The following is a 57,671-nucleotide window of genomic DNA, read 5'->3' on the forward strand; positions in this document are numbered from 1 at the left end:
ACGGCGGGGAAGCCGGGCGATCGTAGCCTCGCCACGTGCTCGCCCGTGGGTTGATCGGTTCGCTGCTGGTGCTCGGGGGAGGGCTCGTGGTGGCGACCCTGCCGCGATCCACCGCGCTGCTCCGTCCTGCCAGTCCCACCGCGGACCTGTTGCTGCCGCTGCGGGAACACGCGGCGGGCCGGATGGCCGGGCTCGCGCTCGTCCTCCTCGGTCTCGGCCTGCTGGCGCACGCCTGGCTGGCCCTGTGCCGGCAGGTGTCCACCCGTCGTACCGGCCAGTCCGGCGGTGCCCGGGTGGCCGAGGACCTCGACCTGGTGCGGTTCGCCGCCCTGCTGTGGAGCCTGCCGCTGCTGATCGCGCCGCCGCTGTTCTCGCGCGACGGGTGGTCCTACGCCGCACAGGGGGCGATGGTCTCCGCCGACGTGTCGCCGTACCGGTTCGGCCCCGCGATCCTCGGCCTCCGGCCGGTGACCGAGGCGGTCGACCCGATGTGGCAGCACACCCCGGCGCCGTACGGGCCGTTGCCGCTGTGGTTCGGCGGCGCCCTCGCCGAGACGACCCTCAACCCGCTGATGCTGGTGATCGGCCACCGGGTGATCGCCCTGGCGGGGCTGGCCCTGCTGGCCTGGGCGATGCCACGGCTGGCCGAGTGGGGCGGGGTCAACCCGGCGTTCGCGAGCGCCCTGGTGCTGGCCTCGCCGTTCATGATCGCCAACGGGGTGGCCGGGCTGCACAACGACCTGCTGATGGCCGGCCTGATGGCCGCCGCCCTGGTGGTGGCGGCCGAGCACGGCTGGGTGTACGGCGCCCTCCTCGGCGGGCTCGCCGCAGCGGTCAAACTCCCCGGCGGACTGGTCTGCATCGGCGTCGCCCTGGTGACCCTGGGCCTCCAGGCCGGGCTGGCCGGCAGGGTCCGCCGACTGGCCGGCTGCGCAGCGGTGTCGGTGGCGGTCCTCATCGTGCTCGGGGTCCTGTCCGGGCTCGGCCTCGGCTGGGTCCGCGCGCTGAGCGTGCCCGGCAGCGTGCACACGCCGCTCTCCCTGACCACGGTCGTCGGTGACCTGCTGGAACGGGTGGGGGCGCTGCTCGGGTTCGGCCTCCCCGAGGACGCCCTGGTCAGCCTGCTCCGCGGGCTGGGGATGGTCGCCACGCTGGCGATCGCCGTCGGGGTGGCACTGCGCTGGCCCACCGGGCGGCGTGAGCGAGCGCTGGCGGGGATGGCGCTGGTGCTCGGGGCGGCCGTCCTGCTCAGCGCCGTCGTTCACCTGTGGTACTTCATGTGGCCGCTGCCGTTCCTCGCCGCGTTGCCGCTGCGCCGCTTCCAGCTCACCGGGCTGGTGGTTCTCTCGGTGTTGCTCGGACTGGTCGCCCCGCTCGACTCCTCGCTGCACGGCGCCTACCTGGTGATCGTCGTGGCCATCGTGATCGTGGCCGCGCTCTTCGCCGTCCTGCTACTCACCCCCCGGGCCCGGGACCGGGTCGCCCGCATCGTGGAGGCCGGCTGGCTGCCCGACGGCCTGCCCGACCGGGACGGCGGCGCGGCCGCCCGGCCCGAGCCCGAACCCGGCCCGATCGGGACCTAGGAGCCTGCCGGACGATCCGCGGATCGCTCCGCCGGCGGAGCCCCGGCGGACAGCCCCCCGGCCGAGGTGCGGTCGACCGCGCCGACGCGCCCTTCTCGTCCGGCAGCCGCCCGGCCGGCAGAGCGGTCACCGGCCGGGTCAGCCGGACCGGGCCACCAGGTCCGGCAGCGGGGTGGTGACCGAGGCGTGCACATCGAGCATGGAGTCGATCGTGCGCCGCCACGGGAACTGCTCGGCGCGGGCACGTGCGGCGGCGCGTCTGCGCAGGACGGGCCGGGCGGCGAGGCGGAGGACGGCGTCGGCGAGCTGTTCCGGTTCGGGCGGGGCCCAGGCACCCGAGGCGTCGTCGACGAGTTCCCGTGCGCCGCCACGATCGGCGGTGACGACCGGCGTACCGCAGGCGAGGGCCTCGAGGACGGCCAGGCCGAAGGTCTCACCGGGGCACACCGACAGGGCGAGGTCGGCGGCGGCGATCCGCCGGCACAGTTCGGCCCGCTCGGTGAGGTGACCGTGGAAGTGGATCGGGGCGTCGGCGGCGAGCTGTTCCAGTTCGGCGCGCTGCGGGCCCTGTCCGTAGACGTCGAGCCGGAGCAGTACGCCGCGCCGGTGCAGGGCCAGCGCGGTCTCGATCGCCAGCTGTGGTGACTTCTCCCGGGAGAGCCGGCCCACGTGCACCAGCCGGAGCACGTCGCCGGCGGGGCGATCCATCGGCTGCGGGGTGAACGTGGCCAGGTCGACCCCCAGCGGCACCCGGGTCATCGGGCAGCCGGCGGAGTCGGCGAGCGCCTGGAACTCCGAGCGGGCGTAGAGCGAGGTCACCACCACGGTGTCGAAGGCGCGCACGAGGATCCGGTTGAGCAGTCCGGCCGACACCTTGGTGGTGGTCTCGAGACCGGTGCGCAGGCTCATCTGGTCATCGAGCCGCTCGTGCGAGAAGAGCACCGAGCCGACCCGGTTGCGCCGGGCCCAGCGGGTGACCGGGAGCAGGGTGAACTTGTCGCTGAGCTCCACCGAGGTGGGGCCCCATTCCTCCAGGACGTCGATCACCCGCCAGGGCTCCACGATCAGCCGGTACCCGCCGCCCACCCGCGGAGCGCGCAGCTGGACCACCTCCCCGGCGGGCGTGGATTCGCGGAAGTCGACCGGCCCGGGTACGACGAGCAGGCGGTCGTGCTCCTCGGCGTATCCCGCACCGAGGGCGGTGAGCGCCGTCTTCATGCCGCCCGAGGTGGGTCCGACGAAGTTGGCCAGTTGGGCGATCCGCACCTGCGCACCGTGCCGCGACCGGATGAACGGGGCGTGACGCCGACACGACCGGGGCCTGAAACCGCTCACCGGCGGGTCTGCAACGGGGCACTCTCGGGAACTCTCGGGTGACACCTGTGGACGGGCAGACGGGCCGACCGCCCGGAGGCCACAATGGCGGGGTGAGCAACACCGAGACCCGCCCCGACGAGATCAGGTGCGAGACGGCCGGGGGTGCCGAGATCGAACTCATCGCTCCGCGGGAGGTGCCGTTGGGCGGCCCGAGGGCGATGACGGTGCGCCGTACGCTCCCGTCCCGGAGCCGCTCGCTGATCGGAGCCTGGTGCTTCCTGGACCACTACGGCCCGGACGACGTGAGCGCCACCGGGGGGATGAAGGTCGCGCCGCACCCGCACACGGGGTTGCAGACGGTGAGCTGGTTGTTCACCGGCGAGGTCGAGCACCGTGACAGCGCGGGCCACCACGCACGCGTGCGACCCGGAGAGGTCAACCTGATGACCGGCGGCCGGGGCATCAGCCACTCGGAGGTCTCCGACGACGCCTTCCCCGTCCTGCACGGTGCCCAGTTGTGGGTGGCGCTGCCCGACTCCGCCCGGCACTCCGAGCCCGGGTTCGAGCATCACGTGCCGACCCCGGTGACGGGTCCCGGATGGTCGGTCCGGGTGCTCGTGGGGTCGCTGCTGGGGGACACCTCGCCGGTGCACACCTTCACACCGCTGGTGGGGGCGGAGGTGCTGCTGGACCCCGGCACCTCGCTGGAGGTGCCGGTCGAGCCCGGCTTCGAGCACGGTGTCCTGGTCGACACCGGCGCCCTCACGGTGCACGCCGAGGGCGGCCCGACCGCCTCGCCGGTGGGGTCCGACGAGCTCGCCTACCTGCCACCTGGCGCGACCCGGCTCACCTTCGTCGCGGGGGAGCGCTGGACCCGGCTGCTGCTGCTCGGTGGACGGCCGTTCGGCGAGTCGATCGTGATGTGGTGGAACTTCGTGGGCCGCGACCACGACGAGATCCTCGGCTACCGCCGGGACTGGCAGGACCAGATCACCGTCGACGGTGCGGTCGTGTCCGACTCCCAGTTGGTGCGGGCGGGGCGGTACGGCGTCGTGGTCGGCGACCACCTCCCGCCGATCCCCGCACCCCCGATGCCGCAGGGCGTGCGCCTGCGCGAGCGGCGCTGATGAGCGCCCCGGCCGCAGACCTGGTGCGCTGCCCCTGGGCGGGCGGGCCCGGGCCGATGCGCGACTACCACGACACCGAGTGGGGTGTGCCGGTCCCGGCCGGCACCGGGGACGACACCGGGCGCGAGAGCAGCTACTTCGAACGGCTCACCCTGGAGGCCTTCCAGTCCGGCCTGTCCTGGTCGACGATCCTGGCCAAGCGACCCGCCTTCCGAGCGGCCTTCGCCGGCTTCGACGCCGACACGGTCGCCGCCTTCACCGAGAGTGACCGAGCCAGGCTGCTCGCCGACGCCGGCATCGTCCGCAACCGCGCCAAGGTCGAGGCCACCATCGGCAACGCCCGGGCCGTGGTCGCCGTGCGCGAGCAGGAGGGCCTGGAGGCGCTGATCCGGGGGTTCGCACCCGCCGTCGCACCGCCGTACGACGCCACCGTGACGACCGAGTCGACGGCCCTGTCCAAGGAGCTCAAGCGCCGCGGGTTCCGCTTCGTCGGACCGACCACGATGCACGCTCTGATGCAGGCGCTGGGACTGTTCGACCCGCACCACCCGGACTGCTTCCGGGCGGGCGGCCGGGGCTGAGGGGCGGCAACTACGCTGTGCGCATGTCCTCTGCCGGTGAACTCCTCGAGCTGCTTCGCACCGGTCGTGCCACGAGCCTCGACGAGCTCGCCGATCTGACCGGACTCTCGGAGGAGCGGGTGGCGCGCCGCCTGGAGCAGCTGACCGCTGCGGGCCTGGTGCTGCCCGGGCAGCTGACCCTCAACCCCGACGCCGGCGTCGTGCTCGGCGTCGCGGTCGGGCGCAGCCGCAGCCAGCTCGCCGTCTTCGATCTGGCCGGCCGGGAGCTGGCCGGTGACACGCGTGACCACGTGGTCGGTCTGAGTGCTCCGGAGCTGATGCCCCAGCTGGTCGACCGGCTCACCGCGATGCTGGCCGCCGTCACGCCGCTGCCGGGGCCGGTGCTCGGGATCGGGATGAGCCTGCCGGGCGCGATCGACCCGGTCCGGCAGGTCGGGTTGGAGAACCCCGCCATGCGGGGCTGGGAGGGGGTCGAGCTCGCGCCGTACTTCGCCGCGTTCGGCACCGCAGACGGCGTCCCCTTCCAGGTCGCCAACGACGCCGAGGTGCTGGCCCGCTCCGAACTGTTCGGCACCACTCGGCGTCCGCTCCGCAACGCCCTGGTGGTGAAGGCCTCGACCGGCATCGCCCTCGGCGTGCTCGCCGACGGACGGGTGATCAGTGGTCAGCACGGCCTCGCCGGCGACATCGGGCACACCCGGGTCGACGTGGCCGGCCAACTGCCCTGTCGCTGCGGTGCTGCTGGATGCCTGGAGACAGTCGCCGCCGGGTGGGCCCTGGTCAAGCGCCTGGTCGACTCCGGCCTGGAGGCCGGGCACGTCCGCGACCTGGCCGCGGCGGCGCTGGCCGGCGACGGCGTGGCCCGATCGCTCCTGCGCGAGAGCGGGCGCCAGTTGGGCGACCTGCTCGCCGTGGCGGTCAACCTGCTCAATCCGCAGGCGATCGTGCTGGGCGGTGACATGGCGGCGGCCTTCGACCTCTACTCGGCCGGCGTCCGCGAGAGCGTGCTCAGCCGGGCCAGCGCGACGGCCACCCGCGACCTGGTGTTCCTTCCCGCCACGCACGGCGACTCGGCCGGCCTGGTGGGCTGCGCCGCGCTCGCGCTCGAGTACGCCCTCCACCCCGCCAGGGTCGAAGCGCTGCTCTGATCCGGTCGGTCGGCCCGGTCGCTCCGCCCGGTCGATCGGTGGGAACGGATCGACCGGTGCACCTCTTGCCGAGATCAGTGCAATGTCACATAATATGATGGTCCGCTCGAGATCAGGAGTCACCCAATGAACCAGTCGGCGCAGCCCTGGCGTGGCGTGTACGTCGCCACCGCCCTTCCCTTCAACGACGACCTGTCCGTCGACTACGACGGCTACGCCGAGCACGTGAGCTGGCTGGCCGCCAACGGCATGGACGGCGTCTGCCCGAACGGTTCGCTCGGGGAGTACCACACCCTCACCGACGAGGAGCGGGCCCGCGTGGTCCGCACGGCGGTCGAGGCCGCGCCCGAGGGATTCGGCGTGATGCCGGGCGCTGCGGCGTACGGATCGGGGGAGAGCGTGCGCTGGATCGAGCAGGCCGCCGACGCGGGGGCCGCCTCGGTGCTGCTGCTCCCGCCCAACGCCTATCGCGCGGACCGTGAGACCGTGATCGACCACTACCGCGCGGCGGCGCAGGTCGGCCTGCCGATCGTGGCCTACAACAACCCCTACGACACCAAGGTCGACCTCACCCCGGACCTGCTCGCCGAGCTGCACTCCGAGGGCCTGATCGTGGCGATCAAGGAGTTCACCGGGGATGTGCGCAGGGCCTACGAGATCGCCGAACTGGCGCCCGGGCTGGACCTGCTGATCGGCTCGGACGACGTCACCCTGGAGCTCGGCCTGGCCGGCGCCGTCGGGTGGATCTCCGGCTACACCAACGCTCTGCCCAACGTGTGCCGCCGGCTCTACGACCTGTCCACCTCCGGTGTCGCGGCCGACCTGGAGGCCGCGCTGCCGCTCTACCGCGAACTCCACGCGCTGCTGCGCTGGGACTCCAAGACCGAGTTCGTCCAGGCGATCAAGCTCTCCATGGACGTGGCGGGCCGCAAGGGCGGTGCCTGCCGGCCGCCGCGCCGAGCCCTCTCGCCCGAACTCGTGGAGCGGATCGCGGCGGACACCAAGGCTGTCGTCGCCAAGGGTTACAACTGATCCATGGAGACCCTCCCCTTCCTGACCGGCTCCGACCTCGCCGCCGCGGTGAGCGGGGCGGAGGCGGTCCGCGCTCTGGAGGCGGCCCTCCAGTCCGGTGAGGTCGACCCCGAGCAGGACAGTCCGCGACTGTTCTCGCCGGCACCCGGCGGCGAGTTCCTGCTGATGCCCACCGAGGGTGGGACCTGGTCGGGCGTCAAGGCACTCACCGTCGCGCCGGACAACCCCGGCCGGGGCAAGCCGAAGATCCAGGGCATCTACGCCCTGATCCGCAGCGATGACCTCGCCCCCGTGGTGCTGATGGACGGTGTCGAGCTCACCCTGATCCGTACGCCGGCGACCACGGTGCTCGCGGTCGAGCACCTGCTCGGGCTCGGGCCGGTGGCGCCGTCGCCGCTGCCGGTGGTCGTGTTCGGCACCGGCCCACAGGCCGACCGGCACCTGGCCTACCTGCGCGAGGTCCTCGGTCCGCTCGACGTGACCGTCGTCGGCCGCCGGGCCGCACCCGCCGAGGCCCTGGCGCAGCGCTGGTCCGAGCGCGGCATACCGACCCGGGTGGGCGACGCCGAGGCCGTTCGTGACGCCGCGCTGGTCGTGTGCGTCACCTCCTCGAGCGAGCCGCTCTTCGACGCCGACCTGGTGCCCGACGACGCGGTGATCGCGGCGGTCGGTGCCCACGGTCCCGACATCGGGGAACTGCCGCCGGAACTCGTCCTGCGCAGCGACCTCGTCGTGGAGGGGCGTGCCTCGGCGATGCGCGAGTCCGGCAACCTGCTGCGAGCCCGCCCGGCGGCGGAGTGGGCCGGCGACCGCGCCCCGGCCAACCTCGCCGATCTCGTCACCGGCCGGATGGCGCGAACGCCCGGCCGGCCCGCCGTCTACACCGGCGTGGGCATGGCCTGGGAGGACCTCGTCGTGGCCACCGCCGCGGCGCAGCGGCACGGTGTGCTGGAGGCTGGTGTGCGATGAGGACCACACGCGTCATCCACGCCGTCGACTCCCACACCGAGGGGATGCCCACCAGGGTGATCACCGGAGGGGTCGGGGTCTTCCCGGGAGCCACGATGGCCGAGCGCCGTACCTGGTTCATCGAGCACAACGATGACCTGCGCACATTCTTGATGTGCGAGCCGCGAGGGCACTCGTCGATGAGCGGGGCGATCCTCCAGCCCCCGACCCGACCGGACGCCGATTTCGGGGTGCTCTTCATCGAGGTCTCCGGGTTGCTGCCGATGTGCGGCCACGGCACCATCGGCACCGCCACGGTGCTGGTCGAGACCGGCATGGTCCCGGTGAGTGAACCGGTGACGACGGTCCGCCTCGACACCCCCGCGGGCCTGGTCGTCGCCGAGGTCGCCGTCGAGGGCGGCCATGCCACCGGCGTCACCCTGACCAACGTCCCGTCCTTCGCCTTCGCCCTGGATCAGACGGTGGAGGTGCCGGGCTTGGGCACGGTGGGCTACGACCTGGCCTTCGGGGGCAACTTCTACGCCATCGTCGAGCTCGACGCCCTCGGCCTGCCCTTCGAGCGCGCGGCCAAGGGACGCCTGCTCGACGCCGGCCTGGCGATCATGTCGGCGATCAACGAGCAACACCTCCCGGTCCATCCGGCACGCGCGGACATCCGCGGCTGCCACCACGTCTATCTCCAGGCGCCCGGTTCCACGGCACGTCATTCCCGGCACGCGATGGCGATCCATCCCGGCTGGTTCGACCGGTCCCCGTGCGGCACCGGCACCAGCGCCCGGATGGCCCAACTGCACGCCCGAGGGGAGCTGCCGCTCGACACCGACTTCCTCAACGAGTCGTTCATCGGCACCTCGTTCACCGGCCGTCTCGTCGAGACCACCGAGGTGGCCGGCTACCCCGCGGTGATCCCGCGGATCACCGGCCGCGCCTGGGTGACCGGCACCGCCCAGTACATGCTCGACCCGAGCGACCCGTTCCCGGCCGGTTTCGAGCTCTGAGGGGTCCGCGGACGTGAGGAGCATGAGGTTGTGCGGATCGTGCCGCCCGCCATCGGGGCGCCGTACCCACGCCCGCCGAGCCCACGGCTGCACGGCGAAGGAGGATCGATGAGGCGCAGCGCCGACGTGGTGGTGATCGGTGCGGGTGCGGTCGGTGCGGCCGTGGCTTGGTTCGCCACCCGGGCCGGACTCACCGTCCAGGTCCTCGAGCGCGGCCAGATCGCCGGCGGCACCAGCAGCGCCTGCGAGGGCAACCTGCTGGTCTCGGACAAGGAGGCCGGTCCCGAGCTCGACCTCGCCCTCTACTCCCACGACGTCTGGACCGGCGAGCTCGACGAGTACGCCGGGCTGTGGGAGTTCGAGCGCAAGGGCGGCCTGGTCGTGGCCGCGAGCTCCACCGGGGCCGAGGGGCTTCGCGCGCTCGCGGTGCGGCAGCGGGCGGCGGGCATCGAGGTCACTGACGTCCCGGCCGACCGGATCGCCGACTACGAGCCCTATCTCACCGACGGACTCGCAGCCGCGGCCCACTACCCGCAGGACTGCCAGGCCCAGCCCATGCTGGTGACCGCGCATCTGCTCCGGATGGCTCGCGAAGCCGGGGCGGGGGTGAGCACGGGCACCACGGTGACGGGGCTCCTGCGGGACGGCGACCGGGTGGTCGGAGTGCGCACCGACCGCGGCGACCTCACCGCCGGCGCGGTGGTCAACGCCGCCGGCACCTGGGCGGGAGAGGTGGCCGCACTGGCCGGGGTGCGCGTGCCGGTGATGCCACGACGCGGCTTCGTGCTGGTGACCGAGCCGCTGCCGCCGACCGTGTTCCACAAGGTCTACGCCGGTGAGTACGTCGCCAGCACCCAGAGCTCGGAGGAGGGGCTGCAGACCTCGACGGTGATCGAGTCGACCGCAGCCGGCACGATCCTGGTCGGATCCTCGCGGGAGCGGGTGGGCTTCGATCGCACCGTGTCGCTGCCCGCGCTGCGCGAGATCGCGGCCAAGGCCCTGACGCTCTACCCCTCGCTGAAGGACACCTCGGTGATGCGCAGCTACCTGGGCTTCCGGCCCTACTGCCCAGACCACCTCCCGGTGATCGGGCACGACCCGCGCGCGCCGGGGCTCTGGCATGCCGCAGGTCACGAGGGTGCCGGCATCGGGCTCTCGGTCGGCACCGGCAAGCTCCTCGCCCAGGCGCTCAGCGGGGTGGCACCCGATCTCGAACTCACCCCCTTCGCCCCCGAGCGGTTCGGAGACCAGGTCCTCAGGGAGACGCCGGCATGAACGACCCGATCGCCATGACCCTGGACGGCCGGACCCTCACCGCCCGGCCCGGCCAGAGCGTCGGCGCCGCGCTCACCGACGCCGGCGTCCGCTCCTGGCGGACCACGCGGGGCGGGCAGCCGCGCGGGCTCTTCTGCGGGATCGGTGTCTGCTTCGACTGCCTGATCACCGTCGACGGACGGCCCGGCCAACGGGCCTGCCTGGTGCCGGCCAGGGCCGGCCTCGTACTGGAGACCGCGCCTGCGTCTCCCTCACCCGATCCCGGCCACCAGCGGAGAGACGACCGCGATGACTGAGCCTCGACCCACCGATCCTGCGCGGCCCGATCCGGGCGCGCCAGCTGCGTTGTCGCAGCTCGACGGGCCTCCGGCCGGCCGTCGGCACTCCGCCTTGCCGGCACACCGGTCCGGTGAGGCTCGAGAGGTCGACGATCGGTGGCTCCGGGCCGAGCGGAGCGGTGGCGTCTACGACGTGGCCGTGGTGGGCGCCGGGCCGGCCGGGCTGAGTGCCGCCGTGACGGCCGCAGAACAGGGCCTGCGGGTGGCGTTGGTCGACGCCGGCGCCCAACCGGGCGGGCAGTTCTGGCGACACCCCGACGAGGGGGCCGCCTGGCCCGACGAGGGTCGGGGTCAGCATGGGTGGCGTCGCTTCACCCGGCTTCGTGATCGATTGGGACGGCTCATCGGTGGGGGACGGGTGGAGGCGTTCGCCGAGCGGCAGGTGTGGTTCGTCGAGGAGCGCGCCGCAGTGTGGCACCTCCACCTGACCACCACCCATGCAGCGGTGGAGACGCCCGCGCCACGACTGGTGCGGGCGACCTCGCTGGTGCTGTGTCCGGGCGGCTATGACCGGCAGTTGCCGGTGCCGGGGTGGGACCTTCCCGGCGTGATGACCGCGGGCGGCGTGCAGGCGTTGCTGAAGGCGCACCGCAGTGTGGCCGGGCGGCGAGCGGTGGTCGCGGGCACGGGCCCCTTCCTGCTGCCCGTCGCCGAGGGGCTGGCCGCGGCCGGGGCCGAGGTGCTGGCGGTGTGCGAGGCCAACTCGGTCACCGGCTGGGGCCGCTCCCCTCTGGGGGCGGTGTCGGTGCCCGGCAAGGGCCTCGAGGCGCTCGAGTACGCCGGCGCCCTGCTCCGCCACCGGGTCCCCTTCAGACAGCGCACCGCCCTCACACGGGTCCACGGCGAGGGGTCGGTGACCGGCGCGACGCTCTCCCGGCTCGACCGCACGGGCCGGGTGCGCCCCGACGTTCCCCCGCAGCGGGTCGAGGTCGACCTGGTGGCCTTCGGCTGGGGGTTCACGCCTTCCCTCGAGTTGGTCTCGGCCGTCGGGGCGACCACTCGGGTGGACGTCGATGAGTCCCTCGTCGCCTGGGTCGACCCGAACCAGCGCACCGACGTACCCCGGGTGTACGCCGCGGGTGAGGTCACCGGCGTCGGCGGCGCGGTGCTCGCGGCGGGGGAGGGAGAACTGGCCGGTCTGACGCTGGCCCTCGACCACGGGGTGCCGGTGGCGGGCTCACGGATCGAGGCGCTGCAGCGCGGGGTGCGTCGGCACCGCCGGTTCGCTGCGGCCATGCACCGCGCGCACCCGGTGCCGCAGCGGTGGGCGGAGTGGCTGACCGACGAGACCATGCTGTGCCGGTGTGAAGAGGTCACCGTGGGTGCGGTGGCCGAGGTCCGCGACGTCCTCGGCGCCGGCGACGCCCGTACGGCGAAGATGCTGGCCCGTCCCGGGATGGGCCGGTGTCAGGGCCGGGTGTGCGGCTTCGCCACCGCCAAGCTGACCGCCTGCGGTCGATCCCTGGAGACCACCGATCTGGCGCCGCTGGCGAAGCGGCCCTTCACCGCCCCGGTCTCACTCGGTGAACTGGCCACGACGGGGGAGGGCGAGGACTGACGCGACGGGGAGGCGGGGCGGCGTCGACCGCCTCCGTCGCGCTCCACGACCCGGGTGGTCAGGTGGTGCGGACGATGAGTACCGAGCAGGGCGCGTGATGGGCCACCCTGCTCGGCACCGATCCGAGCAGGAACCGCTTCGCCCCGGTCATGCCCTTGTTGCCGACGACGATGATGTCGGCACGACGCTCCTCGGCGACCTTGATGAGCGCCTCCGCGGGCTCGCCCTCCTGGGCGATCGTCTCCGGTGTGACACCGGACCGGCCGAGGGACGCGATGGCCGCGGCGAGGATCTCCTCGGCCTCGGCGCGGTGGTCGGTCCGCCAGTGCTTCGGGGCGGGGACGTTGTGTGCCTGCTGTCCCAGCCGGCTGGCGGCCAGCCGGGGATACGCCGTCACGACGATGAGCTTCGCGCTCAGCTTCGTGGCCAGTTCTGCCGCTTCGGCCACGGCGAGGGTGGCGGTCTCGGACCCATCGGTGCCGACGAGGATCAGCTCGGTCATGGCGCTGCCTTTCGTGAGGGCGCGGCTCAGTTGCCGCGGGAGGGGGCCTTGTCACCGGCACGCAGGTCCTCCCAGAAGTTCGCGTGCTTGATGCCCAGCCTGGTCGGGTCGAAGACGGGATCGAGACCGGCGGCGCGCTGCCGGTCGTAGTCGCGGAGGGTCCGCAGTGCGATCCCGGACAGGAAGAACAGTGCCACGAAGTTGATGATGCCCAGCGCGCCGTACCCGATGTCGGCGGTGGCCCACACCAGGCCGGCATCCTGGATCGTGCTGTAGAAGACGATCGCGACGATGACGATCTCGAGGATCCGCACGTAGACCGGGTTCCGGTGCCGCACCAGGTAGGCGAGGTTGGTCTCGGCGATGAAGTAGAAGGCGACGATCGTGGTCAGCGCGAACAGCGCGATCGCGATCGCGATGAACGGACCGCCGGCGGGCTCCCACACTGTTTCGACGGCCGCCTGGGTGAAGCTGGGACCTGCCTCGACGCCCGGGATGTTGGTCTGGATCTCGGTGCCGCCGGAGGTGACCACGTTGTATTGGCCCGAGACCACCAGCATCAGCCCGGTCGCCATGCAGATGGTCAGGGTGTCGATATAGATGGAGAACGCTTGCACCAGCCCCTGCTTGGCCGGGTGCGACACGTCGGCGGCACCGGCGGCGTAGGTGCCTTCGCCGACGCCTGCGACGTTGGAGAACAGGGCCCGCCGTACACCCCAGGCGATCGCAGCTCCGACGATCCCGCCGAAGACCGAGTCGATGCCGAACGCGCTGGACATGATCAGGCCGATCGCGGCGGGCACCTCGGTGATGTTGAACGCGAGGACCAGCACGGTGGCGAGGATGTAGCCGAAGGCCATCAGGGGCACTGCCACGTTGACGAATCGGAGGATGCGTTGACGGCCACCCCAGATGATCACCGCGAGCGTGACGGTGACGGCCGAGGCGGTCGCCCAGGTGGGTACGCCGAGGCCGAACTCCGCGGCGACGCCGATGTTGGTGGCTTGGACCCCCGGCGCGAGGAGCGCGTAGAGGATCAAGGCGGTAACGGCGGCGATCACGCCGAGCCAGCGCCTCTGGAACACCTTCTCCAGGTAGAACGGGACTCCGCCTTGGAGGTCACCGTCGACGCGCTCCTTGTAGATCTGCGCCAGGGTCGACTCGACGAAGGCGGTGGCGCCCCCGAGGAACGCCATGACGCCCATCCAGAACAGCGCTCCGGGCCCGCCGAAGCCGACCGCGGTGGCCACACCGGCGATATTGCCCACGCCGACCCGATTGCCGATCGTGAGCGAGAGCGCCTGGAAGGGCGTCAGCCCGCCGTTCTCATGCTCGCCGCCGCCTTTTAGCTGGCGGAGCATGTCCTTGAACAGCCGTACCTGGAGGAAGCGGGAGCGCACCGTCAGGTAGGCGCCCAGGGGCAAGGCCAGGAAGAGCATGATCAGCCACAGCTTGTCCCCGATTGCGTAGATCTGGTCGACCACAGTCGTCACTCCTCGGTGATGCCCGCGGACCCTTCGCGGGATGTGGCACCGTACAATGTGCCATTGCACTGACACAAGGGGTCGGCGTGGTCTGCGACACAGTGGGATCGGCTCGCGGCGGCGTGCCACGTCACATGGTGAGGCGCGTACGATCGACGGGCGATCGATTGGGGAGAGGGCTGTGTCGACCAACATCACGAACATCACCCAGTTCGAGAAGGTCAGCCTGCGCGAGCAGGTGTCGCGTGCGCTGCGCGCGGCGATCGTGTCTGGCGAGTTGGAGCCGGGCACCGTCTACTCCGCGCCCGCCCTCGGGGCCCGGTTCGGCGTCTCGGCGACCCCCGTGCGCGAGGCCATGCTCGATCTGGTGCGGGAGAATCTCGTCGCCACCGTGCCCAACAAGGGCTACCGCGTCACCAGTGTCGAGGAGGCCGATCTCGACGACATCACCGAGCTTCGGCTCCTGATCGAGCCTCGACTGGCCGCCCAGGTCACCCCCGACATCCCCGACGCAGACTTCCCGATGCTGCGGGAGCTGGCCGAGGCGATCGTGCGCGGCGCGGCCTCCGGCGACCTGGTCGCCTACACCGACCACGACCGGGCCTTCCACCTCAAGCTGCTGGAGTACGCCGGCAACCGTCGGATCAGCGCCCTCGTCGGCGACCTGCGCGCCCACGCCCGCCTCTACGGCCTGGCCGACATGCTCGAACGCGGTGAGCTCGAGGGCGCCGCCCGCGAGCACCTGGTGATCGTCGACGCGCTCGAGGCCAGGGATGCGGCGCTGGTCGAGCGGCTGATGGACGCCCACGTCCGTCAGACCCGTGGTCGCTGGGCCCACCCCGCCGACCACTGATCCTGGCACTCCGGACGTCCGCCCCGGAGGTGGCGGAGAGCGGGGAGGAAGGAGGGGGGACCCCGATTTCGCATCTGGCGTGGGGGCCTTGTAGTGTTCTTCCTCGTTGGCCGGGCGCTCGCAAGAGAGTCGGACCACGCCCCTTTAGCTCAGTCGGCAGAGCGTCTCCATGGTAAGGAGAAGGTCTACGGTTCGATTCCGTAAAGGGGCTCTGATGGCGGAGGTCTCCACAGCCGTGAGGGTGTGGGTCTTCCGTCTGAGGCGGGGTAGCTCAGGCGGTTAGAGCGCACGACTCATAATCGTGAGGTCGCGGGTTCGATCCCCGCCCCCGCTACCGCCTTATCATCCATCAGGAGCAACACAAAGGACTTCCCGTGGCCAGCAAGAGCAGCGACGTTCGCCCCAAGATCACTCTGGCGTGCACCGAGTGCAAGGAGCGCAACTACATCACCAAGAAGAACCGTCGCAACAACCCCGACCGGTTGGAGATGGCGAAGTTCTGCCCGCGCTGCCGCAAGCACCAGGCGCACCGCGAGACCCGCTGAGCTCAGCGTCTCATCTGCTTCCCGAAGGGCCCGTCCGATCCGGACGGGCCCTTCGGCGTTCCGGCGTCCTCACCTCCAGGGGACGCAGTCGGGTTCGGCCCAGCTCCGTGCACGGCCGGCGTCGTAGCCGACCAGCATCGGCACCGCGGACCGTCCGGCCCGCTGGTACGCCGCGCTCGCCGTCTCGCTGACCACCCACAGGGTGCGTCCCTGCCGGGCCAGACCCTCAGCGCCGGGAACGAGTCCGACCCGACCGCCGCCGGGCAGGACGCCGAGCGCGCAGGTGGAGGTGGAACTGGTCTGCCAGAGTCCGGCGGACCAGCTGAACCCCTGGGCGCCCCGGGTGATCCGGCGGTGGGAGGTGGCCTCGGCCGCGCTGAGCGGGGTGCCGTCGGCACGGGCTCGCAGTGGCGCCAGTTCGAACCAGTGCAGTCGTCCGGCACGCTGCCGGCGGAAGCTGCCGATGCCCAGCCGGCCGCTGCGGTCGGTCACCAGGACGGAGGCCTTGAGGTCCTCGATGGGGTGGCGGGCGAGGATCCGGAGGGTGTCGGCGTCGAGCAGCCACAGTGCCTTGTTCTCCACCAGCCACAGTCCATCGCCGTCCAGGGCGACCCCGCCGCCGTGCCGGCACAGCACCGAGGCGTCGGGGCGCCAGCGGCGTTCACCGAGCAGGTCGCCGGTGGCGCGGTCGACCCGCATCACCCAGCAGTACCGCCGGCCGGGTTCGGCATCGCCGTACCCGCTCACCCAGGCGGTCCCGCCGCGCACTGCCAGCCCCTGCGGGACGAAGCCGTCCTCGGCGCCTGGCAGCCACACCGCTCGGCAGGCGTCCTCGTCGTGCGGGTAGTGGTCGTAGGCACCGTCGTAGGCCTCGGCGTAGGACGGCGCGCGACCGACCGTGTCCGCGAGCGTCACCGGCCCGCACCCGGTGCCCTCGTCGCCCGCGTCGCTCTCGCCCGGTGAGCAGCCGGCCAGCAGGCCGGTGAGCAGCGCGAGGAGCGACGTGGCGAGCAGCACGAGCGCGCGCGAGGGGATCCGGGTGCACGCCATGGCACCCATTGTGCCGGGCTAGGCTGACGGCCATGCCAGTCGACTCGACGCTCGTGGGGCGGGTGTTCCCGCCGACACGCCCCTATACCGTGACCCGGGAGAAGGTGGGGGAGTTCGCGACCGCCACCGGTGCCGCGGGCGCTCCCGGCACCGCGGAGAAGGTGCCGGCCACCTTCCCGATCGTGCTCGCCTTCGACGCGATGAACGCGTTCCTGGCGGCCGAGCGGATCGACCTGTTCCGGATCGTGCACGGTGAGCAGAAGTTCCACTACGAGCGGCCGGTCCGGGTCGGGGACGAGCTGGCGGTCACGCTGACCGTCGCCAGCCTGCGGCAGATCGGCGGCAACGACATCATCGGCACCTCCAGCGAGATCCGGGACGCCTCGGGCGACCTGGTCTGCACGGCGACGGCGACCCTGCTGCACCGTGGCGAGGCCGAGGGAGCGAACGCATGAACCTCACTGCGGGACACATCTTCGAGCCCCAGGAGTTCCCGGTCACCCGGGCGAGCCTGGTTCAGTACGCCGGCGCCAGCGGTGACTTCAACCAGATCCACTGGTCGGATCGGGTGGCGACCTCGGTCGGACTTCCGGGCGTGATCGCGCACGGCATGCTGACCCTGGGGCTGGCCGCCCGGGCCGTGGCGGTCTGGACCGACGGGGCCGAGGTCGTCGACCTCGGTGCGAAGTTCACCAACCCGGTGGTGGTCCCCGACGACGACACCGGCACCCTGGTGCGGGTCGCCGGTTCGGTCAAGAAGGTCGAGGACGGGCTGGCAACCCTCGCCCTGGAGGTCACCGTGGATGGCACCAAGGTCCTCGGGATGCCGAAGGCGGTCGTGCGTGCCTGAGTCGGGTCGAACCCTGACCGGTACGGATCTCCTCCTGGCCCGGCACACCACCCTGCGACTGGGCGGACCGGCGGCGAGTGTGGTCGCCGCGACCACCACCGAGGAGTTGATCGACGGGGTCCGGCGGGCCGACGAAGCCGGCGACCCACTGCTAGTACTCGGCGGCGGCAGCAACCTGGTCGTGGCCGATGCCGGATTCCCGGGCACGGTGGTGCGCGTCGCCACCCGCGGGATCAGCATCGAGGAGGACCAGTCCCCGGGCGACGTACCCGGCGGCGGACTGCTCGTCACCGTCGCCGCCGGCGAGAACTGGGACGACCTGGTCGCCCACGCCGTCGCGCACGGCTGGTCCGGGATCGAGGCCCTCGCCGGCATCCCCGGCAGCGTGGGCGCCACCCCGATCCAGAACGTCGGCGCCTACGGCCAGGAGGTCTCGCACACGCTGGCGCGGGTGCAGGTCTGGGACCGCGTGCTCGGCGAGCGACGTACCTTCACCGCCGACGAGTGCCGTTTCGGCTACCGCACCTCGCGGTTCAAGGCCGACCGACTCGACGAGTACGGCGGCCGCTTCCTCGTCCTCGAGGTCACCTTCTCCTTCGCACAGGGGGAGCAGAGCGCCCCGATCGGGTACGCCGAACTGGCGCGCACCCTCGGTGTCGCACTGGGCGAACGCGCCCCGCTGGCCGACGTCCGTGCGGCGGTGCTGAAGCTTCGGCGCGGCAAGGGCATGGTGCTCGACCCCGAGGACCACGACACCTGGAGCGCGGGTTCGTTCTTCACCAACCCGGTGGTCGAGCAGGATCGGGTCCCCGAGGGCGCCCCCGCGTTCCCGCAGCCCGACGGCAGCGTGAAGACCAGCGCGGCCTGGCTGATCGAACGCTCCGGCTTCGGCAAGGGCCACCCGGGCCCGGGTGGCCGGGTCTCCCTGTCCACCAAGCACACCCTCGCGATCACCAACCGCGGCCACGGCACCGCAGCCGATGTGCTCGCCCTCGCCCGCGAGGTGCGCGCCGGTGTCGAGTCGACCTACGGCATCCGGCTGGTCAACGAGCCCGTCCTGGTGGACCTCACCCTCTGACCAGGCGTCCCTCCCACCCCACCCCACGACTCGTTGTGTCCGGGCCCGTAGACGGTTGAGTGGGGCCTCCCGGAGAGTTGAGTGGGGCCTCGTAGGCGGTCGAGTCGGGCCTTCCGGACGGTCGAGTGGGGCCTCCCGGAGAGTTGAATGGGGCCTCGTGGGCGGTCGAGTCGGGCCTTCCGGACGGTCGAGTCGGGTCGCGTGGATCGTCGGCAGGCTGCTGACCGGCGATCCGGGTCGGTGCTCTGGGACGCTCCAGCGGCTGTGACGGTTGACACAAGTCAAAAGGATGGCTTGACTCACCCGCAGACGATCGTCGTCCGATCCGGCCGCGGCAGTGCCGCGGCCCTTCCGCACCGTCCCGGAGGGGGACCGATTGTCTTCGCCTGCCCTCGCGACTGACCACGTCGCCACGCTGACCAGCTTCTACACCCTCGCCCACGATGATCCCGGGCGGTTGGCCATCATCGACACAGACGGCTCGAGGCTCACCTACGGAGAGCTGCTCAGCCGGGCCAACCAGCTCTCCTGGGGACTGCGCGCAGCCGGGATCAAGCCACGCGACGCGGTGGCGGTCGTGCTGCACAACAGCGCCACCTTCATGGAGACGATCTTCGCGACCGCCCAGATCGGCGCGTTCCTGGTGCCGGTCAACTGGCGGCTCACCCCGCGTGAGGTCGAGTACATCCTCGGTGACAGCGGGGCCGCCGTGGTGATCGCGGATGCCGAGGAGGCGGCGAAGCTGGGTACGCCTGCCGGCTGGGCGGGCTACGTCCGCGGGGGACCGGTGCCCGACGGCTGGCAACCGATCTCGGCACTGACCGAGGGGCAGCCGACGAGTGACCCGCCGGAGCGTGAGGCGGGCTGGGCGATGGGTTACACCTCGGGCACCAGCGGCCGGCCCAAGGGCGTGGAGCGGCAGCTGCCGGCGATGAGTCCCGAGGAACAGGCCGAGGGCGCCTACCGACTGCTGATCGAGCGCTACACCTCGACGTGGAACTCCGCGGGCATGCACTACGTCTGTTCCCCGCTCTACCACGCGGCACCCATCGCCCACGCCACGGCGTACCTCCATGCGGGGCACTCGGTGGTCATCGATCCCCGGTTCGACCCGGTCCGCACGCTGGAGGTGATCCAGGAACACGGTGTCACCAGCAGCCACATGGTGCCGACCCAGTTCCACCGGCTGCTGCGCCTACCGGAGGAGACCCGCGCGGCGTACGACGTGTCCAGCCTGGAGCAGATCATCCACGCGGGCGCCCCGTGCCCGCCGGAGGTGAAGCAGGCGATGATCGCCTGGTTCGGACCGGTGATCTGGGAGTACCTCGCCTCGACCGAAGGAAACGTCTCGGTGGTGGGCAGCGAGGAGTGGCTCGCGCACCCGGGCACGGTGGGCAAGCCGGCGCCCGACAGCGGGGTGAGGCTGCTCGACGAGACCGGCGCCGAGGTCGGCCCGGGGGAGGAGGGGCTGATCTACTTCCCGGCGCCGGGCATCGTCTACCACGGAGATCCGGAGAAGACCGCCGCCAGCATCCGCGACGGGCTGTTCACCGTGGGCGATGTCGGTCGCTTCGACGAGGACGGCTACCTCTATCTGCTCGACCGGCGCAGCGACCTGATCATCTCCGGCGGAGTCAACATCTATCCGGCCGAGATCGAGGCCCACCTGCTCAGCCACCCGGAGGTCGCCGACGCAGCCGTCATCGGCCTTCCCGACGAGGAGTGGGGTCAGCGGGTCGTGGCGGTGGTCCAGCCGGTGACCGGGAGCGAGATCGACGCCCCGGGAGCGGACGCCCTCGCCGACCGGCTCCGGGACCACGCCGCAGCCGGCCTGGCGTCGTACAAGCATCCGCAGCGCTACGAGTTCCTCGCGGACTTCCCGCGCACCGAGTCCGGCAAGCTACAGCGTCGCAAGTTGCGCGACCGGTTCGTGTGAGGCGATCGGGCCCCGACCGGCTCGGTCGGCGGTGCCCGAAGCGCAGCGCGAGGCGGAGACGGTTCGAGGGGTTCGGCCGGAGACGGCCGAACCCCTCGAGGCCCTCACGGTGATGGTGCGCCGACTCAGAAGTCGTCGTAGTCGTTGTCGTAGTAGTAGTCGGGATCGCTGTCGAAGCCGCCGCTGAGCCCGATGGCGAAGAAGACGACCAGGGAGATGACTCCCAGGACGAGGAAGATCGTGCCGATCAGGCCGGTCCAGAAGCCGGCGGTCGCCTGCCCCTGACCACCCAACTGTCCGGCGGCCTGCTCGATCCGGCGCTTGGCCCGCAGGCCCATCACCATCGCGAACGGCGAGAGCACCAGGCCGATGCCGCACAGCACCACCATGCTGGCGAGACCGACGATGCCCAGGATCATCGACGTGGTCGCGCCGGAGTCGGAGGGCGGATTGACCGCGCCGTACGGAGCCGCGCCGTAGCCGTACGGCGTCGCGCCGTAGCCGTAGGGCTGCTGGGCGGGGTCGGCCTGACCGTAGCCGTAGGGCTGCTCCTGGGCCTGGGCGTACGGATCCTGGCCGTAGGGCGCCTGACCGTAGGGGCTCTGGCCGTAGGGGTCCTGACCTGCGGGGGGCTCGGCCGAGGCGCCCGGGGCGTAGGGATCCTGGCCCGGCCCCTGCCCTGCGGACTGGGGGCCGGGTGCCTGCGGCTCCGGCGAACCGGGCTCGCCCGCGGCGGGTCTGCCCCAGCCCTCGCCCGAGGCCGCGGGCCCCGGCGGCGGGGGCGGCACACTGCCGTACGGCGCGGTCTCGTCGCCGTAGGACGGCGGCTGCCAGGCGGGCGGCTGCCAGGTCGGACGCTCCGAACCACCAGCAGCCCCGGAACCCCCGGCAGCCTCGGAGTCACCCGAGGGACCGGAGTCATCGGATGCGCCGGAATCGCCGGAGGCCCCCGGCCCGGCGGCGGCGCTGTCGTCATTGGCGAGGTTGGGTCGGATCCGGGTCTGGTCGGAGTTGTCGTCCTCGTCGGGCAGCTTGCCCTCGGGGTCGTCTGGACCGTTGGTCATGGCGCCACTATCCCAGATCCGCGGGCCGCTGAAACCTCTACCGGCCGAGTTGGGGAGAGCCCGAGGACACCGGGTCAGCGCCGCTCGAGCAGCACCAGCACCTCGTGGTGCTCGGTGTGCGGGAACATGTCCAGCATCCGTGCCGAGACCGGTCGCAGCGAGGGCATCCGGGCCAGGTCGGCAGCCAGGGACTCGGCGCGGCAGGAGGAGTACAACACCTGCCGCGCCGCGGACTCCTCGAGCATCCGGGCCAACTGCGGACCGATGCCGCGCCGGGGCGGGTTCACCACCACCAGGTCCGGGGACCGGTCGGCCTCCAGGGCATAGGCCGTCGCGTCGCCCGCGACGAAGTCCACGCCGGTCAGGCCGAGCTCGGCACTGGTCGTCCGGGCGCTGTGGATCGCCTCGACCGAGGCCTCCACGCCGACGATCCGGCTCGGTCCGTTGCCGGCACGACGTTCGTCGTCCGCGGCGAGGTGGAGGGCGAAGCCGCCCACGCCGCAGTAGAGGTCCCAGACCGTGACGGCGTCGGTGCTGGCCACCAACTCCCGGGCGTGCCGGTAGAGCGCGGCGGCCACCTCGGTGTTCGTCTGGAAGAAGCTCTGCGGTCGCAGGTGCAGGGGGAGACCGTTGAGCCGCATGGTGAGCGTCTGCTGTTCGGTCAGCATGATCTCCTCGGGGCCCTCGAGCACCGCCTTGTGCTCGGGCTGGAGGTTGGCCGAGGCGACGACCAGGCCGGGGAGCTCCGCCTGCAAGGACGGGAGATGCTTGCGCAACCGGGCCACGGGTTCTGATGACCGCAGCACCCAGCGCACCATCAGCTCGCCGTCCGGCGATTCGGTCACGAGCACGTGCTTGAGTTCGCCGCGTCGGTGCGGGACCGAGTACGGCGTCAGTCCGGCCCTGGTCACGAACCGCTCGAGGACCGGGAGCGCCGCCCGGATACCGGGCGTGTGCAGCGCGCAGCCGGTGAGGTCGACACCGGTGCGGTCGGGACCGAGGATGCCGAGGGAGGGCGCCTCCACGGTGCCTCCGACGACCATCTTCGCCTTGTTGCGGAACCCTTCCTCGGCACTGGCCACCGGCTCCTGCCAGGCGTCGGCCGGGACCGCGCTCAGGACCTCGGCCAGGTGCCGCTGGGCGCGGGCCAGTTGGTCGGCGTACGGAACCTCGAGCAGCGCGCAGGAGCGGCAGATGCGAGCGTCGAAGTAGTCACACTTCATCGGGGCCATCATCGGCCACAGGGGACGCCTCGAGCCACTCGTCGATGTCGGCCAGCGCTCGCGCCCGGAGCTCCTCCGGTGCCCGCGAGGCCCGGAACGACATCCGGGCCAGCTCGGCGAGGGTGGCATCGGAGAGATCGTGCGCGGCCCGCATGGTGGCGTACTGGCCGGCCAGACGGGAGCCGAAGAGCAGCGGGTCGTCGGCGCCGAGCGCGATGGTGGCACCGGCAGCGAGCAGGCTGGGCAGCGGCACCGAGCTGAGGTCGCTGTAGACCCCCAGAGACACGTTGGAGGTGGGGCACACCTCGAGCGCCACGCCGGCGTCGATCACCCGGCGAAGGAGATCGGGGTCCTCGCCGGTCCGGACGCCGTGACCCAGCCGGGTGGGACGCAGGGAGCGCAGCACCCGCTCGATGTGGTCGGGGCCGCGCAGCTCACCGCCGTGGGGGACGAGCATCAACCCGGCCCGTTCGGCGATCGCGAACGCGTGCGCGAACTCCTCGGTCATCCCGCGCCGCTCGTCGTTGGAGAGACCGAAGCCGACGACGCCGCGGTCGGCGTACTTCGCCGCCAACCGGGCCAGGATCCTCGCGTCCAGCGGATGGCGGGTGCGGTTGGCGGCGATCACGACCGCGATCCCCAGGCCGGTCTCGCGCTCCGCCTCCCGGGCGGCGTCGAGGACCAGGTCGGTGAACGCGGTGATGTTGCCGAACCGGACGGCGTAACCGGACGGGTCGACCTGGATCTCCAGCCAGCGGCCGCCGTCACGGACGTCGTCCTCGGCGGCCTCGCGCACCAGCCGGCGGACGTCCGCCTCGGTGCGCAGCACCGATCGGGCCACGTCGTAGAGCCGCTGGAAGCGGAACCAGCCCTTCTCGTCCGCCGCGCTGAGCTGCGGCGGCCAGTCACTGACCAATTGGTCGGGCAGGTGGATCCGGTCGCGGTCGGCGAGCTCGAGCAGCGTCTGATGGCGCATCGAGCCGGTGAAGTGCAGGTGCAGGTGCGCCTTGGGCAGCGCGCGCAGGCTGCGGCGGAGGGTGTGGGGGCGCGCCTCGGCAGGCCCGGCGTACGTCGGTCGAGCCTGCCGAGACCCCGCATCGGAGCGGGGTGCCCCTGAGGTCACGCGAACAGCTTCTGCAACCGGCTGATGCCCTCGACCAGGTCGTCGTCGCCCAGTGCGTAGGACAGCCGCAGATAGCCAGAGGGGCCGAAGGCCTCACCCGGGACAACGGCGACCTCCACCTGCTCGAGGATGAACTCGGCGAGTTCGGCGGAGGTCTCGATCCGCACCCCGGCGTACTCCTTGCCGAGCAGTCCCTTCACCGAGGGGTAGACGTAGAAGGCTCCCTCGGGCGTGGGGCACTCGACACCGTCGATCTCGTTGAGCATCGAGACGATCGTGCGCCGGCGGCGGTCGAAGGCCGAGTGCATCGCCTCGACCGCGGAGAGGTCGCCGGCCAGGGCGGCGATGGCGGCACGCTGCGAGACGTTCGCGACGTTGGAGGTGGCGTGCGACTGGAGGTTGGTGGCGGCCTTGACCAGGTCGGCGGGACCGATCATCCACCCGACCCGCCAGCCGGTCATGGCGTAGGTCTTGGCGACCCCGTTGAGGACGACGGTGTGGTCGGCGAGGTCGGGGCACAGGACCGGCAGCGAACCGGTCTCGACGCCGTCGTAGGTGAGGTGCTCGTAGATCTCGTCGGTCACGACCCACAGGTCGTGCTGCTCGGCCCACTCGCCGATCGCGCGGATCTCATCCGCGGTGTAGACCGCCCCGGTCGGGTTGGACGGGGAGACGAAGAGCAGCACCTTGGTGCGCTCGGTGCGGGCCTGCTCGAGCTGGTCGACGGTCACCTTGTAGCCCTGGGTCTCGTCGGCGAAGACCTCGACGGTGACCCCGCCCGCCAGCTGGATCGACTCCGGATAGGTGGTCCAGTACGGCGAGGGCACGATCACCTCGTCGCCCGGGTCGAGCATCGTGGCGAACGCCTCGTAGACGGCCTGCTTGCCGCCGTTGGTGACGAGCACGTTCGCCGGGGTGATCTCGAGCCCGGAGTCGCGGAGGGTCTTCTCGACGATGGCCTGCTTCAGCTCGGGCAGCCCGCCGGCGGGGGAGTAGCGATGGTTCTTGGGGTCGCGGGCGGCGGCCGCCGCCACCTCGACGATGTAGTCGGGGGTCGGGAAGTCCGGCTCACCGGCGCCGAAGCCGATCACGGGGCGGCCCTCGGCCTTGAGGGCCTTGGCCTTCGCGTCGACCTTCAGCGTGGCGGACTCGGCGATGGCACCGATGCGCTGGGAGATACGGCGGTCGCGAGGCGTAGAGGTCATGGGCCACATGCTACGGCCCACTCGGGCGCCTTGAACCAGGGCTGTGAGAGGAACAGGTTTGGGGGTACGGCCCCTTGTGCCAGGAACCACCTGACCACGCTGCCCGAGCCCTGATGAGCCGGGCGGGAGGAGAGTTCGATGACCACGCAGAACGCCGACCAGTCCGGACCCGCCACCACCAACGACGCCGGCAATCCGGTCGCCAGCGACGAGCACTCCCTGTCGGTCGGACCGGACGGTCCGCTGCTGCTCCAGGACCACTACCTGATCGAGCAGATGGCCCAGTTCAACCGCGAGCGGATCCCCGAGCGCCAGCCGCATGCGAAGGGCGGAGGGGCCTTCGGCGAGTTCGAGGTCACCGGCGACGTGTCAGCGTACACGCGGGCGGGCCTGTTCCAGCCCGGGCAGCGGACCGAGGTCCTCGCCCGGTTCTCCTCCGTCGCCGGTGAGCGGGGGAGCCCGGACACCTGGCGCGACCCCCGTGGCTTCGCGCTGAAGTTCTACACCGAGGAGGGCAACTTCGACCTGGTCGGCAACAACACTCCCGTGTTCTTCATGCGCGACCCGATGAAGTTCCAGCACTTCATCCGCTCCCAGAAGCGTCGCCTGGACAACAACCTGCGCGATCACGACATGCAGTGGGACTTCTGGACGCTGGTGCCCGAATCCGCGCACCAGGTGACCTGGCTGATGGGCGACCGGGGCATCCCGCGCACCTGGCGGCACATGAACGGCTACTCCAGCCACACCTACTCCTGGATCAACGCAGGGGGTGAGCTCTTCTGGGTGAAATACCACTTCAAGACCGACCAGGGCATCGAGACCTTCACCCAGGACGAGGCCGATCAGATGGCCTCGGCCGACACCGATTACCACCAGCGCGATCTCTACGAGCACATTCGGGACGGTGAGTTCCCGAGCTGGACGCTGAAGGTCCAGCTCATGCCGTTCGAGGAGGCGAAGACCTACCGGTTCAACCCCTTCGACCTCACCAAGGTGTGGCCGCACGGCGACTACCCGTTGCACGAGGTCGGTCGGCTCACGCTCAACCGCAACGTCACCGACTACCACACCGAGATGGAACAGGCGGCCTTCGAGCCCAACAACCTGGTCCCCGGCACCGGACTCTCGCCGGACAAGATGCTGCTGGCCCGCGGGTTCAGCTACTCCGACGCCCACCGTGCCCGGCTCGGTGGCAACTACCGACAGATCCCGGTCAACGAGCCGAAGTCGCCGGTGCACAGCTATTCCAAGGACGGTGCGATGCGGGTGCGCAATGCCTCCGACCCCGTCTACGCCCCCAATTCGTACGGCGGCCCGGCGGCCGTCCCCGAACGCACCGACGACGGCGGACGCTGGCACGCCGACGGCGAGATGGTGCGCACGGCGTACACATTGCGGCCGGAGGACGATGACTGGGGCCAGGCGGGCACGCTGGTCCGTGAGGTGCTGGACGACGCCGCACGGGACCGACTGGTCGACAACATCGTCGGCCACCTGCTCAACGGCGTCAGTGACAAGGTCCTCACCCGGGCCTTCGACTACTGGCGCAACGTCGACGCCGACCTCGGCAAGCGGGTGGAGGAAGGGGTCCGCGCCAAGCAGGGGGAGGTCGACCCCAAGGCGGCCCAGCAGGCCAATCCTGCTCGCACCTCGATGCAGGAGAAGGCCTGAGGGCACTCGTCCGGGCGTGCTACCGGGGCGTTGCCGGTTCCTTGAGCTGTTCACTGAGCCAGGGGTGTCGCGGCGTCCGGCGGCCCGTGCCCAGGCAGGCCACGCCGAAACTGTCGGTGGCCGCGACTAGCGTCCGGGTGACGCTCGGACACGCGTGGGGTGTGTCCGTCGTCCGCTCCTCGGCGGGGGCGATCCAGCCCTCGCCGAGGAAGCTGGGTGTGCCCGGCGAGCACCCCGCTTTGGCGTCCGGCGCCCCGACCCGTAGACTCACCGCTGGTGGTTTCACCTGATGCTGCGACGCGCCCCCAACCGGCGTGCTTGTCGCTCGAGATCACCGGAGGGCACTAGCTCAACTGGCAGAGCATCGGTCTCCAAAACCGAAGGTTGGGGGTTCAAGTCCCTCGTGCCCTGCAAGACCGGACCGGCAGTATCAACGGAGAGGTGACGGACGTGTCGGACAGCAAGGCAGTCCCCACGCCGGACAAGGAGCGCAAGCAGCGCACCGGGCTCCTCACGTTCCTCCGCCAGGTGATGGCGGAGCTTCGCAAGGTCGTCTGGCCGACCCAGCAGCAGCTCAGCACCTACTTCTTCGTGGTGCTGGTCTTCGTGCTGGTCATGATGGCGATCGTGTCCGGGCTCGACCTGGCCTTCGGACGACTGTTCTTCGCGGTCTTCGGCGGCCACGTCGGCGACTGAGTCGGCGGCGGCCGGCCCGCCACGACGTACGTCGCAACCAATGGAATCCCACGAAGGTGATGGAGCAGCGAGTGTCTGAGCAGTCCGACCCGGTAGAGGAGACGCAGTTCTCCGAGGCCGACGAGTCCCTCGAGGCGAGCGCTGAGGAGGCCTTCGAGGCCGACATCGACGAGCAGGACGACCTCGACGCGACGAGCGACGAGCAGGACGACCTGGCGTACCTCGAGGACGGCGACGAGCCGACCGACGAGGTCGAGGAGACCGACGAGGTCGGCGAGGTCGAGGAGACCGACGAGGACCCGCTCGAGGCATTCCGCCGCGAGCTGTGGGCCAAACCCGGCGACTGGTTCGTGATCCACACCTACTCCGGCATGGAGAACCGGGTGAAGCAGAACCTGGAGAACCGCGCGGTCTCGCTCAACATGGAGGACTACATCCACGAGATCGTGGTCCCCATCGAAGAGGTCGCCGAGATCAAGAACGGCCAGCGCAAGATGGTCAAGCGCACCGTCCTGCCCGGTTACGTGCTGGTCCGGATGGACCTCACCGACGAGTCGTGGTCCGCGGTGCGGCACACCCCGTCGGTGACCGGGTTCGTCGGTCACAGCCACCAGCCGGTGCCGCTCTCGATGTCCGAGGTCGAGAACATGCTGGCCCCCGCCGTCATCGCGCAGGCCGAGGCGCAGGCCGCCGCCGCCGGTGCCGCCGCGTCCGCGTCCCCCTCCACGCCGTCCGCGGCCAAGAAGCCGGTCGAGGTGGCCGACTTCGGCAACGGCGACTCGGTCATGGTCATCGACGGGCCCTTCGCCACGCTGCACGCGACGATCACCGAGATCAACGCCGAGGCGCAGCGGGTCAAGGCCCTGGTCGAGATCTTCGGTCGGGAGACCCCCGTCGAGCTCAGCTTCAGCCAGATCCAGAAGGTCTGAGCGGGCACCCGCGATTCGCCGTCCACGCGAAGACGCGGAAGAATAGCCGGGTTGCCCGGCAACAAGTAGGTGGCAGAGACGACCCAGCTCGTCTCGTCAGGACCACGGAGAGAAAGAGAACACCCCAATGCCTCCCAAGAAGAAGATCGCTGCGCTGGTCAAGGTGCAGTTGCAGGCCGGTGCCGCGACCCCGGCCCCGCCGGTCGGTACCGCGCTCGGTCCGCACGGCGTCAACATCATGGACTTCTGCAAGGCGTACAACGCCCAGACCGAGTCCATGCGCGGCAACGTCGTCCCGGTCGAGATCACCATCTACGAGGACCGGTCCTTCACCTTCATCACCAAGACCCCGCCGGCCGCTGAGCTGATCAAGAAGGCCGCGGGTCTGAAGAAGGGCTCGAGCACCCCGCACACCGACAAGGTCGGCAAGCTGTCCAAGGACCAGGTGCGCGAGATCGCCCAGACCAAGCTGCCCGACCTCAACGCCAACGACATCGAGGCGGCCATGAAGATCGTCGAGGGCACTGCCCGCTCGATGGGCGTCACCACCGACTGATCCACCTGTGGGAGGGCCGCGCTGGCCCACATAGACCACAATTCTTAACAGAGAAGAGAATCATCATGCAGCGCAGCAAGACCTACCGCGCGGCGGCTGAGGCGTTCGACAAGAACGAGCTCTACGCCCCGTTCCAGGCGATCAAGGTCGCCAAGTCGGTCAGCAAGAAGAAGTTCGACGAGACCGTCGACGTCGTCATGCGTCTCGGCGTCGACCCCCGCAAGGCGGACCAGATGGTGCGCGGCACCGTCAACCTGCCGCACGGCACCGGTAAGACCGCTCGGGTCCTCGTCTTCGCGAACGGCGAGAAGGCCGAGGCCGCCCGTGAGGCCGGCGCGGACGTCGTCGGTGGCGACGAGCTCATCGAGAAGGTCTCCGGTGGCTGGCTCGACTTCGACGCCGTCGTCGCGACCCCCGACATGATGGGCAAGGTCGGCCGTCTCGGCCGCGTGCTCGGCCCCCGCGGCCTGATGCCGAACCCGAAGACCGGCACGGTCACCCCCGACCCGGCCAAGGCCGTCACCGAGATCAAGGGCGGCAAGATCGAGTTCCGGGTCGACCGGCACGCCAACCTGCACTTCATCATCGGCAAGGCGTCCTTCGGTGAGACCCAGCTCGCGGAGAACTACGCCGCGGCGCTGGAGGAGATCCTCCGGCTCAAGCCGTCCAGCTCCAAGGGCCGCTACATCAAGCGCGTGACCGTCTCCACCACGATGGGTCCGGGCATCCAGATCGACCCCAACCGCACCAAGAACGTCGCGGCGGAGGACGAGGCCTGAGGCCACTCCCGCACCAACGCACGCCCGCCGCTCCTCGGAGCGGCGGGCGTTTGCGGTTTCCCTTCGAGGATGGTGTTGCTCACACCACCGGGCGACCCCGACCGCGGTTTGGGTGAGCGGGATGATGGGGATGACCCACGCGCGCGTCCGGCACCCGGACGCGCGCCCACCCGTCCTCGTGAAAGGCCCCCTCGTGCAGGTCACTGCTCCGCGGTTCCGTCGTACTCTCGCGGCCACCTCCGTTGCCGCCGTCCTCGCCCTCACCGCCGCGTGCGGTTCGGACGATGCCTCCTCAGGCTCCTCGGGGAGTGACGGCGCCGAGTCCACCAGCAGCACCGACTCCGGGGAGGCCACCGAGCTAGACCAGGGCGAGATCGGCCCGGCCGTGGTCGCGGCCCAGGAGGAGGCCGGCTCCTACGCCTTCGCAGTCACCGCAGAGGCCGCCCGTACTTCGACCGACGGCGAGGGGGAGGTGGAGCTCGACGGCGAGACCACCAAGCTCCGGCTGGACATGAACGGCATGGAGGTCATCAAGATCGGCGAGGACGCCTATGTGAAGGCATCCGGACAGATGGACACCGGCGGGAAGTACTTCAAGGTCGGACCCGCGGCCAAGGGCATCTGGCAGTTGCTGGGCGGTCAGCAGGACCCCGCCGACATGCTCAAGGTCATCGAGGACCCCAGCGAGTTCGAGGTCGTCGGCCACGAGGACCTCGGCGGTGTCGACACCGTGCACTACCGACTCGGGATCTCCCGTGACGCCTACCTGGCCGGGTTGGGCGAGGACAGCCCGCTGGCCCAGATGGGCGACATGGCCGCCAAGATGCTGCCCGAGATCGTCTACAACGACGTGTGGCTCAACGGCGAGGACCAGGTCCTCAAGTACACCAACACCCTCGAGATGAAGGTGCTCGGCAAGGAGCAGACCAGCAACACCGAGATGACCTTCAGCGACTACGGCTCCGACTTCGGCATCGAGGCGCCCGCTGCGGACCAGCTCACCGACGTCGACCCGTTCGCCGCCCTCACCAACCGCTGATCGGGCGCGTGTCCGGGCCGTGTCCGGGCGCAGGGACGAGCGCTGATCCGCCCCGCTGACCGACCGGTCAGCGGGGCGTTTCGGGCAGGTACGGCGTCCGCCCGGCCATCGTCGTCACCGTGCCTGCGGTGACCACCATCGCCAGCACCACGCCGGCCAGGACGACCAACTGGAAATTCGCGGCCTCGAGCGGACTGGCCCCGCCGAACAGGGCTCCGACGAAGGCGCCCGGCAAGGTGACCAGCCCGGTGGAACGGGTCTGGTCGAGGTTGGGCAGCACCGACTCCCGCACCGACGTACGACCCAGGTCCCGATGGGCCTGGGCCGGGGTCGCGCCCAGGGCCAACCAGCCCTCGAGCTCGTCGCGCCGGTCGATCGAGGACTGGACGAACCGCCGCCCGGACAATGTCGCCGCGCTCATCGCGGCACCGATCACGATGCCCGCGACGGCGATGATGTAGCGCGCCTCCCAGTCCACCAACCGCATCGCCAGGATCAGCCCGAGCGAGACGAACGCCCCCGCGAGCACCCCGGCCGTTGCGGTGCGCCGACGCCGCCACAGCCCGGCCGTGCGGGTGCCCGACGTCCACGAGGCGGTGGTCAGCATCAGGGCGACGAAGCCGAGCACCAGGTAGGGCGCGGCGAGCACGCCGCGCAGCAGCAGCGCCACCACCGCAAGCTGGACCCCCGCACGTACCAGCGCCCAGACCGGCTGCCAGCCCAACCCCGCCCCCAGCAGCCGGGCCAGGCCGGCGGTCACGAGCGCGAGCACGAGGAGGCCGGCGATGAGGTGGAGTTGGGGGAGGAGCTGCACCGCTTCATCGTGGCAGGAGTGGAGGCCGAGACGAGCCGGGCGCACGGGAGAATCGCGGGCTCCTGTGCGACTCTCAGGGGGCCGGCCAGGCCCGACGATTTGGTCGCGCCCCTGCCAGACCCCATACTTGTGTCTCGAAACCAGAGACCGCCGGTGATCAGGTGCGCATGCTCCCGATCGAAGGTTCCGCAGGATGTGGACGGCCAGCGTAGGTGAAGAGCAAGACATTCGTGTCCACGCCCTGAGCCTGCGCTCGGGGCGTTCGTCGTTCCGGGCCCTTCCCGACGATCTCGACAGTCCGGAAGGAGACCCATGGCGCGGGCAGACAAGCAGGCCGCCGTCGCGGAGATCGCTGAGCAATTCAGCGCCGCGTCCGGTGCCGTGCTGACCGAGTACCGCGGTCTCACCGTGGCGGAGCTGCAGCAGTTGCGGCGCTCGCTCGGCGAGAACGCCAACTACGCCGTGGTCAAGAACACGCTGACCAAGATCGCCGCCAAGCAGGTGGGGATCGAGGGTTTCGACGACCTGCTGACCGGCCCGACCGCGATCGCCTTCATCAACGGCGACGTGGTCGAGGCGGCCAAGGGTCTGCGTGACTTTGCCAAGGCCAACCCCGCTCTTGTGATCAAGGGCGGTGTCCTCGACGGTGCGCCGCTGAGCGCGAACGAGATCGGCAAGCTTGCTGACCTCGAGTCGCGTGAGGTGCTGCTGGGCAAGATGGCGGGCGCGATGCTCGCCAGCCTGACCCAGGCCGTCCAGCTGCTCAACGCCCCGATCGCCCAGGCCGCCCGTCTCGCGGGTGCGCTGCAGGCGAAGGCCGAGCAGGACCCCACGATCCTCGCAGGTGGTGCCGCCGAGCCGGCCGCCGCCGAGGAGGCTCCGGCCGAGGCCTGAGCCCGGCCCGCGCAGCATCTCGCTGCGTAGCACTGAGTTCGACCTCAGTCGACAACACCACCTGAAACCCGATCGGGCAGCGATACCTCTGCCCGGTCACCCGAGAAAGGACCGCCATCATGGCGAAGCTCACCACCGCCGAGCTGCTCGACGCGTTCAAGGAGATGACCCTCATCGAGCTCTCCGAGTTCGTGAAGGAGTTCGAGGAGACCTTCGGCGTCACCGCCGCCGCTCCGGTTGCCGTTGCTGCCGCCCCCGCCGCTGGTTCCGCTGACGGCGGCGACGCCGCTGCCGAGCAGGACAGCTTCGACGTCGTCCTCGACGCCGCCGGCGACAAGAAGATCAACGTCATCAAGGAGGTCCGCGCGCTGACCTCCCTCGGTCTCAAGGAGGCCAAGGAGCTCGTCGAGAGCGCCCCCAAGGCCATCCTCGAGGGTGTCGACAAGGACGCTGCTGCGAAGGCCAAGGACGCCCTCGAGGGCGCCGGCGCTACCGTCACCGTCAAGTGATCATCGCGGGCCTCGCCCGCGCATGACTCCGCGGCACGCGGCCCGGACCTCTCGGAGCGATCCTCCGAGGAGTCCGGCGCCGCGTCCGCAGACCGATCGGCAGGCCGCGTAGCGGTACCGCGATCGCCCGCCCGAGGGGCGGCCACCCATGGGTGGCCGCCCCTCGTGGCGTCTCCGGACCTGACCCCCGTCCCGGACCCGCCGGCGGCCTCTGCGCCGGTCCGCCGGCTACCGGTACGACGACGCCGCGGACCCGGTCATGAACTCGGCCACCCGTTCCCCGATCATCACGGCGGTGGCGGCCGGTCCGCGGCTGGGTACGTCGGGCAGGATCGAGGTGTCGGCGACCCGGAGGCCCTCGACCCCGTGGACCCGGCCGTACTGGTCGACGACCGCGCCCGGGTCGGAGGCGGGGCCCATCGCCGCCGTACCGGCCATGTGGATCGCGGTGCCCAGATGGCCCAGCGCCCACGCATCCAGCGCGCTGTCGAAGGTCAGGGTGCGATCGTCCAGCTCGGTGATCCGGTCGACCGACGGGGCGAACACCCGGGTGCGCAGGAGCGCTGCAGCGGTGCGCAGGCCCTCCCGCATCCGCTCGCGGTCGCGAGCCTCGCTCAGATAGTGGTAGTCCAGCCGGGGTCCGGTCCGCGGATCGTCGGTGGTCAGGGTGAGGTCGCCGCGGGCGTCCGCCTGCTGCACCGCGACCAGGAGGCCGAGGTCGCCGGCGTGTCGGGCCTGCCGCCACAGCCGCTTCTTGGAGGCTCCGCGAAGGTCCTTCGCGGCGTCCACCGGATGCGCGAGTACGGCGCGCGCGGCTGCCCCGGTGACGCTCATCGCCCGGCCCAGGGAGCGCAGCATGGGAAGGATCTCCAGGTCCCCCGGAGTGGTCGACCCGGACGCCGTCCAGTGCAGCACGCCCTCGAAGAGCCGGGCCGGGTCGGGTTCCTCCCATCGCTCGCCGGGGGAGAAGTTGAGGGTGATGTCCGGGTGGTCGCTGAACCGCTTGCCCACCCCCGGCAGGTCCTGCATCACCGGGACCCCGGCCGCCGCGAGCTCGTCGGCCGGGCCGATCCCCGAGAGCAGCAGCAGGTGCGGCGACTTGATCGCGCCGGCGGCCAGGACGATCTGCTCGGCCCGGACCTCCTTCAGCCGCCCGTCGTGCTCGACCACGACTCCCACCGCCCGCGTGCCCTCGAGGAGGACGCGATGCACGAGCGAGTCGCCGCGGATGGTGAGGTTGGGACGGTGGACGCGCACCGGGTTGAGATAGGCGAGCCCGGTGTTGATCCGGACGCCGTTCACGACGTTCTGCGGCAGTGGACCGTAGCCCTCCAGGGCGTCCATGTCGTTCTTGTCGGGGTCCTCCGGGAACCCCAGCTCGGCAGCAGCGGCGTAGAACGCCGTCGTCGCGGCGGCGGGCCGTTCGATCTCCCGGTGGACGGGGATCGGCCCGCCCGCGCCGTGCTGGGCCGAGTCGCCGTACAACAGGTCGTCCTCGAGTCGGCGGTACGCCGGCAGCACGGCCGCTGCCCTCCACGCCGGATTGCCCGCCGCTGCCCAGCGATCGCAGTCGGTGGTGCGCGCGCGCACGAAGTAGGCGCCGTTGAGTGTGGTCGAGCCGCCCAGCGTCCTGCCGCGGACGATCGAGTAGGGCAGGTCGGGCGTCAGGCGTGCGGGGAAGGACCAGTTGTAGCGGTGCCCGGGCGCCACTCCGGCGAGGCTGGCGGCGTCCAGGAGTTCTCGCGGGAAGTCCGCGGTCGTCGGGGCGTCCGGCCCGGCCTCGAGCAGCAACACCCTCCGGCCGGGATCCTCGCTGAGCCGCGCCGCCAGCACGGCCCCCGCAGCCCCGGCGCCCACCACGATCACGTCATACCCGCCACGTCCGCTGGGGGCCACCGCGCCACCTCCGGGTGAGCTTGCTGGGTCCGGTCCCCCCACCGTAGGCGGCCGCGGAAGCCGCGCGCACACCGGGCCGATCGGCCACGTCGTGCCGCGGTTCGCGGCCCTGCTCCTTGACCCGAGGGGGAGTCGTGGCCCATCATTCTGGGCAGGTCGCTCCGGAAGGGTGCGGCCAGTTTGAGTTGCGCGTCGTTTTCCACTAATGTGGCCGTTTGCGCACGCCCTCAGATGCCCGTCTGCCTGCCCGGTGGCTGATGGAGTGGTGGGCCGGCGCTCTCCACCTGTGAACCTGTCGAAGGATTCCTCTTGGCCGCGCGCAGCAGCAACCCTCGCCGCATTTCTTTCGCAAAGATCACCGAGCCTCTCGAGGTTCCCCAGCTCCTCTCCCTGCAGACCAGCAGTTTCGACTGGTTGGTCGGCAACGCCGCCTGGCAGACCCAGGTGCAGTCCCGCGTCGACGCGGGCGAGGACGTCAGCCCGAAGTCCGGTCTCGACGAGATCTTCGAGGAGATCTCCCCGATCGAGGACTTCTCCGAGACCATGTCGCTCTCCTTCGAGAACCCGGTCTTCTACGACCCCAAGTACACCGTCGACGAGTGCAAGGAGCGGGACTTCACCTACTCCGCTCCGCTCTACGTCTCCGCGGAGTTCACCAACAACGAGACCGGCGAGATCAAGGGCCAGACGGTCTTCATGGGCGACTTCCCGCTCATGACCGACCAGGGCACCTTCGTCGTCAATGGCACCGAGCGCGTGGTCGTCTCGCAGCTCGTCCGTTCTCCCGGCGCCTACTTCGAGCGCAGCGCGGACAAGACCTCCGACAAGGAGATCTACACCGCGAAGCTCATCCCGAGCCGCGGCGCGTGGCTCGAGTTCGAGATCGACAAGCGCGACCTGGTCGGCGTCCGCCTCGACCGCAAGCGCAAGCAGAACGTCACCGTGCTGCTCAAGGCCCTCGGCTGGACCAACGAGCAGATCCGGGAGGAGTTCGGCGAGTACGAGTCGATGATGCTCACCCTGGAGAAGGACTCCACCGAGACCCAGCGTGACGCCCTCCTCGACATCTACCGCAAGCTCCGTCCGGGCGAGCCGCCGACGGAGGAGGCCGCCCAGACGCTGCTGAACAACTACTACTTCAACCCCAAGCGCTACGACCTCGCCAAGGTCGGCCGCTACAAGATCAACAAGAAGCTCGGGCTCACCGAGGCCTTCGACCAGCAGACGCTGACCGTCGACGACATCGTTGCGGCGATCCGGTACGTCGTGGCGCTGCACGACGGCGCGACCGAGCTGGAGACCCCACAGGGCCTCATGCCGATCTCCGCCGACGACATCGACCACTTCGGCAACCGCCGGATGCGTACCCCGGGCGAGCTGATCCAGAACCAGCTCCGCACCGGCCTGGCCCGGATGGAGCGCGTCGTCCGTGAGCGGATGACCACCCAGGACGTCGAGGCGATCACGCCGCAGTCCCTGATCAACATCCGCCCCGTGGTCGCGGCGCTGAAGGAGTTCTTCGGCACCTCCCAGCAGAGCCAGTTCATGGACCAGAACAACCCGCTGGCCGGGCTGACGCACAAGCGGCGTCTCTCCGCGCTGGGCCCGGGTGGTCTGTCCCGTGACCGCGCCGGCATGGAGGTCCGTGACGTCCACCCGTCGCACTACGGCCGGATGTGCCCGATCGAGACGCCGGAAGGCCCCAACATCGGTCTGATCGGGTCGCTGGCCTCCTTCGGCCGGATCAACCCGTTCGGCTTCGTGGAGACCCCCTACCGCAAGGTCGTCGACGGCCAGGTCACCGAGCAGATCGACTACCTCACCGCCGACGACGAGGACCGCGTGGTCATCGCCCAGGCGAACGCCGTGGTCGACGACGCCGGCCGGTTCGTCGACGAGCGTGTGCTGGTCCGCCAGCGTGACGGTGAGGTCTCCGAGCTGCTGGCCGGCGAGGTCGACTACATCGACGTCTCGCCGCGCCAGATGGTCTCGGTCGGCACCGCGCTGATCCCGTTCCTCGAGCACGACGACGCCAACCGTGCGCTGATGGGCGCCAACATGCAGCGTCAGGCCGTCCCGCTGATCCGCACCGACAGCCCGCTGGTCGGCACCGGCATGGAGTACCGCGCCGCGGTCGATGCCGGCGACGTCTCGCTCGCCCAGAAGGCCGGCGTGGTCAAGGAGGTGTCCGCCGATCTCATCGAGGTGATGAACGACGACGGCACCTACTCCGCCTACCGCCTGGCCAAGTTCAAGCGCTCCAACCAGGGCAACTGCACCAACCAGCAGCCCCTGGTCGACGAGGGCGACCGGGTCGAGGTCGGTACGCCGATCGCCGACGGCCCGGCGACCCAGGGCGCCGAGCTGGCGCTGGGGTCCAACCTGCTGGTCGCGTTCCAGTCGTGGGAGGGCCACAACTACGAGGACGCCATCATCCTCAGCCAGCGCCTGGTGCAGGAGGACCTGCTCACCTCGATCCACATCGAGGAGCACGAGGTCGACGCCCGCGACACCAAGCTGGGCCCGGAAGAGATCACGCGGGACATCCCGAACGTCTCCGAGGAGATGCTGGCCGACCTCGACGAGCGCGGCATCATCCGCATCGGCGCGGAGGTCACCACCGGCGACATCCTGGTCGGCAAGGTCACCCCGAAGGGCGAGACCGAGCTGACCCCCGAGGAGCGCCTGCTGCGTGCCATCTTCGGTGAGAAGGCCCGCGAGGTCCGCGACACCTCGATGAAGGTGCCGCACGGTGAGTCCGGCACGGTCATCGGCGTCCGCGTCTTCGACCGTGAGGAGGGCGACGAGCTGCCCCCGGGCGTCAACCAGCTGGTGCGCGTCTACGTCGCGCAGAAGCGGAAGATCTCGGTGGGTGACAAGCTCGCCGGCCGCCACGGCAACAAGGGCGTCATCGCCAAGATCCTGCCCGTCGAGGACATGCCGTTCATGGAGGACGGCACCCCCGTCGACGTGCTGCTTAACCCGCTGGGTGTTCCGCGACGGATGAACATCGGCCAGGTGCTCGAGCTGCACCTCGGCTGGCTGGCCAAGCAGGGTTGGGATCTCAACGTCTCCGGCGACCAGTCCGAGGCGGACTGGAAGGATCGGCTGATCAAGATCCACGCCGACGTCGCGGAGCCGGGCACCAAGGTGGCCACTCCGGTCTTCGACGGTGCGCGCGAGGACGAGATCATCGGTCTGCTCGGTGCCGCCCGGCCCAACCGTGACGGCAACCGGCTCATCGACGAGACCGGCAAGGCCCGTCTCTTCGACGGCCGCTCCGGCGAGCCGTTCCCGGAGCCGGTCGCGGTCGGCTACATGTACATCCTGAAGCTGCACCACCTGGTGGACGACAAGATCCACGCGCGCAGCACCGGCCCCTACTCCATGATCACCCAGCAGCCGCTGGGCGGTAAGGCCCAGTTCGGTGGCCAGCGCTTCGGTGAGATGGAGGTCTGGGCGATGGAGGCGTACGGCGCCGCCTACGCCCTCCAGGAGCTGCTGACCATCAAGTCGGACGACGTCCCCGGCCGGGTGAAGGTCTACGAGGCCATCGTCAAGGGCGAGAACATCCCCGACTCGGGCATCCCGGAGTCCTTCAAGGTGCTCGTCAAGGAGATGCAGTCGCTGTGCCTGAACGTCGAGGTGCTCAGCCAGGACGGCTCGTCGATCGAGCTGCGTGACGCGGAGGACGACGTCTTCCGTGCCGCGGAGGAGCTCGGCATCGATCTGTCCCGGCGCGAGCCCAGCACGGTCGAAGAAGTCTGACCCACCACCCCGGTCCCGCGGCCCACGCCGCGGGACCGGGCGGGAGTCAGTCCAACAGTCTTTTCATCAGATCCAACCGAAGGACAGCAGCCAAAGTGCTCGACGTTAACTTCTTCGATCAGCTGAAGATCGGCCTGGCCACTGCGGACGAGATCCGCACCTGGAGCCACGGTGAGGTCAAGAAGCCGGAAACCATCAACTACCGCACCCTCAAGCCCGAGCGCGACGGCCTCTTCTGCGAGAAGATCTTCGGCCCGACCCGGGACTGGGAGTGCTACTGCGGCAAGTACAAGCGGGTGCGCTTCAAGGGCATCATCTGCGAGCGCTGCGGCGTCGAGGTGACCCGCTCCAAGGTGCGTCGTGAGCGGATGGGCCACATCGAGCTGGCCGCGCCCGTGACCCACATCTGGTACTTCAAGGGCGTCCCGAGCCGGCTCGGCTACCTGCTCGACCTCGCCCCGAAGGACCTGGAGAAGGTCATCTACTTCGCGGCGTACATGATCACCTCGGTCGACGAGGACGCCCGCCACCGCGACCTGTCCTCGCTCGAGGGCAAGGTCCAGCTCGAACGCGAGCGCCTGGAGAAGCGGCGTGACTCCGCCGTGGAGGACCGCGCCAAGAAGCTCGAGGAGGACCTCGCCGCGCTGGAGGCCGAGGGCGCCAAGTCCGACGCCAAGCGCAAGGTCAAGGACGGCGCCGAGCGGGAGATGAAGCAGCTCCGCGACCGCACCGACCGCGAGATCGCTCGCCTCGACGAGGTGTGGGACACGTTCAAGTCCCTCAAGGTCCAGGACCTGATGGGCGACGAGATGCTCTACCGGGAGATGAAGACCTGGTTCGGCAAGTACTTCGAGGGCCACATGGGCGCGACCGCGATCCAGAAGCGCCTCGAGAGCTTCGACGTCGAGGGTGAGGTCGAGTCGCTGCGCGAGACCATCGCGACCGGCAAGGGCCAGCGCAAGGTCCGCGCCCTGAAGCGACTCAAGGTCGTCGACGCCTTCCGCAAGACCGGCAACAAGCCGCAGGGCATGGTGCTGGACGCCGTCCCGGTCATCCCGCCGGACCTGCGCCCGATGGTGCAGCTGGACGGTGGCCGGTTCGCGACCTCCGACCTCAACGACCTGTACCGCCGGGTGATCAACCGCAACAACCGGCTCAAGCGCCTGCTCGACCTCGGCGCGCCGGAGATCATCGTCAACAACGAGAAGCGGATGCTCCAGGAGGCCGTCGACTCGCTGTTCGACAACGGTCGTCGTGGTCGTCCCGTCACGGGTCCGGGCAACCGCCCGCTCAAGTCGCTCTCCGACATGCTCAAGGGCAAGCAGGGTCGCTTCCGGCAGAACCTGCTCGGTAAGCGCGTCGACTACTCCGGTCGTTCGGTCATCGTGTCGGGTCCCCAGCTGAAGCTGCACCAGTGCGGTCTGCCGAAGACGATGGCGCTCGAGCTGTTCAAGCCGTTCGTGATGAAGCGTCTGGTCGACCTGAGCCACGCGCAGAACATCAAGTCGGCCAAGCGGATGGTCGAGCGCGAGCGTGCGGTCGTGTGGGATGTCCTCGAAGAGGTCATCACCGAGCACCCGGTCCTGCTCAACCGTGCGCCCACGCTGCACCGACTCGGCATCCAGGCCTTCGAGCCGCAGCTGATCGAGGGCAAGGCCATCCAGCTCCACCCGCTGGTGTGTGGCGCCTTCAACGCCGACTTCGACGGTGACCAGATGGCGGTGCACCTGCCGCTGTCCGCGGAGGCGCAGGCCGAGGCCCGCATCCTGATGCTCTCGACCAACAACATCCTCAAGCCGTCCGACGGCCGGCCGGTGACGATGCCGTCCCAGGACATGATCATCGGTCTGTTCTTCCTCACCACCGACCGTGCGGGCGAGCCGGGCGAGGGCCGTGCGTTCTCCTCCGCGGCCGAGGCGATCATGGCCTTCGACCGTCGCGAGATCACCCTCCAGAGCCGGATCCGGCTGCGGCTGACCGACCTGGTGCCGCCGGCCGACTTCGAGGCGCCCGAGGGCTTTGTCGAGGGCGAGCCGATCGTGCTCGAGACCACCCTGGGTCGGGTCTACTTCAACGACACCCTGCCGGCCGACTACCCCTTCGTGAACTACGAGGTGGGCAAGAAGCAGCTGGGTGCCATCGTCAACGACCTGGCCGAGCGCTACCCCAAGGTGGTCGTGGCCGCGTCGCTGGACGCGCTCAAGGACAACGGCTTCTACTGGGCGACCCGTTCGGGTGTCACCGTCTCGATCGACGATGTCACCACGCCGGGCAACAAGGCCGAGATCCTCGCCGACTTCGAGGCCAAGGCCGCGAAGATCCAGAAGCAGTTCGAGCGGGGTCTGGTCACCGACGAGGAGCGCCGTCAGGAGCTCGTCGAGATCTGGACCGAGGCCGCGAAGCTCGTCGGTGAGGCGATGGAGACCGCCTTCGACCGTCGCAACCCGATCTACATGCAGGTCATGTCGGGTGCCTCGGGTAACTTCAACCAGATCCGTCAGGTCGGCGCCATGCGTGGTCTGGTGGCCAACCCGAAGGGTGAGATCATCCCTCGCCCGATCAAGGCCAACTTCCGCGAGGGCCTCTCCGTGCTGGAGTACTTCATCTCCACCCACGGTGCCCGCAAGGGTCTGGCGGACACCGCGCTGCGGACCGCCGACTCCGGTTACCTCACCCGTCGTCTGGTCGACGTGTCGCAGGACGTCATCATCCGTGAGGAGGACTGCGGCACCGAGCGTGGCTTCATGGTCGACATCACCAGCGAGGACGTGGAGACCACGGCGTACGCCCGGACCGCGGCCGTCGAGATCCAGCACCCGGAGTCCGGCGAGGTCATCGCCGCCGCCGGCGAGGACATCGGCGACGTCAAGATCGCCGAGCTGGTGGCTGCCGGCATCGACGAGATCAAGATCCGCTCGGTGCTGACCTGTGAGGCGCTCACCGGCACCTGCGCCAAGTGCTACGGCCGCTCGCTGGCCACCGGCAAGCTGGTCGACATCGGTGAGGCCGTCGGCATCATCGCGGCCCAGTCCATCGGTGAGCCCGGCACCCAGCTGACCATGCGGACCTTCCACACCGGTGGTGTGGCCTCGGCCGACGACATCACCCAGGGTCTGCCGCGCGTCGTGGAGCTCTTCGAGGCCCGTACCCCGAAGGGTGTCGCCCCGATCTCCGAGGCGGCCGGACGGGTCGAGATCGAGGAGACCGACAAGGCCCGCAAGGTGCTGGTCACCCCCGACGACGGTTCCGAGGTGAAGGAGTACGTCGTGTCCCGTCGTGCCCGCCTCAACGTCGTCGACGGCGGCCACGTGGGCGTCGGTCACCCCCTCACGGTCGGCACGCCCGACCCGAAGGAGGTCCTGCGGATCCTCGGTGTGCGCAGCACCCAGAAGCACCTCGTCGACGAGGTCCAGGGCGTCTACAAGAGCCAGGGTGTGGCCATCCACGCCAAGCACATCGAGATCATCGTGCGGCAGATGCTGCGCCGGATCACGGTGCTGGAGTCCGGCGACACCCACCTGCTGCCCTCCGACCTGGCCGACCGGGCCAAGTTCGAGTCGGAGAACCGCAGGGTGGTCTCCGAGGGCGGCAAGCCGGCCTCGGGTCGTCCGGAGCTGATGGGCATCACCAAGGCCTCGCTCGCCACCGAGTCGTGGCTCTCGGCGGCCTCCTTCCAGGAGACCACCCGGGTGCTCACCGACGCGGCGATCAACGGTCGTTCCGACTCCCTGCGGGGTCTGAAGGAGAACGTCATCATCGGTAAGCTCATCCCGGCCGGCACCGGTCTGGAGCGCTACCGCAACGTTCGCGTCGAGCCGACCGAGGAGGCCCGCGCCAAGGCGTACGCCGTCACCGGCTACGACTCCTACGACTACGAGTTCGGCACCGAGGCCCAGGCCGTCGCCCTCGACGACTTCGACTTCGGTTCCTACCAGAGCTGAGTCGATCCGGTCCCGGACAAGGGCCCGTCTCCCGTGGGGGAGGCGGGCCCTTCGCCGTCTGGAAGTCAATCGTGGTTCACATCGGTCAGCGCCGCCCGAGGCCGCCTCGGCATGGCCGTTAATGCCGGTGCGACGTCCGTTCGTGCACTGGAAGGAGTGATCACCCGTCTCTATGGTCAGAGGCGCCGGAGTGTGACGCAGATCATGTTCACTTCCGGTTCCTCGCCCACGTCCCCGAGCGTGGGCCATTCGACACAGCGAGGTGGAGATGAAGGTCAAGGCAGCCGTCCTGAACGAGGTGGGAGCGAAGTGGGAGATCGAGGAGGTCGAGCTCGGTGATCCCATCTCCGGCGAGGTGCAGGTCCGCCTGGCCGCCTCCGGCCTGTGCCACTCCGACGATCACCTGAGGACCGGGGCCACGCCGCTGCCGTTCTACCCCGCCCTCGGCGGCCACGAGGGCGCCGGTGTCGTGACCAAGGTCGGCCCCGGGGTGACCCAGTTCAAGGAGGGTGACCACGTCATCCTCGCCTTCGTCCCCGCCTGCGGCACCTGTGAGCCCTGCTCGCGCGGCATGCAGAACCTGTGCGACTACGGCGCCTTCGGCCTCACCGGCCAGTCCATCGCCGACGGCAGCCATCGGGTGACCAACTCAAAGGGGCAGCCGGTGCTGCCGATGTGCCTGCTGGGCACCTTCGCGCCGTACGTCACCGTCCACCAGTCCTCGGTGATCAAGATCGAGGACGACATCCCGCTGGACAAGGCCGCCCTGCTCGGTTGCGGGGTGTCCACCGGCTGGGGATCGGCCGTCGACATCGGCGAGACCAGGGCCGGCGAGACCGTGGTGGTCATGGGTGTGGGCGGCGTCGGCATCAACGCCGTGCAGGGCGCGGCCGCGGCCGGTGCGAGGTTCGTGATCGCGGTCGACCCGGTGGAGTTCAAGCGCACCAAGGCGCTCGAGCTGGGCGCCACCCACGCGTTCGCCAGCATGGACGAGGCGGCAGCGGCCCTGCCCGACCTCACCTGGGGACACCTCGCCGATCTGGTGGTGATCACCGTCGGAGTCATCGAGGGCGCCTACGTCGGCCAGGCCCTGGCGCTGACCGCCAAGGGCGGCCGCGTCGTGGTCACCGGCATGGGTGACGTGCTGGACGAGGACGTCAAGATCAACCTGTTCGACCTCGCGGCGATGCAGAAGCGGGTGCAGGGTGCCATCTTCGGTGGCATCAGCCCCCGCACCCAGATCCCCAACCTGCTCCGGCAGTACCGCAGCGGTGTGCTCAAGCTGGACGAACTGGTGAGCGCCGAATACCGCCTCGAGGAGATCAACCAGGGGTACGACGACATGCTGGCCGGCCGCAATCTGCGCGGCATCATCCGCTACACCGAAGCCGACTACTGAGCCGAAGGCGCGCGCGTGTCGTGCCCGCTGGCGCGGGCCAGGGGCGCGGGGCGCGCGCACCGCTTCCGCGTCGAGCCATCCGATCATCAGCAACACCCGAGAAGGAGCCGGTCACTGTGATCAAGCACCACGACATCTACAACGACGGACAGTGGACACCCTCGCACGGCACGACCACCAGCCCGGTGATCAACCCCGCCACCGACGAGACCATCGCGGAGGTCGTCAACGGCACCGCCGGTGACGTCGACCTGGCGGTCGCGAGTGCGCGTGCCGCGTTCCCGGCCTGGTCGCAGACCCCGCCGGACAAGCGGGCGGCGTTCATGGGGGCCATCGCGGAGAAGTTGGTCGAGCGCCAGGAGGAGCTCGCCGCGGTCGTCACCTCCGAGATGGGCTCCCCGCTGAGCTTCGCCAGGGCCGCCCAGATCCCGCTGCCGATCAACAGCTTCGCCAAGGCGGCGCAGATCGGCGCCACCTACGAGTACGAGTCGGACTTCAACGGTTCGCTGGTGGTCCGGGAGCCGTACGGCGTGGTCGGCGCGATCACCCCGTGGAACTACCCCCTCCACCAGATCGCGCTCAAGGTCGCCTTCGCGATGGCCGGCGGCAACACCGTCGTGCTCAAGCCGTCCGAGATGACCCCGCTGATCGCGCTCAAGCTGACCGAGATCATCCACGAGGTCGGGCTCCCGGCCGGCGTGTTCAACCTGGTCCCCGGCACCGGTCCGGAGGTAGGCGAGGCGATCGCCGGCCACCCGGGTGTCGACCTGGTGACCTTCACGGGCTCGACCCGGGCCGGCCGGCGGGTCGCCGAGGTGGCGGCTGCCACGGTCAAGAAGGTGGCCCTGGAGTTGGGCGGCAAGAGCCCCAACGTCATCCTGCCGGGCACCGACCTGACCCAGGCGATCCCGGCCGCGCTGGGGGCCGCGTTCATCAACTCCGGCCAGACCTGTACGGCGCTCACTCGCCTGATCGTGCCGGCCGAGCAGGCCGCGGAGGTCGAGCAGATCGCCAAGACGGCGGTGGCGGCGTTCGCAGTGGGCGACCCGACCGCGGAGACCACCGTGCTCGGCCCGCTGTCCTCCCGACGCCAGCAGCAGCGCGTGCTCGGCTACATCGAGAAGGGCATCGCCGAGGGCGCCCGTCTGGTCGCCGGCGGCCCCGAGCCGGTGGAGGGGGTCGAAGGCAGCTATGTCCGGCCCACGATCTTCGCCGACGTCACACCGGAGATGACGATCTTCCGGGAGGAGATCTTCGGCCCCGTGCTGGCGATCAGCACCTACTCCTCGGAGGAGGAGGCCGAGACCCTCGCCAACGACACCGACTACGGCCTGGCCGGCGGTGTCTGGGCCGGCGACGAGGAGCGCGCTCGGCAGTTCGCGAAGCGGATCCGCGCCGGTCAGGTGTCGGTCAACGAAGGCTCCTTCAACCTGGACGCCCCGTTCGGCGGCTACAAGCAGTCCGGGATCGGTCGTGAGGCGGGCCTCTACGGCTTCGAGGAGTTCCTCGAGGTCAAGTCGATCCAGCAGCCCCAGGCCAAGGCCTGACCCACCGGTTCGCCGACCATCGATGTCCCCGGGGCGCGGTCCCGGGGACATCGGTGCGTCCGGAGGCTCAGCCGGGCGGGGTGGGCGGTCGGCGCCAACGCCGCAGCGCCCGCAGGAAGCTGGACTGATCCTGGTAGCCCAGCTCCAGCGCCACCCGGGAGGTCGGCAGTCCCTGACGGTCGATGAGCTCCACCGCGAGGCTCTGACGTACCTCCTCGGCGATGGCGCGATAGCTCGTGCCCTCCTGGGCGAGCTGCCGCCTCAGCGTGCGGGGAGACAGGCGCAGCTCGCGTGCCACCGACTCCATCCCGCGCCGAAGTCCTCCGGAGAGCAGTCGGGCCCGAACCCGCGCGGCCGCACCTGTGCGTCCGCGGCGGCGGTTCAACAGCTGGTCGCACTGGGCGAGAGCATCGCGGGCGGTGAGGGGATCGGCCTGGGGCAACCTCGCGTGCAAGTACGCCGCGTCGAAGCAGAGCTCGGTCCGCTCGGCGTCGAAGCGGACGGGGACGCCGTAGTAGTCCTCCAGCCGGGTCGGATCGGTGCTGGGGTGCGCCAGGTGCACCTCGGTGAGCGGGACCCGGGCCGGGTCGCCGAGCATCTCCCGCTGCATGGACAGCGAGGCCGCCATGTCACGCTCTGCCACGAACCTGCGGATGTCCGCCGGGGCACCGCGTGGGTCGAAGGTGAGGCGGACGGTGTCCTCCTCGTCGAGCTCGGAGCTGATCGTGGTGAAGGCGAAGGACAGCTCGGCGTAGTCGAGAGCGACCTTGGTGGCGACGGGGACGTCGGCGCAACTGAGCAGCGCGAGTCCGTAGATCCCGAACGTGGTCAGGTGGTAGCGGCTGCCCACGTCCGTGCCGAGCCCGGGCCTGTCGAGGTGACGCAGCACATTGCGGATGGCCGCGATCTCCTGGTGCGCCTCGACGAGGGTCGCGGTGTCGGCCAACGCCTCCCTGGTCAGCCCGGTGTCGCGCAGGCACTCCTCGGCCGGGAGACCCTCCGCCTCCGCGAACCGCGCGAGCAGGGCGGTACCCCCGACGCCACGGGGGTGATCCCAGTCGTGGGTGGTCGCAGCGATCCGGCGGGCCGTCTCCCGACCGGAGGGCGTCGGCATTGGTGGGTTGCTCATGGTGTCCGTCCCAGGCAGCGCAATGCTCCTGGCAGGACATTAGCCAGCGCCCGGTGCAGATGGCCAGTGAAGCCCAGTCCGCGGCCACTCGTGCACTCCGGTGGGGCGCTTCACCCCCGCTGCCCTCGATGGCTAGAGTGACCTACGTCGCGGGGCTGGCGTAGGCTCCGAACGGAGTTCATCCCGATCGAGCCGAGAGGACGTCACCATGACCGACCCGATGCAGCACGAGGACGAGCAGAGCACCGACCTGACCGCGGAGAGCCTCATCGAAGAGGTCTCGATCGACGGTATGTGTGGGGTCTACTGAGCCCGAGAGCTCACCTTCCGACATGCCCGCCACCGTGCCCTCGGCGGAGATGACCGAGACCGAGCTGCTCGACCGTGCGTGGGAGCTGTCCTCCTCCGTGGCCCTTCGGCCCGAGCCGTTCGGCGCGCTCGCCTACCACTTCGGCAACCGGAGACTGACCTTCCTCAAGCGGCCGGAACTGGTGACGCTGGTGCGCGCCCTGGCCGAGCATCCGGACGCGCGTAGCGCGCTGGCGGCCACCGGCGTCCCCGAGCAGCAGTGGGGTGGCTACGCCGCAGCACTGCGGGGGCTGGCGGCCGCCGACATGATCCGGCTCCGCTGACCCTGCCCCCATCAGCTGGGGCGTCGCCGCCCCGACCATCAGGAGAATCGATGACCATCCTGGAAGACCGGCCGGTCCGGGCCCGCCCCGAGGGCGGCACCCTGCTGGAGCAGTTCGAGTTCGGTCTCGACGCGCCCATCTGCCTGACCTGGGAGCTGACCTACGCCTGCAACCTGGAGTGTGCCCACTGCCTCTCCTCGAGCGGACGCCGTGACCCGCGTGAATTGAGCACCGAGCAGTGCGAGGCGGTGATCGACGAGCTCCAGCGGATGCAGGTCTTCTACGTCAACATCGGCGGCGGTGAGCCGACCGTGCGTCCCGACTTCTGGCACCTGGTCGAGTACGCCGTCGCTCACGACGTGGGGGTGAAGTTCTCCACCAACGGGGTGCGCCTCACCCCGGAGCGGGCGGCCTGGCTGGCGGCGACCGACTACGTCGACGTCCAGATCTCCCTCGACGGCGCCACCGCGGAGGTCAACGACCACGTCCGCGGTCCGGGCTCCTACGACACCGCGATCGCAGCGCTGCGCAACCTGCACGAGGCGGGCTTCCGCGACGCGAAGCTCAGCGTCGTGTGCACCCGGCAGAACATCGGTCAGCTCGACGAGTTCAAGGCGATCGCCGACCAGTACGGCGCCACCCTCCGGCTGACCCGGCTGCGTCCCTCCGGGCGGGGTGCCGACGTCTGGGACGAGCTGCACCCGCTCCCCGAGCAGCAGCGGGTCCTCTATGACTGGCTGGTCGCGCACGGCGAGGGTGTCCTCACCGGCGACTCCTTCTTCCACCTCGCCCCGTTCGGGGAGAAGCTGCCGGGCCTCAACCTGTGCGGTGCCGGCCGGGTGGTCTGCCTGATCGACCCGATCGGTGACGTCTACGCCTGCCCGTTTGCGATCCACGACGAGTTCCTCGCCGGCAACCTGCTCACCGACGGCGGGTTCCAGCGGGTGTGGCAGAACTCCGAGCTCTTCGCCGAGCTGCGTGAGCCGCAGACCGGCGGCGCCTGCTCCTCGTGCCAGTTCTTCGACTCCTGCCGCGGCGGCTGCATGGCGGCGAAGTTCTTCACCGGACTTCCGCTCGACGGTCCCGACCCCGAGTGCGTGCAGGGCTTTGGTGAGCAGGCGCTGGAGGGGCTGGGCGATCAGCGTCGCCTACCGGCGTCCAGCCAGGACCACAGCCGGCTGGTGCCGGGACGCAACGAACCGGTGATGCTCCAGTTGCGCCGACGCGAGGAGATCGAGGCGGGGCTCACCTCGGGCCAGGCCGCGCCGCCGGTCTCGGCCTGCGCCGAGAGTCCGCTGGCCGGCTTCACCCCCTCAGCCTGACCCCTCCGCCTGACCCACCCGCACAACCGAGAGGACACCCCGTGGCGCGCCCTGAGTGGCTGAACAAACTGGAGAATCCCTGGAGGCAGAACCCCTGGTTCGAGTCGGTGGCGGTGGCCCAGCAGCGGGCTCGCAAGCGGCTGCCGAAGCCGGTGTACATGGCGCTCGTCGCGGGTTCGGAGCGGGGCCAGACCATCGAGGACAACCAGCGCGCCTTCACCGAGCTCGGGTTCGCCCCACATGTGGCGGGTCACCATGCGGAGCGGTCGATGTCCCGCACCGTCCTGGGGCAGGAGATCAGCCTCCCGGTGATCATCAGCCCGACCGGTGTCCAGGCCGTGCACCCCGACGGCGAGGTGGCAGTCGCCCGGGCCAGCGCCGCCCGGGGCACGATCACCGGTCTGTCCAACTTCGCCTCGAAGTCCGTGGAGGAGGTGACCGCGGCCAACCCCAACACCTTCTTCCAGATGTACTGGACCGGCGACCGCGACGTCATGGTCCAGCGGATGCAGCGCGCGCACGCGGCCGGGGTCAAGGGCCTGATGGCCACCCTGGACTGGTCCTTCTCGATGGGCCGCGACTGGGGCAGCCCCGAGATCCCGGAGAAGGTCGACCTCAAGACCGCGATCCGGTTCGCGCCGCAGGTGGCCACCAAGCTCCGCTGGATGTGGCTCTTCGGCAAGGAGATGGAGATCCCGGACCTGACCGCGCCCAACCTGGCGCCGCCGAACGGCGGGGCCGCGCCGACGTTCTTCGGTGCCTACTACGAGTGGATGACCACGCCGCCGCCGAGCTGGGACGACGTGGCCTGGATGCGCCAGACCTGGGCGGACCTGTCCGGGACGCCGTTCCTGCTCAAGGGGGTGTGCCGCGTCGACGACGCGAAGCGCGCCGTCGACGCCGGGGTCGATGCGATCTCGGTCTCCAACCACGGCGGCAACAACCTGGACGGCACGCCGGCCACGATCCGCGCACTCAAGCCGGTGGCGGACGCGGTCGGTGACCAGATCGAGGTTCTGCTCGACGGTGGAGTCCGCCGCGGTTCGGACGTCGTCAAGGCGCTCGCGCTCGGTGCGCGGGCGGTGATGATCGGGCGCGCCTACCTGTGGGGCCTGGCCGCGAACGGGCAGGCGGGGGTGGAGAACGTCCTGGACATCTTCTCCTCCGGCATCGCCTCGGCGCTGCTCGGCCTGGGCAAGACCTCCATCGACGAGCTGTCCCCGGACGACCTCGTCATCCCCGACGGGTTCTTCCGAGACCTCGGGGAATGATCCTGCGCGACGCCACCTGGTCGGGTGCCTCGGCAGTCCGCACCGTGGTGGTGCCGGTCGGAGCCCTGGAACAGCACGGTCCGCATCTGCCGCTCGACACCGACGCCGTGATCGCCGAGGCGGTCGCGGCGCGGGTGGCCGGGCACCTGGAGGCGTGTCTGGCCCCGGTCGTCGCCTACGGCGCCAGCGGGGAGCACCAGGCCTTCGCCGGCACCCTGTCCATCGGCACCGAGGCACTGACCTCGGTGCTGGTGGAACTGGCCCGGTCGGCCACCACGTGGGCCGACCGGGTGGTGCTCGTCAACGGCCACGGCGGCAACCTCGAGGCGGTTCACCGGGCGGCGACACTGCTGCGACGGGAGGGCCGTGAGATCGCCTGGGCGCCGTGCGCCCCCCGGCGCCCAGGGGACGCGCACGCGGGCCGCACCGAGACCTCCGTGATGCTCCATCTCGACCCGGCACGAGTGAAGGTGGAGGCCGCCGAACCCGGCTGCCTCGCCCCGCTCGCGGACCTGTTGCCCGAGCTGCGGGCGGGTGGGGTGGCCGCAGTCTCCCCGAACGGCGTCCTCGGCGACCCCAGCGGAGCCACCGCCGAGGAGGGTGCCCAGATCCTGGAGGAGATGGTGGCGGGCGTGCTCGGCCGGCTCGGCGCCCACGTCGGATGAGCGGTCGACCGCGGCCTCGACGGCTGCCGGACGGTGCCACTGTCCGGATCCGCACCGACATCACCCGGCTTGACGGCGGCCGGCTGCTGATCGGAGGGTCACCGCTGCGGGCGCTCCGGCTCCCCGAGTCCCTGGCTGCCTGGGCCGCGTCCGAGGAGCCGACCGTGCGGGATGCCGCGACCGCGGACCTGGCGGCCCGGCTGCTGGCCGGGAACCTGGCCGATCCGACACCACCGGTTCCCGTCGACGCGGGGGAGCTCACGGTGGTGATCCCGGTCCGCGACCGGGCCGAGCAGCTCGACCGGGCGCTGGCCGCCCTCGCGGGGCTCGCGGTGGTGGTCGTCGACGACGCCTCGCACGAACCCGAAGCGGTGCATGCCGTGGTGACCCGGCACGGAGCGGAACTGGTCGTCCTCACCGAGAATCTGGGTCCGGCGGGCGCCCGCAACGCCGGGCTGGCCCGGGTGCGTACTGCGTACGTCGCCTTCGTCGACTCCGATCTGGTGGTGGCTCCGGAGACGCTGCGTGCCGTGGCCGGACACCTCGGCGACCCCCAGGTCGTGCTGGTCGCCCCGCGGGTGCGCGGGCGGCGACCCGGCACCCGTGCCCCCCGCTGGTTCGAGCGGTACGACGCGGCCGCGTCCTCGCTCGACCTGGGTGGCCGGGGCGGGTCGGTGCAGCCGGGCGCGGCGGTCTCCTACCTGCCCTCCGCCTGCCTGGTCGCTCGGGTGGAGGCGCTCGGCGAGGGGTTCCGCGCCGACCTGCGGGCGGGGGAGGACGTCGATCTGGTCTGGCGATTGGTCGGGGCCGGCCGGACGGTGCGCTACGACCCCTCCCACGAGGCGGCCCACGACGTCCGCGACACGGCCCGCGGGTGGCTCGGCCGGAAGGTCGTCTACGGATCCAGCGCGGCCGAGCTCGCCGCCCGGCACGGTCAGGCGGTGGCGCCCGCCGTCCTCTCGCCGGTGATGGCGGTGGCCGGCGCCGCGATCCTGCTGTGCCGCCCGTGGGCGGTCCCGGTGGCCCTGCTCGCGACCGCGTGGAGCGCCCGCCAGGTCGCCGGCACCCTGCCGGCGGTGCCCGGGCGGACCCGTCTGGCCGCCGAGCTGGCCCTGCGTGGTCTGGGCTGGGCGGTGCGCCAGGAGGCCACCCTGCTGCTCCGGCACTGGTGGCCGGCGGTCGTACCGGCTGCGATCGCCAGTGCGGCGGTACGACGGGCGGTCGGCACCGCGCTGCTGATCGACACCGCGGTGGCGCTCACCCTCGACCGCCCCGACCCGGTGGCCGGCGTACGGCTCGACCCCGCCACCCGCGTGCTCGGCCGCCGGCTGGACGACCTCGCCTATGGCGCGGGGGTGTGGCTCGGCGCTGCCCGACGGCGCTCCCTCGCCTGTCTCCGTCCCCGGATCGTCCGCTCCTCCTCCGGTCAGCAGGGCTAGTCCGGACGAGGCGGGGGCGCCGCGACGGCAACGAGGGGTGGATCAGGCCTCAGTCGACCTCGTCGAGCGAGGTCTTACCGGTCTCCTTGCCCAGGATCAGGGCGATGAGGGTGAGGACGGCCATCGAGGAGAGGTAGACGCCGACCAGGGCGGGGGATCCGTCGCCGGACTTCCACAGCGCCACGGCGATGAAGGGGGCGACGGCGGCGCCGAGGATGGAGCTCATGTTGTAGGAGATGCCGGAGCCGGTGTAGCGGACGCTGGTCGGGAAGAGCTCCGGGAGCAGGGCGCCCATCGGCCCGAAGGTGAGGCCCATCAGGGTGAAGCCGATGACCAGCCAGAGCACGACGCCGACGGTGCCGAGGTCGATGAGGGGCACCCAGACCAGGCCGAAGACGATGATGCCGGTGGTCACGCAGATCAGGGTGCGGCGACGGCCGTACTTGTCGGCGAGGGGCCCGGAGACGAGGGTGAACAGGGCGAAGAAGAGGACGCCGAAGATCAGCATCAGCACGAACGTGGTGTAGCTGTAGCCGAGCCCGGGCACCGCGGCGTCGGTCGCGGTGCGGCCGAAGCTCAGCGAGAACGTGGTCATCAGGTAGAAGAGCACGTAGGTGGCGAGCATGAAGAAGGTGCCGAGCACCAGCTGCTTGGTGTGCGTGCGGAAGACGGTTGCCAGCGGGAGCTTCTGGACCAGCCCTGCCTCACGGGTCTTGGTGAACGTCTCGCTCTCGACCAGCCGCAGGCGCACCCACAGGCCGACGGCGACCATGACGGCGGAGAACACGAACGGGATCCGCCAGCCCCAGTCCAGGAACGCCTGGGAGGGGGAGGAGGGGTCGGATGCCGCCGAGGGGAGCGCCAGGGCGATGATCAGGAACAGACCGTTGGCCAGGATGAAGCCCAGCGGCGCACCGAGCTGGGGGAAGGTGCCGAACAGGGCGCGCTTGCCCTCAGGTGCGTTCTCGGTCGCCACCAGAGCGGCACCGCTCCACTCGCCGCCGAGCGCGAAGCCCTGCGCGATCCGCATCAGCACGAGCAGCGCCGTGGCGATCCATCCGACCGAGTGGTACGTCGGCAGTAGGCCGATCAGGATGGTGGCGATGCCCATGGTGAGCAGGGAGATCACCAGGGTGGTCTTGCGCCCGAGCCGGTCACCGAGGTGGCCGAAGAAGATCGCACCGATCGGGCGGGCGACCATCGCGGCACCGAAGACCGCGAAGGAGGAGAGCAGCGCGGTGGTGGGGTCGCCCTCGGGGAAGAAGAGGGCGGGGAAGACCAGGACTGCGGCGGTCGCGTAGACGTAGAAGTCGTAGAACTCGATCGTCGTGCCGATGAGGCTGGCGATGAGCACCCGCGAGCGGGGATTGACCGGGGTCTGGGCGGTGGCGGTGCTGGAGTCGGATGCGACGGACAAGGGAGGGACTTTCACGCGAGCACGGAGGATGGGGACGCCGACCGTGCCGGGTTCCGGCCCGGGCGGCGCCTCACGTTCGCACGTCTCAGTCCGTGAGAGCGAATTCTCGCGATGTGGACACCGGGGGGAGCGGTGCCGGCCACGCTCAGCCTGTGACCAGCACCACGCCGTTCACGCCCGGCGACCGGTGATGAGGTACTGGGTCTGCACCTCGTGACCGGGAGCCACGCCGTGGCTACGGTCGAGTTCGAGGATCGTGGTGAGCGGGGTGACCTCGACGTCGACGAAGCCGGCCGCACGGACCACATCGGCGGTGCGCTCGATGGAGTCGGCATCGTGCAGCGGAAGAGAGGCCTGCACGGACGCGTCGTACTGGTCGGCGATCATGCCGTCCGGAGCGATGCCCTCGGGGAACCAGGTGCTGTCGACCAGGGCGAGGGTGCCGCCGGGGCGGAGCAGGTCGTGCCAGTTGACCGCGGCGTCCTTGGCCTCGCGCAGCGTCCAGGCGACGTAGCGGCCCACCACGGCGTCGAAGCTGGCCGGCGGGTACGGCGGCTTGACGGCATCGCCGTGGGCGAAGGTCGGCCGGACCTCCGCCGGGAGCTCCGCGGCGTGCGCGCGAGCCGCAGCCAACATGCCCTCGGCCAGGTCGATGCCGGTGGTGCGGTGGCCGAGCTGGGCGAGGACGAAGGCGACGTACCCGCTGCCCGTGCCCAGGTCGAGGACGTCCGCGGGAGCGCTGGGCAGCGCCTCGGACCAGATCTCCGACCAGGCGGCCAGGTCGACCTCGCGGCGCTCCGGACGGCGCTGGTAGGCGTCGTACTCGGGGGCGCGCATGGTCCAGTAGTCGTTGATCCGGTCCTGGACGGTCGGGGCGCTGGACGTGCTGGTCACGAGGTCCTCCGTGAGGTGGGCCGAGGCAAGGGCCGAGGCATGGGGTGGGGTGTTCGCCGGCGCGTTCTTGCTGCCGTGCGGGTGGAAGATGAGATGGATGCCCCCGTCCAGGTCGAGGCGCTGGACGCCGATGCCGTAGACGGGTTCGAGCAGCTCGGGCCGGAGGACCTCACTGGTGGGACCGGCCGCGACCAGGTGCTCGGTGCCGAGCAGGACCAGGTCGTCGCAGTAGCGGGCGGCCAGGTTGAGGTCGTGCAGCACCACCACGGAGGTGGTGCCCAGGTTGCTCACCAGTTCGAGCAGTTCGTGCTGGTAGCGGATGTCGAGGTGGTTGGTCGGCTCGTCCAGGAGCAGGTGGGTCGCCTCCTGGGCCAGGGCGCGGGCGATCAGCACCCGCTGCCGCTCGCCCCCGGAGAGCGCCGCGAACGGGCGGCGGCCGAGATGGCTCACCCCGACCCGTTCCAGGGCGGTGGTGGCGATCTCGTGGTCGCGCGCGCCCGCGCGCTGGAAGGTGGACAGGTGGGGGATCCGGCCCAGCAACACCAGTTCCGCGGCGGTGAGGGTGGTGTCGGTGCCGCTCTCCTGGACGACGACCGCGAGCCGTCGGGCGGTCTCGCGGGCGTTGATCGAGGCGAGCGGGTCCCCGTCGACCCGCACCTCACCGGTGGGGGAGCGCAGGGCGCCGTACAGCAGCCGCAGCAGGGTGGTCTTGCCGGCGCCGTTGGGGCCGATCAGGCCGAGCACCCGCCCGGGCTGCGCAGTGAGCTCGACGCCGGCGAGGATCGCGCGCTCGTCGTACCGGAAGGAGAGGTCGGTGCCGGTGATCACGAGCCGTCGCCTCCGGAATCGCCTCCGGAATCGCCCTCGGGGGTGTCGAAGCGGTCGACGATCGTCTCCAGACCGTCGACGGTGAGCGGGGTGGCCGGCTCGGTGAAGTTGAACAGCATCGGCAGCAGTTCGTCGTCCTTGACCGCGGTGAGCTGCTCGGCGCCGGGGAGCGAGGTCAGCGCCTCCTCGACCTTCTGCGGGTCACCCTCGCTGTAGAGCAGCACGATCACGTCGGGATCCCGGCCGAGCAGCTCTTCGAGTGTCACCTCGAAGACCCGCTCGTCGGTGTCGCCGAAGACGTTGGTGAACCCGGCCGCCTCCAACTGCGGGTCGGCCATGCTCTGGTTGCCGTAGGCGTACGTCGTGCCGCCGCCGACGGTCGGGTAGAGCACGGCCGCGGTGCGCTCGCCCTGGCCGGCGACGTCCTGCTCCGCCTCGGCGGTGATCTCCTCGACCCGCTTCTCGAGGTCGCTGTTGGCCTGGTCGGCGGCGTCCGCCTTGTCGAAGACGGTGCCGTAGAGGTCCATCTGGGAGTAGATGTCCTCGAAGCTGGGGTCGGTGTCACCGCCCTCGGAGCACAGCGCCGGTTCCTCGATCAGCGGGATGTCGACCGCCCCGAGGGTCTCGCGGGAGAGGTTCTCCACCTCCCCGAGCACGAGGTCGGGTTCCTGGGCGATGACGATCTCCTTGGAGATCTGCAGGTGGCCCGAGGAGTCGAGTTCGTCGGTGAGGGTCGGGATCTCGTCGAGTTCGGCGAGGGTCTCCTCGTCGTAGTAGGCATCCGGGTAGGCGCCCGCCCGCGCGACCACCCGGTCCATCACCCCGAGGTCGTGCAGGAACGGCACGGCGGCGCTCTTGAGCATCACGACCCGCTCGGGCTCGGCGTCGAAGGTGACCTCGGCACCGCAGTTCTCGACCGTCACCGGGTACTGGTCCGAACCGGTGGCGGCCTCCTCCGATGTCTCGCCACCGGAGCAGGCCGCGACGGCGAGACCCACGGCGACGAGGCCGACCATGGGACGGATCAGGTGCAGGCGGGGCATGGGGCTCCTTGAGTCGAGGTGACGCAGTCAGAGGTCGCGGGCATGGAAGCGCCGGATCAGGGTGATGAGGAACGGGGCTCCGACAAGGGCGGTGATGATGCCGATCGGGATCTCCTGCGGCTGCAGCAGCATCCGGGCGAGCACGTCGGCCCAGATCAGCAGGATCGCGCCCATCAGGGCGGCCACGGGTACGGCGACCGCGTGGGCCGCGCCGACGGCGCGGCGGGCCAGGTGCGGGATGACCAGGCCGACGAAGCCGATGCTGCCGGCCGCGGAGACCAGTACGCCGACGCACAGCGAGACCACCACGAGCAGGATCAGCCGGAATCGGTCGGGGGCGATGCCCAGGGTGTGGGCGGTCTCATCACCCACGGTGAGTGCGTCCAGGCGGCGTCCCCACAGGGTCAGCAGTGCGACGCTGACGAGTACGGCCACCGCGGCCACCGCGAGCAGGCCGTCCCACTGGGCGAGGCTCAGCGAGCCGAGCAGCCAGAACATCACCGACCGGGCGCCCTCGGCGGACCCCGAGGCGAAGATCAGGAAGCTCGTGACGGCGTAGAGCAGATAGCCGACCGCCACCCCGGAGAGCAGCAGTCGCAGCGAGGTGACGCGTCCGCCGGCACGGGCGAGCAGCAGGACCAGGAGGGAGGCACCGAGGGCGCCGAGGAATGCACTGGCCGGCAGCGCGTAGGACCCGAAGCTCGCCCCGACCCCGAACAGGATCGCGGCGGCGGCGCCGCTTGAGGCGCCGGAGTTGATCCCCAGGAGGTACGGGTCGGCCAGCATGTTGCGGACCATCGCCTGCAGGGCGACTCCGCAGATCGACAGGCCGGCACCCACCAGCACGCCCAGCACCACGCGGGGGAACCGCACCTGCCACACGATCGCGTCCTGCGCGGCCGAAGCGCTGGGCGCGTCGAGACCGAAGAGGTGATGGCCCAGGATGCCTGCCACCTGGTCGGGTGGGATGGTCACCGGACCGGCGCCGACCGCGACCAGGATGCTGAGGATCAGGAGGCCGGAGAGACCGGCCAGCCACCACCGGGCTCGGCGCGCGCGTCGCCGGAGGCCGAGCGGGTCGGGATCGGTCGGGACGGAGACGGTGTCAGGGCTCGGCACTACCGTCGATGTCGGGGATCGCACCCGGCTCCTCCTGCCACAGTCATTGTTGCGAGCAACTTGCAAGAAGGTATCACCGGCAGTTGGGCCCGGGTGAGTCGCGCCCGGATCGGGGGTGCGGCGCGCGATCACAGGTGGGCTGGAACAATGCAGGTCATGACCGCCGTGCTGCCTGCCTCGACCGATGTGCTGGTGGTGGGGGCCGGACCGGCCGGATCCGCAGCCGCGGCCTGGCTCGCCCGCGCCGGCACCGACGTACTCCTCGCCGACATGGCCGTGTTCCCCCGCGACAAGACCTGCGGCGACGGGCTCACCCCGCGCGCCGTCGGGGAACTGACCAGACTCGGCCTGGCCGACTGGCTCCGCGCCCACACCGTCAACCGCGGGCTGCGGGCGCACGGCTTCGGACAGACCCTGGAGCTGCCCTGGCCCGGCGCCGGCTTCCCCGACTGGGGGTCGGCCGTCCCGCGTACCGAGCTCGACGACCATCTGCGCGACGTGGCGATCAAGAGCGGCGCGAACGCGATCGACGGCTACAAGGCCGTCGAGGTCAGGTGGTCGGGCGACCGCGTGGCCGGGGTCGTCTTCCGGGCGCCCGACCGCACCAAGCACGAGGTCCGCTGCCGGCGACT

Annotated in this window: 50 protein-coding genes and 3 tRNA genes (1 of these 53 running past the window's edge); 38 read left to right on the forward strand and 15 right to left on the reverse strand. The window is 70.6% G+C overall.

Annotated features, from left to right (window positions below):
• The first annotated feature begins 35 nt into the window (after window positions 1-35).
• Window positions 36-1,583 (forward strand): polyprenol phosphomannose-dependent alpha 1,6 mannosyltransferase MptB, encoded by a 1,548-nt coding sequence (gene mptB / locus G515_RS19560; protein WP_051217886.1) that lies wholly within the window; start codon window positions 36-38, stop codon window positions 1,581-1,583.
• Window positions 1,584-1,721: 138 nt separating this feature from the next.
• Here mptB and G515_RS19565 read toward each other — a convergent pair whose 3' ends face one another.
• Complete coding sequence (locus G515_RS19565; protein ID WP_051217887.1) at window positions 1,722-2,849, reverse strand: glycosyltransferase; 1,128 nt, start codon at window positions 2,847-2,849, stop codon at window positions 1,722-1,724.
• Window positions 2,850-3,010: 161 nt separating this feature from the next.
• Between G515_RS19565 and G515_RS0104860 the strand changes: the two genes are divergently transcribed.
• The 9 genes from G515_RS0104860 (at window position 3,011) to G515_RS0104900 (ending at window position 11,926) form a co-directional block, all read left to right on the forward strand.
• Window positions 3,011-4,027, forward strand: a complete 1,017-nt coding sequence (locus tag G515_RS0104860) for a pirin family protein (protein WP_028659249.1) — start codon at window positions 3,011-3,013, stop codon at window positions 4,025-4,027.
• The gene (locus G515_RS0104865) at window positions 4,027-4,608 is read left to right on the forward strand and encodes a DNA-3-methyladenine glycosylase I (protein ID WP_028659250.1); all 582 of its coding nucleotides are present in this window, start codon (window positions 4,027-4,029) and stop codon (window positions 4,606-4,608) included. Before G515_RS0104860 ends, G515_RS0104865 begins: the two co-directional genes overlap by 1 nt.
• A gap of 23 nt (window positions 4,609-4,631) precedes the next feature.
• Window positions 4,632-5,756 carry an ROK family transcriptional regulator gene (locus tag G515_RS0104870; protein WP_036554328.1) on the forward strand — a complete coding sequence of 375 codons (1,125 nt, stop codon included), beginning with the start codon at window positions 4,632-4,634 and terminating at the stop codon, window positions 5,754-5,756.
• A gap of 126 nt (window positions 5,757-5,882) precedes the next feature.
• The gene (locus G515_RS0104875; protein WP_028659252.1) at window positions 5,883-6,788 is read left to right on the forward strand and encodes a dihydrodipicolinate synthase family protein; all 906 of its coding nucleotides are present in this window, start codon (window positions 5,883-5,885) and stop codon (window positions 6,786-6,788) included.
• Between the two features lie 3 nt (window positions 6,789-6,791).
• Complete coding sequence (locus G515_RS0104880; RefSeq protein ID WP_028659253.1) at window positions 6,792-7,757, forward strand: ornithine cyclodeaminase family protein; 966 nt, start codon at window positions 6,792-6,794, stop codon at window positions 7,755-7,757.
• Entirely contained in the window at window positions 7,754-8,755 is a 1,002-nt protein-coding gene (locus tag G515_RS0104885) for a proline racemase family protein (RefSeq protein ID WP_028659254.1), read from the forward strand. The genes G515_RS0104880 and G515_RS0104885 overlap by 4 nt, the downstream gene beginning before the upstream one ends.
• A gap of 108 nt (window positions 8,756-8,863) precedes the next feature.
• Window positions 8,864-10,030 carry an NAD(P)/FAD-dependent oxidoreductase gene (locus G515_RS0104890; RefSeq protein ID WP_036554333.1) on the forward strand — a complete coding sequence of 389 codons (1,167 nt, stop codon included), beginning with the start codon at window positions 8,864-8,866 and terminating at the stop codon, window positions 10,028-10,030.
• Window positions 10,027-10,326, forward strand: a complete 300-nt coding sequence (locus G515_RS19570; protein WP_051217888.1) for a (2Fe-2S)-binding protein — start codon at window positions 10,027-10,029, stop codon at window positions 10,324-10,326. Before G515_RS0104890 ends, G515_RS19570 begins: the two co-directional genes overlap by 4 nt.
• A gap of 94 nt (window positions 10,327-10,420) precedes the next feature.
• Window positions 10,421-11,926 carry an FAD-dependent oxidoreductase gene (locus tag G515_RS0104900; protein WP_245565212.1) on the forward strand — a complete coding sequence of 502 codons (1,506 nt, stop codon included), beginning with the start codon at window positions 10,421-10,423 and terminating at the stop codon, window positions 11,924-11,926.
• A 58-nt stretch (window positions 11,927-11,984) separates the two neighbouring features.
• Here the strand turns inward: G515_RS0104900 and G515_RS0104905 are convergent, their stop codons facing one another.
• Entirely contained in the window at window positions 11,985-12,428 is a 444-nt protein-coding gene (locus G515_RS0104905) for a universal stress protein (RefSeq protein ID WP_028659257.1), read from the reverse strand.
• Between the two features lie 26 nt (window positions 12,429-12,454).
• Window positions 12,455-13,921: an alanine/glycine:cation symporter family protein gene (locus G515_RS0104910; protein WP_028659258.1), complete on the reverse strand. Its 1,467-nt coding sequence runs from the start codon at window positions 13,919-13,921 to the stop codon at window positions 12,455-12,457.
• Window positions 13,922-14,093: 172 nt separating this feature from the next.
• Here G515_RS0104910 and G515_RS0104915 point away from each other — a divergent pair, with 172 nt between their 5' ends.
• The 4 genes from G515_RS0104915 (at window position 14,094) to rpmG (ending at window position 15,310) form a co-directional block, all read left to right on the forward strand.
• Window positions 14,094-14,765: a GntR family transcriptional regulator gene (locus G515_RS0104915; protein ID WP_028659259.1), complete on the forward strand. Its 672-nt coding sequence runs from the start codon at window positions 14,094-14,096 to the stop codon at window positions 14,763-14,765.
• A gap of 138 nt (window positions 14,766-14,903) precedes the next feature.
• A tRNA-Thr gene (locus G515_RS0104920) sits at window positions 14,904-14,976 on the forward strand.
• 49 nt (window positions 14,977-15,025) lie between these two features.
• Window positions 15,026-15,099: transfer RNA gene (locus G515_RS0104925), tRNA-Met, on the forward strand.
• Between the two features lie 40 nt (window positions 15,100-15,139).
• Window positions 15,140-15,310 carry a 50S ribosomal protein L33 gene (gene rpmG / locus G515_RS0104930; RefSeq protein ID WP_028659260.1) on the forward strand — a complete coding sequence of 57 codons (171 nt, stop codon included), beginning with the start codon at window positions 15,140-15,142 and terminating at the stop codon, window positions 15,308-15,310.
• A gap of 69 nt (window positions 15,311-15,379) precedes the next feature.
• On the opposite strand, the gene G515_RS0104935 is transcribed toward rpmG, so the two are convergent.
• On the reverse strand, window positions 15,380-16,360 hold the full coding sequence (locus G515_RS0104935) for a hypothetical protein (RefSeq protein WP_157571006.1): 981 nt from the start codon (window positions 16,358-16,360) through the stop codon (window positions 15,380-15,382).
• A gap of 32 nt (window positions 16,361-16,392) precedes the next feature.
• Here G515_RS0104935 and G515_RS0104940 point away from each other — a divergent pair, with 32 nt between their 5' ends.
• The 4 genes from G515_RS0104940 to G515_RS0104955 all read left to right on the forward strand — a co-directional run bounded on the left by G515_RS0104940 (window position 16,393) and on the right by G515_RS0104955 (window position 20,224).
• Window positions 16,393-16,815 (forward strand): FAS1-like dehydratase domain-containing protein, encoded by a 423-nt coding sequence (locus tag G515_RS0104940; RefSeq protein WP_028659262.1) that lies wholly within the window; start codon window positions 16,393-16,395, stop codon window positions 16,813-16,815.
• Window positions 16,812-17,210 carry a MaoC/PaaZ C-terminal domain-containing protein gene (locus G515_RS0104945; protein ID WP_028659263.1) on the forward strand — a complete coding sequence of 133 codons (399 nt, stop codon included), beginning with the start codon at window positions 16,812-16,814 and terminating at the stop codon, window positions 17,208-17,210. Before G515_RS0104940 ends, G515_RS0104945 begins: the two co-directional genes overlap by 4 nt.
• Window positions 17,164-18,288 (forward strand): UDP-N-acetylmuramate dehydrogenase, encoded by a 1,125-nt coding sequence (locus tag G515_RS0104950; protein ID WP_084653111.1) that lies wholly within the window; start codon window positions 17,164-17,166, stop codon window positions 18,286-18,288. Before G515_RS0104945 ends, G515_RS0104950 begins: the two co-directional genes overlap by 47 nt.
• A 376-nt stretch (window positions 18,289-18,664) precedes the next feature.
• Entirely contained in the window at window positions 18,665-20,224 is a 1,560-nt protein-coding gene (locus G515_RS0104955; RefSeq protein WP_211220949.1) for an AMP-binding protein, read from the forward strand.
• Between the two features lie 125 nt (window positions 20,225-20,349).
• Here G515_RS0104955 and G515_RS22510 read toward each other — a convergent pair whose 3' ends face one another.
• The 4 genes from G515_RS22510 to G515_RS0104975 form a co-directional block, all read right to left on the reverse strand.
• Window positions 20,350-21,288, reverse strand: a complete 939-nt coding sequence (locus tag G515_RS22510) for a DUF4190 domain-containing protein (protein WP_051217889.1) — start codon at window positions 21,286-21,288, stop codon at window positions 20,350-20,352.
• Between the two features lie 74 nt (window positions 21,289-21,362).
• Window positions 21,363-22,511: a 23S rRNA (uracil(747)-C(5))-methyltransferase RlmC gene (rlmC, locus tag G515_RS0104965; protein WP_028659266.1), complete on the reverse strand. Its 1,149-nt coding sequence runs from the start codon at window positions 22,509-22,511 to the stop codon at window positions 21,363-21,365.
• Entirely contained in the window at window positions 22,501-23,634 is a 1,134-nt protein-coding gene (locus G515_RS0104970; RefSeq protein WP_281168281.1) for an adenosine deaminase, read from the reverse strand. The genes rlmC and G515_RS0104970 overlap by 11 nt, the downstream gene beginning before the upstream one ends.
• Window positions 23,631-24,839, reverse strand: coding sequence for a pyridoxal phosphate-dependent aminotransferase (locus G515_RS0104975; protein WP_051217890.1), 1,209 nt, complete (start codon window positions 24,837-24,839; stop codon window positions 23,631-23,633). The genes G515_RS0104970 and G515_RS0104975 overlap by 4 nt, the downstream gene beginning before the upstream one ends.
• Window positions 24,840-24,977: 138 nt before the next feature.
• Between G515_RS0104975 and G515_RS0104980 the strand changes: the two genes are divergently transcribed.
• The 7 genes from G515_RS0104980 (at window position 24,978) to G515_RS0105010 (ending at window position 30,512) form a co-directional block, all read left to right on the forward strand.
• Window positions 24,978-26,513, forward strand: coding sequence for a catalase (locus G515_RS0104980; protein WP_028659269.1), 1,536 nt, complete (start codon window positions 24,978-24,980; stop codon window positions 26,511-26,513).
• Window positions 26,514-26,851: 338 nt separating this feature from the next.
• Window positions 26,852-26,924: transfer RNA gene (locus tag G515_RS0104985), tRNA-Trp, on the forward strand.
• Window positions 26,925-26,963: 39 nt separating this feature from the next.
• Window positions 26,964-27,209 carry a preprotein translocase subunit SecE gene (gene secE, locus G515_RS0104990; protein ID WP_036554507.1) on the forward strand — a complete coding sequence of 82 codons (246 nt, stop codon included), beginning with the start codon at window positions 26,964-26,966 and terminating at the stop codon, window positions 27,207-27,209.
• 71 nt (window positions 27,210-27,280) lie between these two features.
• Window positions 27,281-28,138 carry a transcription termination/antitermination protein NusG gene (nusG, locus tag G515_RS0104995; protein WP_028659271.1) on the forward strand — a complete coding sequence of 286 codons (858 nt, stop codon included), beginning with the start codon at window positions 27,281-27,283 and terminating at the stop codon, window positions 28,136-28,138.
• A gap of 127 nt (window positions 28,139-28,265) precedes the next feature.
• Complete coding sequence (gene rplK, locus G515_RS0105000) at window positions 28,266-28,694, forward strand: 50S ribosomal protein L11 (protein WP_028659272.1); 429 nt, start codon at window positions 28,266-28,268, stop codon at window positions 28,692-28,694.
• Between the two features lie 65 nt (window positions 28,695-28,759).
• Window positions 28,760-29,473 (forward strand): 50S ribosomal protein L1, encoded by a 714-nt coding sequence (gene rplA / locus G515_RS0105005; protein WP_084653113.1) that lies wholly within the window; start codon window positions 28,760-28,762, stop codon window positions 29,471-29,473.
• 193 nt (window positions 29,474-29,666) lie between these two features.
• Window positions 29,667-30,512, forward strand: coding sequence for an SCO4651 family lipoprotein (locus G515_RS0105010; protein ID WP_157571007.1), 846 nt, complete (start codon window positions 29,667-29,669; stop codon window positions 30,510-30,512).
• A 67-nt stretch (window positions 30,513-30,579) separates the two neighbouring features.
• On the opposite strand, the gene G515_RS0105015 is transcribed toward G515_RS0105010, so the two are convergent.
• Window positions 30,580-31,326 carry an ABC transporter permease gene (locus tag G515_RS0105015; RefSeq protein WP_028659275.1) on the reverse strand — a complete coding sequence of 249 codons (747 nt, stop codon included), beginning with the start codon at window positions 31,324-31,326 and terminating at the stop codon, window positions 30,580-30,582.
• A 312-nt stretch (window positions 31,327-31,638) separates the two neighbouring features.
• Between G515_RS0105015 and rplJ the strand changes: the two genes are divergently transcribed.
• Window positions 31,639-32,220 carry a 50S ribosomal protein L10 gene (gene rplJ / locus G515_RS0105020; protein WP_028659276.1) on the forward strand — a complete coding sequence of 194 codons (582 nt, stop codon included), beginning with the start codon at window positions 31,639-31,641 and terminating at the stop codon, window positions 32,218-32,220.
• Window positions 32,221-32,339: 119 nt separating this feature from the next.
• Window positions 32,340-32,729, forward strand: coding sequence for a 50S ribosomal protein L7/L12 (gene rplL, locus G515_RS0105025; RefSeq protein ID WP_028659277.1), 390 nt, complete (start codon window positions 32,340-32,342; stop codon window positions 32,727-32,729).
• 228 nt (window positions 32,730-32,957) lie between these two features.
• Here rplL and G515_RS0105030 read toward each other — a convergent pair whose 3' ends face one another.
• On the reverse strand, window positions 32,958-34,625 hold the full coding sequence (locus G515_RS0105030; protein ID WP_028659278.1) for a GMC family oxidoreductase N-terminal domain-containing protein: 1,668 nt from the start codon (window positions 34,623-34,625) through the stop codon (window positions 32,958-32,960).
• A 309-nt stretch (window positions 34,626-34,934) separates the two neighbouring features.
• Here G515_RS0105030 and rpoB point away from each other — a divergent pair, with 309 nt between their 5' ends.
• The 4 genes from rpoB (at window position 34,935) to G515_RS0105050 (ending at window position 45,280) form a co-directional block, all read left to right on the forward strand.
• Complete coding sequence (rpoB, locus tag G515_RS0105035; protein ID WP_028659279.1) at window positions 34,935-38,393, forward strand: DNA-directed RNA polymerase subunit beta; 3,459 nt, start codon at window positions 34,935-34,937, stop codon at window positions 38,391-38,393.
• Between the two features lie 95 nt (window positions 38,394-38,488).
• Window positions 38,489-42,334, forward strand: a complete 3,846-nt coding sequence (locus G515_RS0105040) for a DNA-directed RNA polymerase subunit beta' (RefSeq protein WP_028659280.1) — start codon at window positions 38,489-38,491, stop codon at window positions 42,332-42,334.
• A gap of 268 nt (window positions 42,335-42,602) precedes the next feature.
• On the forward strand, window positions 42,603-43,733 hold the full coding sequence (locus G515_RS0105045) for an NDMA-dependent alcohol dehydrogenase (RefSeq protein ID WP_028659281.1): 1,131 nt from the start codon (window positions 42,603-42,605) through the stop codon (window positions 43,731-43,733).
• A 116-nt stretch (window positions 43,734-43,849) separates the two neighbouring features.
• Window positions 43,850-45,280: an aldehyde dehydrogenase family protein gene (locus G515_RS0105050; RefSeq protein WP_157571008.1), complete on the forward strand. Its 1,431-nt coding sequence runs from the start codon at window positions 43,850-43,852 to the stop codon at window positions 45,278-45,280.
• A 67-nt stretch (window positions 45,281-45,347) separates the two neighbouring features.
• On the opposite strand, the gene G515_RS0105055 is transcribed toward G515_RS0105050, so the two are convergent.
• Window positions 45,348-46,409 carry an AraC family transcriptional regulator gene (locus G515_RS0105055; protein WP_084653116.1) on the reverse strand — a complete coding sequence of 354 codons (1,062 nt, stop codon included), beginning with the start codon at window positions 46,407-46,409 and terminating at the stop codon, window positions 45,348-45,350.
• A 208-nt stretch (window positions 46,410-46,617) separates the two neighbouring features.
• On the opposite strand from G515_RS0105055, the gene mftA reads away from it, so the two are divergent.
• From mftA to mftF, 6 genes are read left to right on the forward strand one after another with little or no spacing between them, the layout of a single operon-like run.
• On the forward strand, window positions 46,618-46,719 hold the full coding sequence (mftA, locus tag G515_RS23000) for a mycofactocin precursor MftA (RefSeq protein WP_084653117.1): 102 nt from the start codon (window positions 46,618-46,620) through the stop codon (window positions 46,717-46,719).
• A gap of 22 nt (window positions 46,720-46,741) precedes the next feature.
• Entirely contained in the window at window positions 46,742-47,041 is a 300-nt protein-coding gene (gene mftB / locus G515_RS0105065; RefSeq protein ID WP_245565215.1) for a mycofactocin biosynthesis chaperone MftB, read from the forward strand.
• Window positions 47,042-47,091: 50 nt separating this feature from the next.
• Window positions 47,092-48,363: a mycofactocin radical SAM maturase gene (mftC, locus tag G515_RS0105070; RefSeq protein WP_028659285.1), complete on the forward strand. Its 1,272-nt coding sequence runs from the start codon at window positions 47,092-47,094 to the stop codon at window positions 48,361-48,363.
• Between the two features lie 41 nt (window positions 48,364-48,404).
• A complete protein-coding gene (mftD, locus tag G515_RS0105075) occupies window positions 48,405-49,634 on the forward strand; it encodes a pre-mycofactocin synthase MftD (protein WP_051217892.1) in 1,230 nt (409 codons plus the stop codon).
• Window positions 49,631-50,299 carry a mycofactocin biosynthesis peptidyl-dipeptidase MftE gene (gene mftE, locus G515_RS0105080; protein ID WP_028659287.1) on the forward strand — a complete coding sequence of 223 codons (669 nt, stop codon included), beginning with the start codon at window positions 49,631-49,633 and terminating at the stop codon, window positions 50,297-50,299. The genes mftD and mftE overlap by 4 nt, the downstream gene beginning before the upstream one ends.
• Window positions 50,296-51,738 carry a mycofactocin biosynthesis glycosyltransferase MftF gene (gene mftF / locus G515_RS0105085; protein ID WP_028659288.1) on the forward strand — a complete coding sequence of 481 codons (1,443 nt, stop codon included), beginning with the start codon at window positions 50,296-50,298 and terminating at the stop codon, window positions 51,736-51,738. The genes mftE and mftF overlap by 4 nt, the downstream gene beginning before the upstream one ends.
• 49 nt (window positions 51,739-51,787) lie before the next feature.
• On the opposite strand, the gene G515_RS19580 is transcribed toward mftF, so the two are convergent.
• The 4 genes from G515_RS19580 to G515_RS0105105 all read right to left on the reverse strand — a co-directional run bounded on the left by G515_RS19580 (window position 51,788) and on the right by G515_RS0105105 (window position 57,039).
• Complete coding sequence (locus G515_RS19580) at window positions 51,788-53,155, reverse strand: MFS transporter (protein ID WP_157571009.1); 1,368 nt, start codon at window positions 53,153-53,155, stop codon at window positions 51,788-51,790.
• Between the two features lie 171 nt (window positions 53,156-53,326).
• Entirely contained in the window at window positions 53,327-54,877 is a 1,551-nt protein-coding gene (locus G515_RS23585; protein WP_084653119.1) for an ATP-binding cassette domain-containing protein, read from the reverse strand.
• Window positions 54,874-55,920, reverse strand: a complete 1,047-nt coding sequence (locus G515_RS19590) for an ABC transporter substrate-binding protein (protein ID WP_051217893.1) — start codon at window positions 55,918-55,920, stop codon at window positions 54,874-54,876. The genes G515_RS23585 and G515_RS19590 overlap by 4 nt, the downstream gene beginning before the upstream one ends.
• Window positions 55,921-55,947: 27 nt before the next feature.
• Window positions 55,948-57,039, reverse strand: a complete 1,092-nt coding sequence (locus tag G515_RS0105105) for a FecCD family ABC transporter permease (RefSeq protein WP_028659289.1) — start codon at window positions 57,037-57,039, stop codon at window positions 55,948-55,950.
• A gap of 156 nt (window positions 57,040-57,195) precedes the next feature.
• Here G515_RS0105105 and G515_RS0105110 point away from each other — a divergent pair, with 156 nt between their 5' ends.
• A protein-coding gene (locus tag G515_RS0105110; protein WP_028659290.1) for a geranylgeranyl reductase family protein crosses the window boundary here: on the forward strand, window positions 57,196-57,671 show its 5' end (the start). The gene runs 793 nt beyond the window's last position; the window shows 476 of its 1,269 coding nt (coding positions 1-476); it begins with the start codon at window positions 57,196-57,198; the stop codon falls past the right edge of the window.

Origin of the sequence: Nocardioides insulae DSM 17944, from assembly GCF_000422825.1 — a bacterium.
Lineage (GTDB): Bacteria > Actinomycetota > Actinomycetes > Propionibacteriales > Nocardioidaceae > Nocardioides > Nocardioides insulae.

Coding starts and splice junctions, on each gene's coding strand:
- G515_RS0104905 (WP_028659257.1), bottom strand. CDS start 12,428: ATGACCGAGCTGATCCTCGTCGGCACCGATGGGTCCGAGACCGCCACC.
- mftB (WP_245565215.1), top strand. CDS start 46,742: ATGCCCGCCACCGTGCCCTCGGCGGAGATGACCGAGACCGAGCTGCTC.
- rplK (WP_028659272.1), top strand. CDS start 28,266: ATGCCTCCCAAGAAGAAGATCGCTGCGCTGGTCAAGGTGCAGTTGCAG.
- G515_RS0104975 (WP_051217890.1), bottom strand. CDS start 24,839: ATGACCTCTACGCCTCGCGACCGCCGTATCTCCCAGCGCATCGGTGCC.
- G515_RS0104950 (WP_084653111.1), top strand. CDS start 17,164: ATGGCACCAAGGTCCTCGGGATGCCGAAGGCGGTCGTGCGTGCCTGAG.
- G515_RS0105055 (WP_084653116.1), bottom strand. CDS start 46,409: ATGAGCAACCCACCAATGCCGACGCCCTCCGGTCGGGAGACGGCCCGC.
- G515_RS0104890 (WP_036554333.1), top strand. CDS start 8,864: ATGAGGCGCAGCGCCGACGTGGTGGTGATCGGTGCGGGTGCGGTCGGT.
- rplJ (WP_028659276.1), top strand. CDS start 31,639: ATGGCGCGGGCAGACAAGCAGGCCGCCGTCGCGGAGATCGCTGAGCAA.
- rplL (WP_028659277.1), top strand. CDS start 32,340: ATGGCGAAGCTCACCACCGCCGAGCTGCTCGACGCGTTCAAGGAGATG.
- mftA (WP_084653117.1), top strand. CDS start 46,618: ATGACCGACCCGATGCAGCACGAGGACGAGCAGAGCACCGACCTGACC.
- G515_RS0104875 (WP_028659252.1), top strand. CDS start 5,883: ATGAACCAGTCGGCGCAGCCCTGGCGTGGCGTGTACGTCGCCACCGCC.
- G515_RS0104980 (WP_028659269.1), top strand. CDS start 24,978: ATGACCACGCAGAACGCCGACCAGTCCGGACCCGCCACCACCAACGAC.
- G515_RS0104940 (WP_028659262.1), top strand. CDS start 16,393: ATGCCAGTCGACTCGACGCTCGTGGGGCGGGTGTTCCCGCCGACACGC.
- mftC (WP_028659285.1), top strand. CDS start 47,092: ATGACCATCCTGGAAGACCGGCCGGTCCGGGCCCGCCCCGAGGGCGGC.
- rplA (WP_084653113.1), top strand. CDS start 28,760: ATGCAGCGCAGCAAGACCTACCGCGCGGCGGCTGAGGCGTTCGACAAG.
- G515_RS0105045 (WP_028659281.1), top strand. CDS start 42,603: ATGAAGGTCAAGGCAGCCGTCCTGAACGAGGTGGGAGCGAAGTGGGAG.
- G515_RS0104880 (WP_028659253.1), top strand. CDS start 6,792: ATGGAGACCCTCCCCTTCCTGACCGGCTCCGACCTCGCCGCCGCGGTG.
- mftF (WP_028659288.1), top strand. CDS start 50,296: ATGAGCGGTCGACCGCGGCCTCGACGGCTGCCGGACGGTGCCACTGTC.
- G515_RS19590 (WP_051217893.1), bottom strand. CDS start 55,920: ATGCCCCGCCTGCACCTGATCCGTCCCATGGTCGGCCTCGTCGCCGTG.
- G515_RS0104870 (WP_036554328.1), top strand. CDS start 4,632: ATGTCCTCTGCCGGTGAACTCCTCGAGCTGCTTCGCACCGGTCGTGCC.
- G515_RS0104865 (WP_028659250.1), top strand. CDS start 4,027: ATGAGCGCCCCGGCCGCAGACCTGGTGCGCTGCCCCTGGGCGGGCGGG.
- G515_RS0104935 (WP_157571006.1), bottom strand. CDS start 16,360: ATGGCGTGCACCCGGATCCCCTCGCGCGCGCTCGTGCTGCTCGCCACG.
- rlmC (WP_028659266.1), bottom strand. CDS start 22,511: ATGAAGTGTGACTACTTCGACGCTCGCATCTGCCGCTCCTGCGCGCTG.
- G515_RS0104945 (WP_028659263.1), top strand. CDS start 16,812: ATGAACCTCACTGCGGGACACATCTTCGAGCCCCAGGAGTTCCCGGTC.
- G515_RS22510 (WP_051217889.1), bottom strand. CDS start 21,288: ATGACCAACGGTCCAGACGACCCCGAGGGCAAGCTGCCCGACGAGGAC.
- G515_RS19570 (WP_051217888.1), top strand. CDS start 10,027: ATGAACGACCCGATCGCCATGACCCTGGACGGCCGGACCCTCACCGCC.
- mftE (WP_028659287.1), top strand. CDS start 49,631: ATGATCCTGCGCGACGCCACCTGGTCGGGTGCCTCGGCAGTCCGCACC.
- G515_RS0104885 (WP_028659254.1), top strand. CDS start 7,754: ATGAGGACCACACGCGTCATCCACGCCGTCGACTCCCACACCGAGGGG.